Annotated in this window: 53 protein-coding genes and 2 pseudogenes (2 of these 55 only partly in view); 13 read left to right on the plus strand and 42 right to left on the minus strand. The window is 59.5% G+C overall.

The genetic code is table 11. The features are described 5' to 3' along the window. The 6 genes from IVB19_RS30680 to IVB19_RS30705 all read right to left on the minus strand — a co-directional run. A protein-coding gene (locus IVB19_RS30680; protein ID WP_247820525.1) for a branched-chain amino acid ABC transporter permease crosses the window boundary here: on the minus strand, window positions 1-585 show its 5' portion. Its footprint begins 375 nt before the window's first position; only the first 585 of its 960 coding nucleotides appear in the window; it begins with the start codon at window positions 583-585; its stop codon lies beyond the left edge, outside the window. Further along, complete coding sequence (locus IVB19_RS30685) at window positions 582-1,442, minus strand: branched-chain amino acid ABC transporter permease (RefSeq protein ID WP_247820526.1); 861 nt, start codon at window positions 1,440-1,442, stop codon at window positions 582-584. The genes IVB19_RS30680 and IVB19_RS30685 overlap by 4 nt, the downstream gene beginning before the upstream one ends. A gap of 75 nt (window positions 1,443-1,517) precedes the next feature. Further along, window positions 1,518-2,762, minus strand: coding sequence for an ABC transporter substrate-binding protein (locus IVB19_RS30690; protein WP_247820527.1), 1,245 nt, complete (start codon window positions 2,760-2,762; stop codon window positions 1,518-1,520). Window positions 2,763-2,813: 51 nt separating this feature from the next. Next, the gene (locus IVB19_RS30695; protein WP_247820528.1) at window positions 2,814-4,595 is read right to left on the minus strand and encodes a CocE/NonD family hydrolase; all 1,782 of its coding nucleotides are present in this window, start codon (window positions 4,593-4,595) and stop codon (window positions 2,814-2,816) included. 508 nt (window positions 4,596-5,103) lie between these two features. After that, on the minus strand, window positions 5,104-6,840 hold the full coding sequence (locus tag IVB19_RS30700) for a GMC family oxidoreductase (RefSeq protein WP_247820529.1): 1,737 nt from the start codon (window positions 6,838-6,840) through the stop codon (window positions 5,104-5,106). Window positions 6,841-6,852: 12 nt separating this feature from the next. Further along, window positions 6,853-7,722: an ABC transporter ATP-binding protein gene (locus tag IVB19_RS30705; RefSeq protein WP_247820530.1), complete on the minus strand. Its 870-nt coding sequence runs from the start codon at window positions 7,720-7,722 to the stop codon at window positions 6,853-6,855. Window positions 7,723-8,065: 343 nt separating this feature from the next. Here IVB19_RS30705 and IVB19_RS30710 point away from each other — a divergent pair, with 343 nt between their 5' ends. Next, window positions 8,066-8,983, plus strand: a complete 918-nt coding sequence (locus IVB19_RS30710; protein ID WP_247820531.1) for a LysR family transcriptional regulator — start codon at window positions 8,066-8,068, stop codon at window positions 8,981-8,983. A gap of 92 nt (window positions 8,984-9,075) precedes the next feature. Here the strand turns inward: IVB19_RS30710 and IVB19_RS30715 are convergent, their stop codons facing one another. The 7 genes from IVB19_RS30715 to IVB19_RS30745 form a co-directional block, all read right to left on the minus strand. After that, on the minus strand, window positions 9,076-9,873 hold the full coding sequence (locus IVB19_RS30715; protein WP_247820532.1) for an alpha/beta fold hydrolase: 798 nt from the start codon (window positions 9,871-9,873) through the stop codon (window positions 9,076-9,078). Window positions 9,874-9,903: 30 nt separating this feature from the next. After that, a complete protein-coding gene (locus IVB19_RS30720; RefSeq protein ID WP_247820533.1) occupies window positions 9,904-11,028 on the minus strand; it encodes an LLM class flavin-dependent oxidoreductase in 1,125 nt (374 codons plus the stop codon). A gap of 148 nt (window positions 11,029-11,176) precedes the next feature. Beyond that, on the minus strand, window positions 11,177-11,959 hold the full coding sequence (locus tag IVB19_RS30725; protein ID WP_247820534.1) for an ABC transporter permease: 783 nt from the start codon (window positions 11,957-11,959) through the stop codon (window positions 11,177-11,179). Next, window positions 11,956-12,717 (minus strand): ABC transporter permease, encoded by a 762-nt coding sequence (locus IVB19_RS30730; RefSeq protein WP_247820535.1) that lies wholly within the window; start codon window positions 12,715-12,717, stop codon window positions 11,956-11,958. The genes IVB19_RS30725 and IVB19_RS30730 overlap by 4 nt, the downstream gene beginning before the upstream one ends. Then, window positions 12,714-13,505 (minus strand): ABC transporter ATP-binding protein, encoded by a 792-nt coding sequence (locus IVB19_RS30735; RefSeq protein WP_524536711.1) that lies wholly within the window; start codon window positions 13,503-13,505, stop codon window positions 12,714-12,716. The genes IVB19_RS30730 and IVB19_RS30735 overlap by 4 nt, the downstream gene beginning before the upstream one ends. A gap of 35 nt (window positions 13,506-13,540) precedes the next feature. Further along, window positions 13,541-14,485, minus strand: a complete 945-nt coding sequence (locus tag IVB19_RS30740; RefSeq protein WP_247820537.1) for an ABC transporter substrate-binding protein — start codon at window positions 14,483-14,485, stop codon at window positions 13,541-13,543. A 379-nt stretch (window positions 14,486-14,864) separates the two neighbouring features. Next, window positions 14,865-15,401: a flavin reductase family protein gene (locus IVB19_RS30745; protein WP_247820538.1), complete on the minus strand. Its 537-nt coding sequence runs from the start codon at window positions 15,399-15,401 to the stop codon at window positions 14,865-14,867. Window positions 15,402-15,601: 200 nt separating this feature from the next. Between IVB19_RS30745 and IVB19_RS30750 the strand changes: the two genes are divergently transcribed. From IVB19_RS30750 to IVB19_RS30765, 4 genes are all read left to right on the plus strand, one after another. Further along, window positions 15,602-17,389 (plus strand): CocE/NonD family hydrolase, encoded by a 1,788-nt coding sequence (locus IVB19_RS30750; protein ID WP_247820539.1) that lies wholly within the window; start codon window positions 15,602-15,604, stop codon window positions 17,387-17,389. Between the two features lie 85 nt (window positions 17,390-17,474). After that, entirely contained in the window at window positions 17,475-18,389 is a 915-nt protein-coding gene (locus IVB19_RS30755; protein ID WP_247820540.1) for an NAD(P)-dependent oxidoreductase, read from the plus strand. A gap of 105 nt (window positions 18,390-18,494) precedes the next feature. After that, window positions 18,495-19,376 carry an NAD(P)-dependent oxidoreductase gene (locus IVB19_RS30760; RefSeq protein WP_247820541.1) on the plus strand — a complete coding sequence of 294 codons (882 nt, stop codon included), beginning with the start codon at window positions 18,495-18,497 and terminating at the stop codon, window positions 19,374-19,376. A 334-nt stretch (window positions 19,377-19,710) separates the two neighbouring features. Further along, a complete protein-coding gene (locus IVB19_RS30765) occupies window positions 19,711-20,784 on the plus strand; it encodes an amidohydrolase family protein (RefSeq protein WP_247820542.1) in 1,074 nt (357 codons plus the stop codon). A gap of 569 nt (window positions 20,785-21,353) precedes the next feature. Here IVB19_RS30765 and IVB19_RS30770 read toward each other — a convergent pair. Then, complete coding sequence (locus IVB19_RS30770) at window positions 21,354-21,794, minus strand: LysR substrate-binding domain-containing protein (RefSeq protein WP_247820543.1); 441 nt, start codon at window positions 21,792-21,794, stop codon at window positions 21,354-21,356. Between the two features lie 53 nt (window positions 21,795-21,847). Between IVB19_RS30770 and IVB19_RS30775 the strand changes: the two are divergent. Continuing rightward, a pseudogene (locus IVB19_RS30775) lies at window positions 21,848-22,255 on the plus strand (aldo/keto reductase); the annotation flags it as partial. Window positions 22,256-22,274: 19 nt separating this feature from the next. Here the strand turns inward: IVB19_RS30775 and IVB19_RS30780 are convergent. The 11 genes from IVB19_RS30780 to IVB19_RS30830 all read right to left on the minus strand — a co-directional run bounded on the left by IVB19_RS30780 (window position 22,275) and on the right by IVB19_RS30830 (window position 34,989). Then, window positions 22,275-23,237: an EamA family transporter gene (locus IVB19_RS30780; protein WP_256474620.1), complete on the minus strand. Its 963-nt coding sequence runs from the start codon at window positions 23,235-23,237 to the stop codon at window positions 22,275-22,277. A 50-nt stretch (window positions 23,238-23,287) separates the two neighbouring features. Next, window positions 23,288-24,136: an SDR family NAD(P)-dependent oxidoreductase gene (locus IVB19_RS30785; RefSeq protein ID WP_247820545.1), complete on the minus strand. Its 849-nt coding sequence runs from the start codon at window positions 24,134-24,136 to the stop codon at window positions 23,288-23,290. A gap of 19 nt (window positions 24,137-24,155) precedes the next feature. Continuing rightward, window positions 24,156-26,357 (minus strand): xanthine dehydrogenase family protein molybdopterin-binding subunit, encoded by a 2,202-nt coding sequence (locus tag IVB19_RS30790; protein WP_346283634.1) that lies wholly within the window; start codon window positions 26,355-26,357, stop codon window positions 24,156-24,158. Next, the gene (locus IVB19_RS30795; protein ID WP_247820546.1) at window positions 26,354-27,334 is read right to left on the minus strand and encodes an FAD binding domain-containing protein; all 981 of its coding nucleotides are present in this window, start codon (window positions 27,332-27,334) and stop codon (window positions 26,354-26,356) included. The genes IVB19_RS30790 and IVB19_RS30795 overlap by 4 nt, the downstream gene beginning before the upstream one ends. Then, window positions 27,334-27,942 carry a (2Fe-2S)-binding protein gene (locus IVB19_RS30800; protein ID WP_247820547.1) on the minus strand — a complete coding sequence of 203 codons (609 nt, stop codon included), beginning with the start codon at window positions 27,940-27,942 and terminating at the stop codon, window positions 27,334-27,336. Before IVB19_RS30800 ends, IVB19_RS30795 begins: the two co-directional genes overlap by 1 nt. Before the next feature lie 113 nt (window positions 27,943-28,055). After that, window positions 28,056-28,424, minus strand: coding sequence for a hypothetical protein (locus tag IVB19_RS30805; protein WP_247821730.1), 369 nt, complete (start codon window positions 28,422-28,424; stop codon window positions 28,056-28,058). Window positions 28,425-28,578: 154 nt separating this feature from the next. Continuing rightward, on the minus strand, window positions 28,579-29,535 hold the full coding sequence (locus IVB19_RS30810) for a cyclase family protein (RefSeq protein ID WP_247820548.1): 957 nt from the start codon (window positions 29,533-29,535) through the stop codon (window positions 28,579-28,581). 25 nt (window positions 29,536-29,560) lie between these two features. Continuing rightward, window positions 29,561-30,343, minus strand: a complete 783-nt coding sequence (locus IVB19_RS30815; protein WP_247820549.1) for an SDR family NAD(P)-dependent oxidoreductase — start codon at window positions 30,341-30,343, stop codon at window positions 29,561-29,563. Further along, window positions 30,340-31,761 (minus strand): MFS transporter, encoded by a 1,422-nt coding sequence (locus IVB19_RS30820; protein WP_247820550.1) that lies wholly within the window; start codon window positions 31,759-31,761, stop codon window positions 30,340-30,342. Before IVB19_RS30820 ends, IVB19_RS30815 begins: the two co-directional genes overlap by 4 nt. Window positions 31,762-31,859: 98 nt before the next feature. Beyond that, window positions 31,860-33,188, minus strand: coding sequence for a histidinol dehydrogenase (hisD, locus tag IVB19_RS30825; RefSeq protein ID WP_247820551.1), 1,329 nt, complete (start codon window positions 33,186-33,188; stop codon window positions 31,860-31,862). Window positions 33,189-33,210: 22 nt separating this feature from the next. After that, on the minus strand, window positions 33,211-34,989 hold the full coding sequence (locus IVB19_RS30830; protein ID WP_247820552.1) for a CocE/NonD family hydrolase: 1,779 nt from the start codon (window positions 34,987-34,989) through the stop codon (window positions 33,211-33,213). 176 nt (window positions 34,990-35,165) lie between these two features. Between IVB19_RS30830 and IVB19_RS30835 the strand changes: the two genes are divergently transcribed. Beyond that, a complete protein-coding gene (locus tag IVB19_RS30835) occupies window positions 35,166-35,981 on the plus strand; it encodes an FCD domain-containing protein (protein WP_247820553.1) in 816 nt (271 codons plus the stop codon). 244 nt (window positions 35,982-36,225) lie between these two features. On the opposite strand, the gene IVB19_RS30840 is transcribed toward IVB19_RS30835, so the two are convergent. From IVB19_RS30840 to IVB19_RS30850, 3 genes and pseudogenes are all read right to left on the minus strand, one after another. Beyond that, a complete protein-coding gene (locus IVB19_RS30840; RefSeq protein ID WP_247820554.1) occupies window positions 36,226-36,825 on the minus strand; it encodes a c-type cytochrome in 600 nt (199 codons plus the stop codon). A 155-nt stretch (window positions 36,826-36,980) separates the two neighbouring features. Further along, window positions 36,981-37,735, minus strand: a pseudogene (locus tag IVB19_RS30845) ((Fe-S)-binding protein); the annotation flags it as partial. Beyond that, window positions 37,728-38,261, minus strand: a complete 534-nt coding sequence (locus IVB19_RS30850) for a glycolate oxidase subunit GlcE family protein (RefSeq protein WP_247820555.1) — start codon at window positions 38,259-38,261, stop codon at window positions 37,728-37,730. The gene IVB19_RS30850 and the pseudogene IVB19_RS30845, both read right to left, overlap by 8 nt. Before the next feature lie 127 nt (window positions 38,262-38,388). Between IVB19_RS30850 and IVB19_RS30855 the strand changes: the two genes are divergently transcribed. Continuing rightward, the gene (locus tag IVB19_RS30855; protein WP_247820556.1) at window positions 38,389-38,649 is read left to right on the plus strand and encodes an integrase core domain-containing protein; all 261 of its coding nucleotides are present in this window, start codon (window positions 38,389-38,391) and stop codon (window positions 38,647-38,649) included. A 356-nt stretch (window positions 38,650-39,005) separates the two neighbouring features. Here the strand turns inward: IVB19_RS30855 and IVB19_RS30860 are convergent, their stop codons facing one another. The 6 genes from IVB19_RS30860 to IVB19_RS30885 form a co-directional block, all read right to left on the minus strand. Further along, window positions 39,006-40,406: an NAD(P)(+) transhydrogenase (Re/Si-specific) subunit beta gene (locus IVB19_RS30860; protein WP_247820557.1), complete on the minus strand. Its 1,401-nt coding sequence runs from the start codon at window positions 40,404-40,406 to the stop codon at window positions 39,006-39,008. Window positions 40,407-40,416: 10 nt separating this feature from the next. Continuing rightward, the gene (locus tag IVB19_RS30865) at window positions 40,417-40,734 is read right to left on the minus strand and encodes a proton-translocating transhydrogenase family protein (protein WP_247820558.1); all 318 of its coding nucleotides are present in this window, start codon (window positions 40,732-40,734) and stop codon (window positions 40,417-40,419) included. 11 nt (window positions 40,735-40,745) lie between these two features. Further along, entirely contained in the window at window positions 40,746-41,888 is a 1,143-nt protein-coding gene (locus IVB19_RS30870; RefSeq protein ID WP_247820559.1) for a Re/Si-specific NAD(P)(+) transhydrogenase subunit alpha, read from the minus strand. Window positions 41,889-41,994: 106 nt separating this feature from the next. Further along, window positions 41,995-42,762, minus strand: coding sequence for an SDR family NAD(P)-dependent oxidoreductase (locus tag IVB19_RS30875; RefSeq protein ID WP_247820560.1), 768 nt, complete (start codon window positions 42,760-42,762; stop codon window positions 41,995-41,997). Window positions 42,763-42,852: 90 nt separating this feature from the next. Further along, window positions 42,853-44,160, minus strand: coding sequence for a histidinol dehydrogenase (hisD, locus tag IVB19_RS30880; RefSeq protein WP_247820561.1), 1,308 nt, complete (start codon window positions 44,158-44,160; stop codon window positions 42,853-42,855). A 15-nt stretch (window positions 44,161-44,175) separates the two neighbouring features. Then, window positions 44,176-45,126 carry a cyclase family protein gene (locus tag IVB19_RS30885; protein WP_346283665.1) on the minus strand — a complete coding sequence of 317 codons (951 nt, stop codon included), beginning with the start codon at window positions 45,124-45,126 and terminating at the stop codon, window positions 44,176-44,178. A 210-nt stretch (window positions 45,127-45,336) separates the two neighbouring features. On the opposite strand from IVB19_RS30885, the gene IVB19_RS30890 reads away from it, so the two are divergent. From IVB19_RS30890 to IVB19_RS40290, 5 genes are all read left to right on the plus strand, one after another. After that, window positions 45,337-46,092 carry a TetR/AcrR family transcriptional regulator gene (locus tag IVB19_RS30890; protein WP_247820563.1) on the plus strand — a complete coding sequence of 252 codons (756 nt, stop codon included), beginning with the start codon at window positions 45,337-45,339 and terminating at the stop codon, window positions 46,090-46,092. A gap of 547 nt (window positions 46,093-46,639) precedes the next feature. Next, the gene (locus IVB19_RS30895; protein WP_247820564.1) at window positions 46,640-48,028 is read left to right on the plus strand and encodes an MFS transporter; all 1,389 of its coding nucleotides are present in this window, start codon (window positions 46,640-46,642) and stop codon (window positions 48,026-48,028) included. A gap of 17 nt (window positions 48,029-48,045) precedes the next feature. Continuing rightward, a complete protein-coding gene (locus IVB19_RS30900; protein ID WP_247820565.1) occupies window positions 48,046-49,257 on the plus strand; it encodes a tyrosine-type recombinase/integrase in 1,212 nt (403 codons plus the stop codon). 14 nt (window positions 49,258-49,271) lie between these two features. Beyond that, window positions 49,272-49,523, plus strand: coding sequence for a hypothetical protein (locus tag IVB19_RS30905; protein WP_247820566.1), 252 nt, complete (start codon window positions 49,272-49,274; stop codon window positions 49,521-49,523). A 5-nt stretch (window positions 49,524-49,528) separates the two neighbouring features. Further along, window positions 49,529-49,651 (plus strand): hypothetical protein, encoded by a 123-nt coding sequence (locus tag IVB19_RS40290; RefSeq protein ID WP_256474573.1) that lies wholly within the window; start codon window positions 49,529-49,531, stop codon window positions 49,649-49,651. A 789-nt stretch (window positions 49,652-50,440) separates the two neighbouring features. Here IVB19_RS40290 and IVB19_RS40805 read toward each other — a convergent pair. From IVB19_RS40805 to IVB19_RS30940, 8 genes are all read right to left on the minus strand, one after another. Next, the gene (locus IVB19_RS40805) at window positions 50,441-50,584 is read right to left on the minus strand and encodes a hypothetical protein (protein WP_524536773.1); all 144 of its coding nucleotides are present in this window, start codon (window positions 50,582-50,584) and stop codon (window positions 50,441-50,443) included. Window positions 50,585-50,646: 62 nt separating this feature from the next. After that, on the minus strand, window positions 50,647-50,952 hold the full coding sequence (locus IVB19_RS30910) for a hypothetical protein (protein ID WP_247820567.1): 306 nt from the start codon (window positions 50,950-50,952) through the stop codon (window positions 50,647-50,649). A 119-nt stretch (window positions 50,953-51,071) separates the two neighbouring features. Further along, on the minus strand, window positions 51,072-51,932 hold the full coding sequence (locus IVB19_RS30915) for a FadR/GntR family transcriptional regulator (RefSeq protein WP_247820568.1): 861 nt from the start codon (window positions 51,930-51,932) through the stop codon (window positions 51,072-51,074). A gap of 91 nt (window positions 51,933-52,023) precedes the next feature. Further along, window positions 52,024-54,354, minus strand: coding sequence for a xanthine dehydrogenase family protein molybdopterin-binding subunit (locus IVB19_RS30920; RefSeq protein WP_247820569.1), 2,331 nt, complete (start codon window positions 54,352-54,354; stop codon window positions 52,024-52,026). A 341-nt stretch (window positions 54,355-54,695) separates the two neighbouring features. Beyond that, entirely contained in the window at window positions 54,696-55,730 is a 1,035-nt protein-coding gene (locus tag IVB19_RS30925; protein WP_247820570.1) for an IS110 family RNA-guided transposase, read from the minus strand. Window positions 55,731-55,944: 214 nt separating this feature from the next. Then, entirely contained in the window at window positions 55,945-56,454 is a 510-nt protein-coding gene (locus IVB19_RS30930; protein ID WP_247820571.1) for a hypothetical protein, read from the minus strand. Window positions 56,455-56,619: 165 nt separating this feature from the next. Next, window positions 56,620-57,618, minus strand: coding sequence for an ABC transporter substrate-binding protein (locus IVB19_RS30935; RefSeq protein ID WP_247820572.1), 999 nt, complete (start codon window positions 57,616-57,618; stop codon window positions 56,620-56,622). A 48-nt stretch (window positions 57,619-57,666) separates the two neighbouring features. Continuing rightward, window positions 57,667-57,671 carry the 3' portion of an ABC transporter permease gene (locus IVB19_RS30940; protein ID WP_247820573.1) on the minus strand. It continues 835 nt past the right edge of the window, so only the last 5 of its 840 coding nucleotides appear in the window; its start codon lies off the right edge, out of view; the stop codon is at window positions 57,667-57,669.

Genomic DNA, 57,671 nt, shown 5'->3' on the forward strand with positions numbered 1-57,671 from the left:
CATCCTCATTCGCCGCGGCTGATCGCGGGACCCTCTGAGTACTGCTCCGAAGGGAGAGTTGGCCAGTCTCCACATTACGATCAACGCGACGATTAGGACAGCCAGGCAGAAATAATAGAAGGCTGAATTTCCGGCTATCGAATAGCCGAGGATCGACGGACGACTCGGAAGTTTCAGTCCGTTGTCCCCGTTTGTGATACTCACCCACCGATAGGCGATACCCCACACGATCTGCCCGAATGCGAGCGTGATCATCATGAAGCTCAGCCCGGAGACGCGGAGCGATAGCACTCCAAGAAAGCCCGCCATCGCGGTCCCGAGCACCAGAGCTCCAGCCGCAGCCGCAGCCGGATGCCAGCCAATGTTCGTCAACCAGACGCATGCGTAAGCGGACAGTCCCAGAAAAGCGGAGTGACCAAGCGAGATCATGCCGCCTAGCCCCACCAAGACATTTAGGCTTAACGCGAGGAGGGCAAAGATGATGATCTGGCTCGAGACGTTGATCGCGTAGTCTTCGCGAACGACTATCGGGAGCAGTATCGCCCCAATAGCGGCCAGCGTTGTTAGCAGTAACGACCTGTTCACGCGTGGGCTCCTCCTAAAAGTCCCTGGGGACGCACCACTAAGGCGAAGACCATTGGCAGAAACAGGATAACGTAGGCGAGGTCCGGGAACATCGCTGTTCCGAAAGTATAGACAAAACCCACTATGATGCTTCCGATGAGGGCTCCCGCCAATTGCCCGACCCCGCCGAGAACTACGACCACCAAGGCGAGCGGAAGCATGTCCAGATCAAGCCCCGGATAGGCGGACAAGATTGGCGCACCCACGACACCCCCCAGACCTGCACAGGCTGCCCCCAGCAGGAAAACGGCCGTGAACAGGTTTGAGATCCGGATGCCAACTCCTCGCGCCATCTCCATGTCGTCCACTCCCGCTCGAATCATCGCGCCAAGCCGCGTTCTCTCCAGCAGCAGATGCAGTAGAATTCCTACGAAGAGCGCGAACAGGAAGACGGCCAGGCGATATGAGGGAAATACTAACCCAGCAATTGAAATCGGCGCTCGGAGGAACGAGGGAGGTGGGATCGCGATCGGATCTCCACCCCAGACCACGAGACAGACATCTGCAATGATATAAGAGAACCCGAGCGTGACGAGCACTTGCCCTTTTTCGTTGCCTGCAAGTCCTCTCAGAACCAGCCGTTCGATCGTCGATCCCATCAAACCGACGCCAACCGCCGAAATCACGGCGGCCAGTATGAAGTTCACACCATGCAGAACCAGGGTAACTCCCAAATAGGAGCCAAGAAGAAACAACGCTCCGTGGGCGAGGTTCGGAATTCTCATGAGTCCGAAGATCAGTGAAAATCCCGCCGAAAGCAGGAAGAGAACGCCTCCCAACGCGAGGCTGTTGAGAGATTGGACGATCCAGAACTGCATCACTCGGACTCCGGCGTCATTCATCCCGTGCGAGTCCGCCCACGTGTGGCGGACCCGGATTCTGTGCGGAAAAGACTAGATGTTCGGAGAAGCCGGAAAGTCTCGCGAATACACCGGGTTCTTCAAGAACTCCGATTCCTTGTACGACCAGAACTGGCTTACATTCTCGTATGTTTCGACGACCGAGTTGACCAGCTTGCCCTTCACCCTGACTACGTTACGGATGTACACATTTCCGATTGCGTTGCCGAGATCGTCGAAAGTCAGCGGCCCTCGAATGGTATTCGCTACTGCGCTGGTACGCATCGTCTTCATCAGCCTGGCGCGGTCTTCGACTTCCCCATCGAGCTTGCGGACCGCATTGTCCAATGCCGCCGCCGCCAAATGCACCACGGCAGCGTAGTAGCCGGGCAGGAGGTCGTAATCCCTGCGGATATCGGCAACAAATCGCTTATTCTCCTCGTTCTCCAGCTCGGACGAATAGAAGCTACTCGTAATGGCGCCGACCGCCTCTTCCCCCATGTTGCGAAGGAAGGATTCGTCCACAGCGGTATAGCCGCCGAGAAACTTGAGACGCGCGTTCAGACCGTACTCCTGCGCCTGCCGAAGGAAGCGGAATCCATTCGGGCCAGCTAACGCCATGAACAGCGCATCAGCGTCGGGCTTGATGGAAGCGATATAAGTCGCGTAATCCGGAGATGCCGTCGGTACCCATTGCTTCTGGATGATCTTGCCGCCTAGTTCCTCGAACACACGGTGAAATCCACCGGTCTGTTCGTATCCGTAGGCGTTGTCTTCGCCAATCGTCGAGATACGTCGATGGCCCAAGCGTTTGAACGCGTAGTCAGCCAGCGGATGACTGCATTGAGCGCACGAACTGCCAGGCCGAAGCAGCCATGGGTTGGGATCTCGCTGGGTCAAGTCTTCCGAACCAGCGGAGCTAATCATGGGCACCCCCGCCTGCTTGATGTAGTCCGAGATGGCGAGCGCTTCGAAAGCGGAAATCGGCCCAATGATCGCGTGCACCTTACGGCTTTCCACGAGTTCCTGTGCTTTGGAGCGCGCAACCGCCGGGTTGTTCGTTGTATCGACCGCGAATAGTTCGACGGGACGATCGCCGATCTTGTTGCTTCGCTGCTTCAAAAACACCGAAAGTCCCTGTTCATAGTTGGCGCCGGCCGCTGCCATTTGCCCCGTTCTGATGGTCATGAATCCAAGCCTCAGGGTCGAGGCCTGAGCGCGCACATACGGAGCTGAAAGCGTCGGCACGGCCGCTCCGGCGGCCATCGACTTCAAAATTGAACGTCTGCTCATGAACATCTTGCGTCTCCTCTCTCTGGACTGTCTTTCCTCACCTTCGCCGGCCCTTGGTCAGGCTCTTTTGGGAATGACGGGAAGCAACAAATAATTCTCTGCACTCGGACCGAAATGCAGACTGGTCCGACCGCCAAACACCGACGCGGGCCTGTCACGCGGATCGTCGTGAACGAACGGACCGCAGCCGGTGAAATTGTTCTTCATGTTTGAAAGGCGCGCGACTGAGCCGCCGGGATGGACGTAATCCCTGCCTCTGACGGACAGGGCGATGCGCCACCCCTGCGGAACTACGATGCTGGTCGGCCAGATCTCCACGTCGAGACCATAGACGGTGCCTGGGACCAACTCCTGAACTTCGTCGTGCGTGTGATACGGCTGGTATGGAAGACTTCTCTCCGGATCAAGCTTTCGATGGGATGCGCGCAGCCACCCTTGAGCAACCGGCGTTCGAGGATCCAGTGCACCCGCGAAAGTCACTTCCCTGAAATCAGGGGCAAGCACACGAACGACCAAGAAGATATCCGCGTCCTTCGTCGACGAGGACACTTGAAGCCGGGCGGCGAGCGGCCCTGTTATCTCCATTTCTTCCAATAGCGGGGATGTGACAAAACTCAGGCCATCACCGAGCGCGTCAAATTCAATCGCCTTGGGCTCGTCGGCCGGCTTCAGCGACAGGGAATGGCTGCTGGGGTGAAGGTGAAATTTCGTCCATTGCGTGCTCGGCAATGGCCAATCACTCTCAAACCGGGTTTCAAACCTTTCGCCGGGATGTCTTACCTGCAGTTGAACCCGTGGTTGCTTGTCCCAGCCGTTTTGTTTGCCTTTGAGAAAATGGTCGTAAAAGCGACGTTGGAGATCCAGCCCGTAGTCCGCATAGAACAGAGTCCAATGCTCCAGACCGTGGACCTCCAGCCATTTCTCGTTCGAGGCCGCCCTCGTAAAGCCATCGAAATTGCCCCTGGGATGCAGCCCCTGACCGCCCCAGTTCGCGCAAGATAGGATAGGTACCTCAATCTTGGTCACGTCCGCGCTGCGCTCGCGGTGATACTCGTCATCTAGCGGATGATCGATGAGGTCTTGCGCCATGTTGACGCGAAGTGACCCCAGCTCTTCTTCCGTGAGTGTCTCCGGACCCGAAACCCAGTCTCCGTTGATCCTGCTCTTTCTTCCCCGCGTTCCCAGCCCGTGCTGGACCGTGCGCAACTGCATTTCGTACCAATTTTGCGCAAACGTGCAGTAGATGCCGCCGTGATAGATGTAGTCGCGATAATGGTCGGTCATCCCTTCCCAAGCGCAGATTGCAGCCAAGTATTTCGGCTTAAGCGCGGCCACCTGCCACTGATTGATGGCATAGTAGGAGATGCCGTTCAGTCCGACCTTGCCGTTTGACCAGATCTGCTGCCCCGCCCACTCGATGCATTCGGCGTAGTCCGCCGTTTCTTGCGCATTGCGCGGATCGAGAGGCCCAGGCGATCTCCCAGCCCCACGGCTGTCCACCCGCACGACGACGTAGTCGTGTGGAACCCACTTCTCGGGATCGACGACTTCCCAATTCTGGTAAAGTCCGCTGCTACCGATCATCACGTCGGGATGATTGGCTACCATCTTGCGCCACGCCGTCTCGTATCCATCTTCGAAATGCAGCCACTTGCCATACGCGCCGTAAGACAGCAGTACCGGATAGCGTCCAGCCGAGACGGGTCGATAGACGTCAGCCAAAAGAACGGTGCCGTCCCGCATAACGATCGGCACCTCCCAATCCACAATCATGCCGTGACGAGTCTCGCTCCGTACTGCGCCAGGCGTTGCGTTTGAGCAGTCGACGACTCGCGACATTGGGGCATTTCCTCTCCTGAATTGGCAGATACGCTCGCCAGCGTATTGCAGTTGTCGCTTGGTTATCACTTGATCACAAAAACGACAAGTCCGACTCCAGAACCGCTTTATTCGAGCCCCAACAGTCAACAGGATCGGCGTTATCTAGTCGGTATATTCTGATTACCGCGTTGGCGCCATTGCACTTTTCTGGCTTCGAGCATCCAGCAATTCGATCGTATGTGCTGCCATCCAATTCCACGCATGCCAAGAAGTCATCGACGAACTGACATCGGGTCATACGCGTTGAGATCCCCGATCGCCTTCGGCGCGACACGTTGGCAGCAAGCTTCACCGACCAGCGCGGCCGCCAGCCCATTCCGCAAGATCCCCGTGGAAGCGCGGCCTTCCCGGATGCCACGAGGTCATCAATGAACTGACATCGTGTTACTCATATTGACACCCAATCACCGGTTCTTCAGGAGCAGATCGTTGCATCGACATCGGGTCGCCGCGCGTGATGGCGGCCTTAGTCATGATGTCCCCGGGAGGTTGGTGCTGTTTCGGCTGCCGAAGCTGACGATGGTTCCGTAAGCGATGAAGATTCCCGGAAGGCGTTCAAGATGTGATCTGCACACTTCTCAGCGACCATCAGCGTCGGAAGATTGGTATTGGCGCGCGGTATTACTGGAATGATCGAGGCATCAACGACGTGCAATGCTTCGACGCCGATCACCTTGGACGACGAATCCACCACCGAACCGATTGCGCAAGTACCGATCGGGTGGAATTGCGGTGTCGCCGACGCGACGACGAGGTCTGCAAAGTCCTTCTCAATCGCTATCTCGGATAGAAGCCGGCCACGTCCAAGAAACAGCCTGAGCGCAAGCTCGCGGAACGGGTTCCAGCGTCCAAACGCGGCAATAATCCCGAGGCCCATCGCCTTCGCCGATAATCCTGGCCCGTTGAGCAACCGGATCGGAGGATTCGCCGGCACTACGAAAGGCAGGTCGATTGCCTCCTTGAGATCAGGATCGAGCAGAATACCGCGCGCAACTCCGGCAGCCTGGACCAGCCTCGATACATCGCGCGGATCGCTTAGCATCGCGAAATCCACGCGAGGCGGCCCAAATGGCGCCTCGGGATCCGGCTCCACCACGCCGCGTGAGAAAGGCGCGTTCAGGATGGCCGCAAGCATCGCAAGACGGTTTCCGGCCGCACCACCGGCGGTTCGCGACATGACGCCAAGAAACAGATCCGATGGCGGTGCCCCTGCCGCACGTGACGACAGCCTGATGCCGGTCATCGAATATCGCCGCAAGGCTGACGATTGCCGTGCACGAGGTTTAACGACAGCGCCGAGATGGGCAAAGATATGGTTCTGCAGATTCTGGCCGACGTGCGGATTATCGTGAACGACGGCCGAGCCCAGCGGCTGCAATTTGGCCGCAGGGCCAATGGCCGAGCGAAAGAGAAGCGCAGGAGTGTGCAAACTTCCGCAGGAGATGACCGTCAGCTTCGAGCGGATTAGTCGCGGAGCGCCGTTCGCTGCGGCAATTTCCACGCCAATCGCGCGCTTGCCTTCAAAAACAACCCGTAGCGCGCGAGTATCCGCCACAATTTCAAGGTTGTCGCGCTTTCGAACCTTATGCGAAAGATAGGCGGAAGCAGCCGAGACACGGGCACGCCCATCGGTTGAAAGCGGCACCGCGAAAATGCCGTCGCGGTCGTCGCCGTTGCCGTCCTCGAGATAGTTGAATCCACGGGCCTTGACTGCGCGCATGACCGCATGGTTGAGGCCCGGCCATTGTGTGATGGGCGTTCGCTGCAAAACCACCGGCCCTTCGCACCCATGCAGGTCGCCGCTGAAATCGGCGTCGCTCTCCACTCGTTTGAAATAGGGCAGGACATCCTTATAATCCCAGCCTTGTGCGCCGAAGCGGGCCCAAGAGTCGTAGTCTGCGCTCAGTCCTCGCAGCGACCACATGCCCATAACACTCGAACCACCGCCCATAACTCGCGCCTGGGTGTAATGGCTCCACGGCCGTCCCACAACCGAGCGCGCCTTCAGATCGGGCCAAAAATAAGCTGGATTGGCGTAGGCACGCGGAAACACGTCATCGATGTCTTTCGGCACCGCGCCCGGCACAATGTCGCGCCCGGCCTCGACTAGCATCACCCGCAGCATTGCATCGGCGCTGAGGCGATTTGCCAGGACGCAGCCGGCGGTGCCTCCGCCGACGATCAGAATATCGACGTCAGTCATTTGGGCAGACGGTCATGGCGCGACGCCGGAGACGCGGGCGTCGCCGACTTCACGGGCTAGGCCCGCGATCTGGCCTTTTAGGGTATGCCAAAGCTGTCCGTAAATCTGCAAAAACCGCGGGTCGTCTCGCAAGTTCATCATCTCTCGCGACTCCCCGAAAGGGATACGGATCTCTTCAACGACGTGCGATGGGGGCCGCGACAGGATCACTACTCTGTCGGAGAGACAGGTCGCTTCCGCAAGATCATGAGTCACCAGGATTGCCGTGATATTCAGCTTTCGCAGCAACATGTACAGATCGCTGTGAACGCCAATTCGGGTCGGCTCATCAAGCGCCGAGAAGGGCTCGTCCAGCAGCAGCAGATCCGGCGTCGGAGCGACCGCAGTTAAGATTGCGACGCGGCGCTTCATTCCACCTGACAATTGATAGGGGTAGTAGTCGGCAAATTTTGTCAGGCCGACCATTTCGAGCAGCTCGGCGACGTGACGGTCCTTGTCCGCGGCGCGACGGCGGGTGAAGCGATAATATAGCGCAACGTTATCCTTGACCTTCAGCCATGGCAGCAGCGTGTCTTCCTGGAACACCATGCTGCAGCCATGACGACTGCCCTGCCCGAAATTCCGTTCGACCGTTCCCGACGTTGGCTGCCTCAGTCCCGAGAAGAGCCGCAGAAGCGTCGACTTGCCACAACCGCTGGGACCAACGATCGATACGATTTCGCCGGGCCTCACCGCCAGGTCGAATCCGACCACGGTCGGCGCCATCGTTCCGTACGCGAATGACACGTCATTCGCCGAAACGACCATTTTCTCTGGGGTTGAATGCTCGACGGGCATGGGGACGCTAAGAGAACTGACCAACTTGGGCGAGAAAGTTGTCATTTGCGCTTCTCCCGAGATTATTTGTCGGACATTGGCGCCCGCCGATTTTGTCAGTGAACGCTACTTGCCTGAACCTGAAGCTCAAATAATTAGATCGACTGCCGTCAATTAGGTTTTGTGATGGAAGCAAATCGATTGCAAGGAATGGATGTCGCCGCCCATGGTCACGAATCTCATTTGGCTTCGGAATGAGCCCGACGTCGACCGTGAGCTCAAAAGCGGTGTCACGTACAAAAATCCAGGCGGCTCCGTTCGAAGGTCCATCACAGGCGGACAATCGGGCGCATCTACAGTATAGAACGTGATGTGATTCCATCGAACCAATCAAAAAGGGCGATGAGGGGTGAGCGACAATCTTCGCGATATGAAGCTTTTCGTAGCAGCTTATGAGGAACGCTCCTTCACAACCGCGGCGGAGCGTGAGCATGCTACTCAATCCGGCGTTTCGCAGCATATTCGAAAGCTGGAAGATTCGTTCAGGGTCAAGCTGTTCGTCCGTGACACGGGTGGCGTGGTTCCTACCCCGGCTGGCGACCAGTATTATCACCATTGCATTGAAGTATTGCGTGCCCACGCAACAGCTGAACGCGCCGTCCGCAGTTTTGGACATGGCATCGAAGGGGCAATCAACATCGGGCTAATGCCGACTATGACCCGTGGCGTACTAGCACCTACTCTAGCCCGCTTTATCAATGAACACCCGAACTGCGCGATAAGGGTCGTGGAGGGCTTTAGCGCCGCGCTTACACTCCAGGTTCAGAATTGCGTGCTCGATTTCGCGATTGTTCCCGCATTTCCCGGCGCTCTTGGACTTCGCAGCAGACTATTTATCCGGACACCGGAAGTACTCGTGTCGGCCAAGCACTCGGATCTCAAACATGGCCAGCCAATCGACCTGCGTGATATCAGCCCTATCAAACTCGTGCTGCCAAGCAAGGTCAATACGCGCAGAAACTTGATAGAAACCTATTTATCATCGAACAGTATTCAGATTGATAAGCTTCTTGAACTGGACGCCATGCTCGGATCGCTCGATTTCGTCGCTCGTACCGATTGGCATTGCATCCTTCCCGGAATCATGATGGCCGAAACCGGGAAACCGCGTTCGTTCACGGTGAACCCAATCGCCAACCCGCCGTTCGGGCTCGATTTGATCCTAATCGAGCCGTCACGACGCGTGCTATCCGCCCCAGCTACGGCGTTCCTGGAAATCCTGTCAGAGGAGGCGCACCAACTCAACCAACGCTGGCCTCGGGCGTGATCAAGAAAAATGCGGAAAAGCAGGCACAACACGATTGCAACCGACCGTTCGCTGCCTCAACGGCAATCAATAGACGCTGCGATTCGCGATCACTATCTATCCAGCCCAAGAAAGTCGTTGATGGCCTTGAAGAACCCCTCAGGGTTATCGACATTCGGTAGATGGGCGCTGCCAGCTACTTCCCTGTAGAGGGCCCCAGGAACACGCCGAGCCATGTCACGCATAACCGACGGTGGCGCTCCCAGATCATCGGATCCAACAACGAATAAGGTCCGGTGGACGATCCGATCAAGGCTGCCAAGGTAGGCAAGCCTTTTGAGCGCCTCAGCGCAACCGGCGTACCCCACGGTTGAGGTCTTCAAGATCATGGTGGCAATACGCGCCGCTTCGTCGGGATTTGCTTCTCGGAAGCGCTGGGAAAGCCATCTCTCCAGAGTTTCTGCCAGAATTGATTGCAGGCCGTGCGCCCGCACTTGCGCCACCCGTTCATCCCAGCTCTTGATAAAAGCTGAAGGCGCGTCCGCGCGGGCATCACAGCATACGAGAGCCGATACTCGCGTCGGATGCGTAAGCGCGAGCCCAAGTCCGGTCATCCCTCCCAGCGATAGCCCCATGAAGGCCGTCTTATCGATATCGAAGCCGTCAAGCAGGGCGATAACGTCGCCGACGAGGTCATCGAAACTGTAAGGCCCCTCAGGTGCGCTGCTATCGCCGTGCCCTCGTGTATCGTAACACAGCACACGGTATCGACGGAGAAGAGCCTTCATCTGGCTATCCCACATCGTGTAATCGGCCGCCAGGCTGTTTGAGAGCACCAGCCACGGCAGCCTTTCATCACCCTCAATGCGGATCGCTATACGCCGGCCGTCTGGCAATCTGAAGTAATTCAAGGAGCCTCCCACCCGTCGCCGATCTGGGTATTATCCAACGGCTGATTTAGTCCGACCGACACCGGTCGCGTCTCGCTCGGCTTGCACGATCTGCGGCTGCACTTTCTCGGCCAGCAAGACCATCGACTTGCGCGCTAGTTCGCGATCCAGCCAATCATGTCCGGCATACAGCATCGTGCCGAATGGCCCGACCGTCTCCCGGAATGCAAGCAGCTTGTCCGCAACCTCGTCTGGCGTACCGTAGATCACGAGAGCATCCATCATCATATCGATGTTGACCTCGTCATCCGACATATTGCGATCGGTCTTGAATAGTTCGAGGCGGCCTCCCTTACGCATCTTGCCGAGCATCTGCTCATAGTAGAAGCGATATGGACTGCGAGCGCTTGTCGCATATTCCTTCGCGGTCGCCCTGTCCTCAGCGACGAATACGCTCTTTGCCACACGCCAATGAGCGAAGTCAGCCGGCCGGCCTACTCGTTCGCAGCCTTCGACGTATTTCGGCCAATGACTTTTGACCCAAACGGGCATCAGGAAGTTCGCCGAAATGGGCTCCCATCCGCGAGCCGCCGCTTCGGTAATTCCTTTCGAGAACGGCGCGACAGCCGTCACTACAATCGGAGGATGAGGCCGCTGGAGCGGCTTGGGCAGAATGCCCTGTCCGATTTCCGTGAGGACGGTGCGGGCTGTCGTGATGTGCCAGTATTTGCCCTGGATGTCGTATGGCGGCTCCGACGACCAAATCCTCAGCACGTGGTTGATCGCCTCCAAAAACATTTCATTGCGGTTCGCGTCGAGATTGCCGAAGACTTCCGCATCGGAAATCAGGCCTCCGGGGCTGATGCCGAAAATGAACCGTCCATCGAGAAGGTGATCGAGCATTGCCACCTGTGCAGCGACAGCTGCCGGATGACTGTTGGGAAGATTGACAGTACCGGTTCCGAGCTTGATCCGCTTCGTTGCGTCGATCAGCGTCGCAATGAACAACGAACACGAGGTAATATTTTCAGCTTGGTCGGTGGCATGTTCGCCACAGAATCCTTCCGTGAAACCGAGTTCGTCCGCAAGTATGAAAGCCTCGCGATCCTCTTGAAGAGATCGCTTCCATTCCTTTTCTAGCGGGTGAACGGGCATCGTGAAAAAGCCCAACTGCATGGCAATTCTCCTGTGATAAGGTGAGCACTACCCGGACGAGGCAGATTGCAAAAATAATGATTTCTCACGCGTCATATCACCGCCGATAATGACGCTGGGCTACTGCGAAGAATTTGCGATCATGGAGACCGATCCCGGATGATAGGGTCTATCGTATGAGGTCGCCCCGTCGCCGGCGCCAGGCGAACATGTTCCCGTCAACCGCACTGAGGATGAATGCGCTGGCGTAGCCAATCAGACCGAGAAGCAGCACTCCGGCATAGAGGTCCGCCGAACGAAAGAAGCGCGCGGAAAGCAGTATCCAGTTTCCGAGCCCTTCGCGACCCGAAATCATCTCGCAGACGACGGAGAGGATTAGGGCGACCGTGAGGCTGAGGCGCATGCCGGACAGTATATCCGGCATGGCCGAGGGCAGCGCGATCTTGTAGATCGTCGCAAACTTGGACATGCGCAACGCACGTCCGACCTCATACAGCCTCGGATCAACGGCCGAAAAGCCGTGAACGGTCGCCAACAAAACCGGCCAAAGAGCGCCAAAGCCGACGACCGACAGTATCATGGCATCTGTCAAACCGAGCAAAGCAATCACGACCGGCACAATCGCCGACGCCGGCAGCGGGCGGAGAAACTCGAGGATCGGGGCCAGATATGATTTGAGGCGCGGCGAGATCCCGATCATGGCGCCAAGGAGGATACCGATAAGCGACGCAATGAACCAGCCCCACAACATTCGTTCGATCGTGGCCAGAACCTTGGGAGTAAGGTCGCCCGAACTCAAGCCGCGCGCGAGGGCCTGCCCGACACGATCCAAGCCGGGAAGAAAAACCGGCGAGATGAAATGCTGATCAGTGACCCACTGCCAGAGTAGACCTAGACACACGACGACAATGACACTGCCTGCCCGCCACAACCAAGCCCCGCAACTCTTCATCGCTCGGCCTCGATCACGGCCGCACGGCCCAACAGGTGGCGCTGGACAAGCGTCAGGCCGGCGCTAAGCATGAAGCCAACAATTCCGATCCAGACCAGATAGGCCAGCATGACCGCCGGACGTAACGATTGCTGGGCCACCATGATGGCATTGCCGAGGCCAAGAGGATTGGCAGCAATTTCCACGGTTACCGCGACGACAAGTGCGACGCCTGCCGCCAGCCGGATCGACACGACGATACGCGGGAGCACGGCGGGAATGACGATTTTCGTCACCTTCTGGATCAACGTCAGCCGCAGGACTCGCGATACTTCAATTAGACGCGGGTCAATCTCCGAAATGGCCGTACGGGTCAAGATGAGGATAGGCCATAGGCAGGCAAACGCCACAATGTACACTTCCATGCTGTAGCCGAAGCCAAACGCAATGATCGCGATTGGAATGAGTGCGATCGAAGGAATTGGACGAACGATCTCGATCGCCGGCGAAGTAACGCGATCGAGCGGGCGGACCAGTCCGAACACCAGCCCGAGCACCAATCCAAAACCTCCGCCAAGCCCAAGACCCGCGAACGTTGTCGTCAGCGTATCCAGCGTTGCGATCACGATCGTCCGGTCGGTGAACAGGTCACGAAATGCAGCGATGACCGCACTCGGTGGCGCTACGGCGTCGCTCCGCATGCCGGATAATTGCGCCGCGCCCTCAGCTGCTCCGAGCAGGACCGCAGGGACAAGCAATCCCCTGGCAAGGTTACTCATGCGCGCTCCGCACGCCGGATGAAATCAAACAATTCGCGCCGCAGCTGAAGGAAGGCGGGATTTTCCCGTGCCGTAAGCTGGTCTCGCGGCCGGGACAATGCCACCTCGCACGAAATGCCAATGCGGCCGGGGTTCGGCAAAAGTCCAATAACGCGATCACCAAGATAGATGGCTTCTTCCAGATCGTGCGTAACAAAGAAAACCGTTGCGCCGGTGCTGGCCACGATGCCAAGCAGTTCATCCTGGAGTGCCTGTCGGGTCATCGCGTCCAGCGCCCCGAACGGCTCATCCATCAGCAGGAGCTTCGGCTCTTGCGCAAGGCAGCGCGCGATCTGTAGCCGTTGCTGCATGCCGCCCGACATTTCTGACGGATAGGTATTCCCATGATTGCCCAAACCGACTTTCGCGAGCAAAACCGCGATGCGATTCGCGCGCTCGCTACGGGCAACATTCGCGGCTTCAAGCGCCAGTGAAATATTGCCTGACGCGGTACGCCAGGGCAAAAGCGCGCGACTATAATCTTGGAAGACGATCGCGATGTCGCGCTGGGGCGCGGTGAAGGGGCGCCCTGCGACAGAGATCGTACCTTTGGTGGGCGCCACCAAGCCTGCCATGATCCGCAGCGCGGAAGTCTTTCCGCAACCGGACGGACCGATCACACAAACGAATTCACCCTGCGCAATATCAAGGCTCAAATCTGAGATAATCGTGCGGGGACCATAGGCGAGCGTCACCCGATCGAACGAAACGAGGGATTCTCTCACACCCACCCGTGAGGCACCCGCCATATCGGACTGCGTGGCTAATGCAACGGACGTTACGCTCATTGCAGTACAATACCGGCACCGCTCGTTATGTTCTGCAGCCGCTTTTGCTGTTTCATAATATCCATCCACCAACCGAGTTGCTCAGTTGTTATTGCGGGATCGGACACCGAGAGCCTCACGCTCTTAAGAATATCCATCGACACCTTGGTAAACTCGGACATTGCCTGACGCGCGTTGTCCGGATCGCGATTGACGATTTCGGCCGCCTCGACAATCGACTTGCGGTATGCCGCGACCTCCTTGGGATTGGCGGCCGCCCATTGACGCGTCGCGCTATAGACAACAACGGTTTGTTTCTCGGGAAAATCAGACATGAAGTTCGCGACGACCGTCCCCGCCCCCTCGGGACCAGAGATGCGCGAAAGCGTCGGCTCCGAAGCAATCACTGCGTCAAGCGTACCCGTCTTAAGCAGATCATTCATCGTCGCGAAGGTCACCTCGACAAAAGAGACCTTACTCGGGTCGACGCCTTTCTGAATCAACCATTGGCGAAATAGAACATCAAGGAAGACACCAAGCCCAGGAGCTCCGACTTTCTTGCCAACAAAGTCACTCGCGACTTTGATCGGAAGTTCCCTCTTCGCGATCACACCGATGGTTCCAACCGTCTCCTTTGCGGTCGAGGACGCACCGGCTAACGCGACAAGATCCAGCCCTCCGTCATCGGCCTGTAACAGCATGGGCGGCGTAAGGCCGCCGATCTGAATAGAATTGGAAACCAGTGCAGCAGGTATGTTGGAGGCGAGGCCGATCAGCACCATCTCGGCGTCAAGACCGTTCTTCTTAAATATCCCCTCCTTGGCGGCGACGACCGCAGATGCGCAGTCCGTTGAGCCCGTGCAGCCAATCTTGATGCGCCCTTCCGCAGCCGCCGCCGCGCTCCACATACATATGACGCCAACAATTGCAGCTCTCAGCCACGAGCCCAAACAGCTTGTCATTCCCACCCTCCCCAACCGTTGTCCCTTTAAGAAACTTGAAAAAGGCTACAGTCAAAAGGACAGCGAGCAAAATTATGCTCCAAGATGATCTTCATTATTCCAGATAATGTCCAAGAACTGGCTCTGTTGCCAAACGGGACCAAGGCAGGTCCCTTAACGGGTGCCGCTCGACATCGCGGTCATAAACGTTGCGGCAGAGACTTGACCGCCCTCCAACAGCTCCCTGGCAAACCGATTACATATCGAAACGCCCTCTCGCAAGATAGCAATAACAACGACTAAAGCATGATCCGGAAAAGTGTGAAGCGGTTTTCCGAAAAGATCATGCTCAAACATCAACTAATTGCGCGATGACGATCCATCCCAATCTCATCGCGCTTTAGCCGCGCGCGTGAAGCGGCTCAGACAGCGGCAAATGGGTGCCGTATCCCCCTGCCACAAAAGTCAGTGGCTCGCCGTCACGATGATGCGCACGGACGACACGCCCGAGAAAGATAATATGGTCGCCGCCCTCGATCATCTTCTCGGTTCGGCACTCGAATATTGCCAGGCTTTCAGCGAAGAGCATCGGACAGCCGTCAACACCGCTGATGAAAGCCTGCTGCTCGAACTTGTCGAGGAACGGCGTAGAAAAATGGCGCGACATCTGTACCTGCGTTTTCGACAGGACGTTGACCGCAAAACAGTTTGCATTGATGAAGGCCTGAAGCGAGGGCGCTTGACGCCGCAGACTCCAAAGCACCAGCGGCGGGTCGAGCGAAACGGCCGAAAACGAATTCGCTGTGAGGCCCTCGAGCTTTCCGCCAGGTGCGCGAGTCGTGACGACCGTCACTCCGGTAGCGAACCGGCCAAGCGCGCTGCGGAAGTTGCGCACTTCGGCTTGAAAATCCGATGAGAGAAAGTCGAGTGTTTCCATGGAAAGCCCTTGTTACGAAAATCGAACTCTCTCCAGCTTGCAGCGCATCGACCTTCGATGACAATGATAAGAAGTTCTCTTTCCCATCAACTTGTCGAATGACCGTGACATAACGAAAAATGATCGCTTTTCGTTGATTTCATAATTTGCCGGGCGAAGTCCCCCTTCTATTTTGTTTGCAAATTTGGGGAGGATCTTAGATGTCCAACGTTCAAGCACGTGCTGACAGTGAGCCGGCGACAGAAGGCGAACATCGCATCGAGCTTCGCGACGGGATGCATATCGAGTGGAACGTCCCTATTACAATGGATGATGGTAACCTCCTGCGCGCAGACATCTTCCGGCCGGTCGGCGATGGCCCCTATCCGGCGCTCTTGACGTACGGCCCATATGCCAAGGGGCTGTCATTCCAAGACGGGTATCCGAGCGCTTGGGAGCGCATGGTCCGCGAGCATCCCGATGTCGCGGATGGCTCATCTAATCTCTATCAATCCTGGGAAGTCGCGGATCCAGAGAAATGGGTGCCGCATGGTTATGCCTGTATCCGCGTCGATTCGCGCGGCTGCGGCTGTTCCCCCGGCTTCATCGATCCGTTCAGTCCGCGTGAGCAGCGAGACTTCTACGAATGCATCGAATGGGCCGGTATGCAGAGCTGGTCAAACGGCAAGGTCGGCCTCAACGGCGTATCCTATTTCGGCTCGAACCAATGGCATGTCGCGCAGCACAGACCACCTCATCTCGCGGCGATGTGCATCTGGGAAGGCGCCAATGACGCGTACCGGGAGTTCAGCCACCACGGCGGCATTCTCTCGACCTTTTGGGCCAATTGGTACGACATGCAGGTCAAGACCGTTCAGTACGGCATCGGCGAGCGCGGCCGACGCAGTTCGGTCCACGGCGAACTCGTTTGCGGCCCCGAAATCCTGTCGGACGAGGAACTCGCGCGGAATCGGATCGATTTTGGCCGAGAGGTCAATGGTCGGTCGCTGAACGACTCATTTTACCATGACCGTACCGCCGATTGGAGCAAGATCGACGTTCCCTTCCTGTCTTCGGCAAACTGGGGCGGCCAAGGCCTCCACCCACGCGGAAACTTCGACGGCTTCGTCGAAGCACCTGCCAAGCAGAAATGGCTGGAGGTGCATGGTCTCGAGCACTGGACCCATTTCTATACCGATTACGGCCGCAAATTGCAGCTGCAGTTCTTCGACCACTTCCTCAAGGGAAAGGATAATGGCTGGGACAAGACGCCTGCTGTGATCCTGCAGGTGCGCAAAGCGGACGGCAGCTTCGTCGAGCGCCGCGAAGCCGAATGGCCGATCGCCCGGACGAAGTGGACGAAATTCTATCTCGACCTCGACCAGCTTGCGCTGGCCACCACGGCTCGGGCCGAAGCCAAGCCGGCCCAACGCTCCTTCCGGGCGATGGGAGACGGCCTGACCTTCCTCACCGAGCCGCTCCAACACGAAACCGAGCTCACGGGACCGATTGCAGCCAAGTTGTTCGTGTCGTCCTCGACGCGCGACGCCGACCTTTTTCTTGTCGTGCGCGTCTTCGCGCCGGACTTCAAGGAGATTGTCTATCAAGGCGCGATCGATCCACACACACCGGTCGCGCAAGGCTGGCTGCGCGCGTCGCATCGAAAGCAGGATGCGGCCCGCTCGAAGCCATACATGCCTTACCACACCCACGACGTGGTCCAGCCGCTCTCGGCGGGAGAGCAAGTAGAGTTGACCGTTGAGGTCTGGCCGACGTCGGTTGTCGTACCGGCCGGCTACCGCATAGCACTTTCGATAAGGGGCCGTGACTACGTCTATCCGGGCGGAGACGGCGGCAAACTGTCGAATTTCAAGAACGTCTTGACTGGCTGCGGTCCTTTCCTGCACGACGACCCGATCGACCGTCCGCCGGAAGTCTTCGACGGCACCACCACGCTACATGCATCCGTCGACAAACTGCCGCATCTTCTGTTGCCGATTGTCCCCTGAGCGGCGTCCGCCTCAATCCATACAGCTCGCCGAGCCAGGCCGCCGTCCGAGGCACGGCTGCGAGCACTGATACAGAAAGCAGCAGATGAACGACGACATCGCCAGATCACAAAAGTCGAGTGAAACAACTGCCGGAGCGGTCGGCATTATTGGCGTCGGCATCATGGGATTGGCCATGGCGCGCAATCTCCTCAAGGCTGGCATTGCCGTTCTTGGCTTCGATCCCTCGGAGACGCGCCGCGACGCTCTCACAGCCGCCGGCGGAAGCGCCGTCTCTTCCCTGAAAAACCTGATTGAGGGCAGCGAGATCGTCATCCTTAGCCTGCCGAGCGCCAATGCGCTTGCCGACACGGTGTTTGCCCTCGCGCAGATAGACATACGCGACCGAGTCCTGCTTGAGTGTTCGACGCTCTCGCTCGAAACCAAGCTCGCTGCGCATGCGGCGCTCGAAGGCCGCGGCCACATCTTTCTCGACTGCCCGATCAGTGGCACTGGCGCTCAGGCTGTATCCGCCGACCTGGTGATGCTGGCAAGCGGCGAGCGCTCCGGCTTCGATCGCTGTGCCCCGGTTTTCGCGGTTATCTCGAAGGAGCAGCACTTCTTGGGTGCGTTCGGCAACGGCACGAAAATGAAGCTGATCGCAAACCATCTCGTGACGATCCATAACGCATCGACTGCAGAGGCCATGGTTCTCGGACTGAAGGTCGGGCTCGAGCCGGCTGTTGTCTACAATGCGCTGCGCGAGAGCGCCGGTTCGTCCCGCATGTTTCAGGTGCGCGGGCCGCTCATGCGTGACAGTACGTTCGGCCAGGCGACCGTCACGGTAAAGACGCATGTGAAAGACCTTGGATTGATCTCGCAACTAGGTCTCGAGGCAGACTGTCCGTTGCCACTGTTTGCCGCTGCATCGCAATTCTACCTCGCAGCGCTCGCGCAGGGGCATGAATTGGAGGACACGGCATCGATCTACGAGGTGATGAAACGCGCGGCAGGGATATAGACCACCGGGCGCCTACCCATCACACCATTCCAAGCCAAACAACGGCGCAGGAAGTGCTATCGCCGCATTCGCATGTTCCGACGAGAATTAGGAAGTGAGCACCAGATGATCATTGGTATCGCCGGCCTGGGCCGGATGGGCAGCGCGATCGCCGCGCGACTGATCGAATGCGGCAACACGGTCGCGGTATGGAATCGCTCGCCAGGCAAAGCCGACGCTCTGGTCACAATGGGCGCCGGCGAGGCCAAGACTCCGGCCGACCTGACCGTCGGCGCCGAAGTCATCATAACCATGCTGACCGATCCTGCCGCGATCGACGCGGTGTATCGTGGAAAGGACGGCCTTCTCCGCGCTGACATCAGGGATAAGCTGTTCATCGACATGAGTACCGTGACCCCGTCGACGGAAGAACGGCTCGCCCGCGACGTTAGGGAACACGGGGCGGCCATCGTGGAATGCCCCGTCGGCGGAACGATCGCACCAGCCCGTTCCGGCCAGTTGCTGGGGTTTGCCGGCGGAACGAAGGTCGATATCGAGCGTGCAATGCCGCTTCTTGAACAACTTTGCCGACGAGTCGATCACGTAGGCGATATTGGAGCCGGATCAAGCACAAAACTCGCGATCAACCTGATGTTGCTGGTCTTCTATCAAACCTTTGGTGAAGCCTACTCAATGATTAAGCATCTTGGGCACTCGCCGTCGCAGATCGTCGAAATGCTTGCAGACACGCCCGGCGGCGCGAACGTCTTGCGCATCAGGGGGCATATCATCGCGGCTGCCCTGGGAGGCGATCTGTCGGAGCCTGCAGCCTTCGAACTCGCGACCGCGCGAAAGGACATCGCTCTCATGATGGAAGATGCCGAGAGCCGAGGCCACCGACCTCCGCTTACAGCTCGAGCACTCGAACTCTTCGACGAAGCTATCAGTAAGGGTTGGGGCACCCGCGACGTGGCTTCATTTGCAGCCTATTGGCAATCCACAATCTAACGGAGCCAACATCATCGTCGGTCCGTGCCAGCCCACTGTGCACTACCGTGACAGTAGTTCTCGCGAACATATGCAGGGAATCCAACTAGCCAGAATGCATGGCATCAGCCTTGCCCGAGCCGGCCTGCGCGAGCCCGTTCCAGCGCCAGCGAATGCTGAAATATCTTGGTCGGCCAAGGCAGTCGGCAGATCGAAGGGACATCGGCGCACGACCTCCGCAGGCAAAAATGAGGTCGCAACCAATTTGAACCAATACCAAATCCATATTTAAGATTGATTGAGAATTGGTTCGAAGAAGAAAACGATACCAACCGACGGTCTGGGGAGAGAAAGAATGACGACGAGACGCGCCTTTATCAAAAGCTTCACTGCCGGCCTCGGTGGTGTGGTTTTCACCGGATGCTGCCTGAAACATTCGCTCGCCTACGCCGCAAATGGTTCACCAAAGCGCCGCGAGATCATCATTGGTGGAAAGCGAGCCAAGGTCGTAGACATGCACGCACATTGCGCTTTCCCCGATACGGCGGCCATGATGGGCCAGCAGATGGAAGCGCCGACGCTTGAAATGGCTGACGATCGTATCCGTGCGATGGATGCTCAAGGCATCGACATGCAGGTTTTGAGCATTAATCCAACTTGGTACTCGTTGGACGGCGACACCGCCATAAAGGTTTGCGACCTACAGAACGAAAAACTCGCCGGTCTCTGTGCCGCCAAACCAGATCGGTTCATGGCCTTTGGATCCCTTGCCCTTCAAGTCCCTGAAATAGCCGTCGAGCAGCTCGAAACGGCCGTCAAGCACCATGGGCTCAAGGGCGCGGCCATTGGCGATAATGTCGCCGGCGTCGACTTTTCGGACCAGCGTTTCAACTCGGTCTGGGCCAAGGCCGAGGAACTTGGCGTTCCACTATTTATCCATCCTCAAGGCGCGCCTGAGCTATCGAAGCGCCTCCAGGGCAACGGCAATCTCCCAAACGTGATCGGCAATCCGCTCGGCACCACAATCGCGCTCTCGCATCTTATCTTCGAGGGCACCTTGGACCGCTTCCCCCGCTTGAAGATACTCGCGGCCCATGGTGGCGGCTACCTTCCATCCTATGCTGACCGCTCTGATCATGCCTGCCTGCAGTCACCGGCAAAATGCGCCGCCGGTCCGGTTCTCAAGAAAAGGCCGACGGAGTATCTCCGTCAGATCTATTTCGACTCGCTGATCTTCAGCTCTGAGGCTCTGCGCCATCTGGCGTTTCAAGTTGGTAAGTCGCAGATTGTCCTGGGCACCGACTATCCCTTCGGTTGGACATCGACCGCTGTGGAACACATCATGACCGCGGAAGGATTCAATAATGCCGACCGCCTGATGATGTTGGGTGGGACAGCGCAGCAACTACTTGGCCTCAAGGCTGCGTAGAAGAGGCGATGTCATGGTAACCCGGGCTTGGAGTTCCGGGTTGCCCGCCATCGGGCGCGGCGAGTGGCGATCCCGGCATGACCCGAACATGCGAGCTACGGTTTGGGAAACGTTTTCCTTATAACAATGGTCAATAGCTTACGCTCGGCGTGTTGCACATGTGTTGCATTGACCGGGCCATGGCGAGGCCTCGTCCGCTTCGACGGGTAGGCCGCGCGCAAAATTACCTCGATGAACGCCTGCGAAATTTGGTCGCGCACTCGCCAGCAGTGCATTCATTCGCGATCGCCCCGGATCCCCCGGTGGCTCGAACCCCTTTGCCTTGAAGTCCGGAGTCGCGGCAGCCGCCGCTAAGCTCTCAGGGGCCCGCAGGAGCGCTCGCCCTTTCAGCGCGGCCGTTTGGTTCGGGGAAGCGGGCCTTTCGTGTTGGTAGAGTTCTGCCGCTTGGAAGGGCCAGACGACACGGCTGGGGCTGCGATCTCCTGCACGAAATCGAGAAGAGCCGGGACCTTTACTGGCGGCAGATGCCGGGAGGGATGATAGGCATAGAGCGGATACCGTTCGTCGGATCATTGCGGCAAAATCTGCACAAGCTCTCCCTTCGCGAACACGGATTTCAGGCCGGGTGCCGGCATTTGAAACACGCCCTGTCCGGCAATGCACGCCGCAACCGCAGCCGAGGGATCGTCCATCATCAACCGGCCGGCGGCGTTGATCTCGATGACTTTGCCACCGCGATGAAATTCCCACGGGAAAGGACGGCCGGTCTGCGGATCGCGAAACAGCAATAGCGCATGGTGTACGAGATCGTGAGGCGTCCTCGGCTCGCCGTGCATCTCGAGATAGGCCGGCTCGGCGCAGGTTATGATGGAGGTCTCGAGCAGCTTCCGCGCAATCAGCGACGAGGTGTCCGGCGGCCCGAACCGAATGGCCACGTCGACCCCCGTCATCATCTCTTCCCGGTAGTTGCCGGTCATGAGGTCGACCGACAGCCGCGGATATCGCGCCATGAATTGCTGCAGGTTTGGTGCGAGCACCTTCCGCGCGAACCAGGGGTCGACGCATACTCCGCCGCGCCGTCGACGAGATCGGCGCGCCGATTGCCGTCCATCAAGTCGAGTACCATCCCTTTCTGTCGCAGGCGCCTATGCTGGCCTATCTGAGCAGCAAGCCGATTCCACTGACCGCCTACGCGCCGCTCGCGCAAGGCCGGGCGGCAAACGACGCCACGCTCGCTGCCATCGGCCGCAAATATGGCGCGACCGCGGCGCAGATAGCGATCGCCTGGCTGTTGGACCAACAGGGCGTCATCGCGATCCCCACGGCCGCCCGGCCGGAAAGCCAGAAACCCAATTTCGGCGCGCTCGACATTACCCTCGACGACGAAGATCGCGCCGCGATCGCAGCGCTGCCGAAGGACCAGCGCTTCATCCGGCCGCCATTCGCACCGGTGTGGGATGCCGTCGGGTGAGTCTTCCGAACCTCCACGCTCAGTTGCTCTGCGCGGAGACCGCGGTCTTGGCATGCAAGTTGGCCATAAGCAGGCCCGCGGCGAACGTCCCGAAAGCGATGAGTCCCCACTGAAGCATCGTCGGACTTTCGCGGCTCATCAACAATGTGATGAGCGCCGCCACCGCGGGCGTCACGGCGGGCATAAAGGACGCCGTCACAAGTCCGAGGATCCTGGCCGCATAGAGGAAGCCGATCCACGAAAACACGCCCGCGATGAAGCCTTGGCAGACTATTTGCCCCAGAAGGAGCGTCCAAGGGATGGCGCTCAAGCGGTTAAGGCCGCCGAAGAAGACGTAGTAGGGGCCGAAAGTCGCCAGCGAAGCGGAAGAGACGATCGTCATGGCCGTGATCGGATCGACGTGCCACCTGCACGAAAGGGCAGCGAAAGCCGCAGCCGCAAGTCCGCCCCCGGCGAACAGCACGATGCCTACGCTTACTTCGGGCGAACCGTCGACAAGAGACGTAAACGCCAGCACGGCGAGGCGCGCGGTCAAAGCCAGCATCGCTGCCGTCCGCAACCAGCCGAGTCTTTCGGAAAGCACGAGCCGGGCGAGCACGATACTGCAGACGGTCAGCGCGGCGACTTCGATAAGGATTCCGCTTGAGAAAGGCGCCGTCCGGCCGCCGCCGATGACGCAAATGCCGAGTAGGGGGCCGCCGACCAGTGCGAGGGTCATGGCGACGGTGGCTTTCGTCTTAGCGATACGCCCAGATCGCTTGGTCGCGTAATAGAGAACGAGAAGGATCGGAGCGGCGACGGCGTACCTGACGAACAGCAGGTCGAACGGCTCGAAGCCGACGGAGAAGCCATGATGGGCTGCCGCTAATCCGACGCCCCAACCAAGCGCCGCCAATACTCCATAGAGAAGCCCGAAGGGAACGGCAGCCCGGCGCTGCGGCTCGTGATAGCAACTGGCTAGAACGGAAGCTAACGATGGCATTCCGAACCGCCTAAGTTTGCTCGAGCTGTGCGCCGTAGCCGGCGCGCAGCTCACCAGGGCAGGATTTCGCCGTGGCGATTGGTAAAGCGAAGCCCCGGGACCCCTGCATTGCGCTCGACCATGTCGACCACCAGCGGGATGCTATCCGAGATAACGAGAGTTGCTTCATCGCCGCCCATGTCCGTCCGCACCCAACCGGGAGCGACCAGCAGAAGAGCGCGCGGATCGTCCGGACGCCGCGCGGAGAAGGCCTTCATTAGCATGTTTAACGCAGCTTTGCTGGAACTGTAGAGTTCCCAAAAGCCGACGGAGTTACCGATACTGCCAATCTCGGACGACATCGCCGCGATCACGCCGTTCTCGGGGACCAAGTTCTCCAAGGCTCCGATCACACGCATGGGGCTGAGCGCGTTGGTCAGCATCATATCGAGGAAATCCTGATCGTTGACGGCGATCGGCGTCAATTCGTTCGCTTTGCAGATGCCGGCATTGACAAATAGTGTGTCCAGCCTTCGGCCGGCGAGCCGCTCCTTCAGCGCCTGTATCGAGGCTAGTTCGACGATATCAACCGTCTCGATTTCGAGTGACGCGGGATAGAGCTGGTGCAACTCATCGAGTCCCAAGGATTTGCCCCGCGAAGTGGCGATGACGTGCCAGCCTCGGGCGCAGTATTCATCAGCCAAGGCTAAACCGAGGCCGCGCGAAGCACCAATGATAGCGACGGTTTTCTTGGCGGCCATTTTAGGTCTCCGGTTCGTTGTTACTCCTCCGGCTCCGACGCCCAAAAGAGCTGCGCCGACCACCGACAAGATCAGGAGTCGGGCAAACGGAAGCCCGATCGCCGTTGGGACGACAGCCGACGCCTCGATGGATGCGAGGCCGAAAGCAATCTTGCCCATCGAGCCAAGCTTCTTCTGTCTAGGCCGCCAGGATCTTCTCCGGTGTGATCGGAAGGTCGCGGATACGGAGGCCGATCGCGTCGTAAACGGCATTGCCGACCGCGGCTGCCACGCCCGTCGCACCGAGTTCACCGATGCCCTTGGCGCCGAGCGGACCCGAGTTGGCGTCGAATTCATCGACGAATCCCACATCGATTTCAGGCGGGATGTCGGCGTTAACCGGGAGTGGGACGCCCGCCAGATCCTTCGCGAGCCAGCGACCGAGTGTGGGCTCGAAGTGGCTCGCCTCCATGGCCGCCATGCCCCAGCCCCACACAATTCCGCCGATCATCTGGGAGCGCGCTGTCCTCGGGTTGATAATCCGTCCGGCGCTGTAGACGCCGGTTGCCCGGCGCAAGCGCAGCAGACCGAGTTCCTGATCGACGCCGACCTCGACGAAGATCGCGCCGAAGGTGCGCGCCGGAAACGCCGGCGAACCCATATCGACGGGTGCGCCGCCCGGAAGATCGAAAGCGCCTTCGGACGTGAGCTCCGATACGCCGGCCTCACCGAGCACTTCCCGAATGGTGCGGGCTTCGTTGCCACGCATGATCCGGGCATCCCGCATGGTGACGTCCTCGGCTGGCCAGCCTGCGAGTTTCGCGAGCTTGGCGCGTACCCGATAGGCAGCCTGCTGGACGGCAGCGCCCGTACTAATGGTGGTTCCTGAGCCGTACGTCGGACCCGAATAGGGTAGATCGGTGTCGCCTGCGACCGCCAATATCTGCTTGGGATCGAGCCCGAGGACCTCTGCAGCTACCTGCGGGAAGATGGTCGCAGGGCCAGTGCCGATGTCGCAGAAGCTCGACTCGATCCGCGCCGTGCCGTCCGCTTTCAGGCCAATGCGTGCGGTCGAATGGAAGCGCGCCTGACCTTGGCTGCAATCGGCCATGCCGCAGCCAATTCGCCAATGGCCGTCCCGGGTGCCACCCTTAACTCGCGTACGCCAGCCGAAGCGACGGGCCCCTTCTTCATACGCCTCCCGCAGCTTTTTGGATGACCACGGCTTGCCGCTTTCCGGATCGGTCTCGGCGTAATTGATAAGACGCAAGTCGAGTGGATCCATGTCCAGCGCGCGCGCCAGTTCGTCCATGGCGGAACCGAGCGCCCAGGAACCTGGACCGTCCCAAGGAGAGCGCATGAAAGTTGGCAAGGTAACGTTGCCGCGGCGGATGCGATGGCTGGTGGTGATGTTGTCGCAGGCATAGAAAGAACGTCCGGGAACTGCGCCGAACTCGACATAATCCTCCGTGACACCGGTGATGTTGGTGGTCGCGTGGCCGACGCCGAGCAGCTTGCCGTCGGCGCCGGCGCCCAAACGCACGTCATGCACCATCTGGGGCTGCGGCCCCACCATCCCATACATTTGCTGCCGCGTAAGCACGAGCTTCACCGGCCGACCGACGACCTTCGCGGCCATCGCCGCCAGGATTTCGTGCGGCCAGACAAAAGCTTTGGCGCCGAAGCCGCCACCGGTATGCGGAGAGACAACGCGGACCGATGTCGTCGGCAGACCAAATACGGCCGCCATGACATTCTGCACCGCCGGCAGATGCTGCACGGCGTCGTAAACAGTGAGATGATCCCCTTTCCAAGCTGCGATGATGGCGGAAGGCTCCATCGGGTTGGCGTGTCGGGAGGGCTGCGTGTATGCCGCGCCAGTCTTGACCGGAGCTGCAGCTATGGCTGCCGGCGCGTCACCCTTGTTGAAGTCGAGCGTATTCGACATCGAATAGCTGCCCTTCTTCGGGTCGGCCGACACGACGGCAGCCGTCTCGGGCACGATGAACGCGGCGCGCTCATAGCTGATCCTCACGATCGTGGCTGCCGCTTCCGCTGCTTCGAGGCTCTCGCCTACGACGATCGCAACCGGCTGCCCCTCATGGACGATATTGTCGCTCTGCATCGGAATGAAGCGGGTGGCGAGCGGCGGCACCGTGATCTTGTCGAGATCGGCGTGAATCCGCGGCATGTCGCTGGCGACCAGAACACGGGTGACACCGGGAATGGCAAGCGCCGCCCGTGTTTCGATCGCGCGGACGCGCCCGGCAGGAACAGCAGATGCCACCAAAACGGCATAGAGCTGTCCGACCTGATTCTGATCGCCGGCATAGCGCGCAGCGCCCGTCACCTTCACCAAGCCGTCGGCACGCGCGATCGGTTGTCCCAAATTGCCCATCATGCCCTCGCTGCGAGTTCGATCGTGCGCAGCGCGGCATTGCGCGCCAGCTTGATCTTGTAGGCGTTGGAGGAGAGCGGCCGCGCGTCGGCGAAGCCCGCGTCGACGGCCGCCTCAATTGCCGGCGATCCAAGTTTCTGACCGACGAGACGTCGCTCCGTCTCTGCGAGGCGCCACGGTCGCATGGCCACCGAGCCGAGCGCGATACGCGCCCGCCGGATCACGTCGCCTTCGAGATCGAGGGCGACGGCCGCCGAGACGGTGGCGTATTCGTAGCTTTCCCGTTCTCGTATCTTGAGATAGGCGGATTTCGGCGCCGGTCGACCGATTTCGATTCCGACGATCAGCTCGCCGTGGCGCAGGACGCTGTGCGCCGTCGGATCCTCACCCGGTAGCACATTGAATTTGCGAGCCGCGAGTCGCCGCCCGCCGTTCTTATCCTCCGTGATAAAGTCGGCGTCCAATACGGCAAGCGCGACTGGTGGATCGGCCGGGTGGACGGCAACGCAATCCTTGGTCCAGCCGAAAATCGCGTGTTTCTCGTTGAAGCCGTGCACCGCGGCGCAGCCCGAACCGGGAATGCGCTTGTTGCAGGGGGTTGGCTCGTCGGCGCGGAAGTAAGGACAGCGCACGCGCTGCAACGGATTGCCGCCGACAGTCGCCAGATTGCGGATCTGCGCCGAGGCGGATTTGAGGATCGCCTCCGAAAGAACCGGATAGGAAGCACGGATGAGCGGGTGCTGGGCCGCGTCGTTCAGCTTCGTCAACGCGCCGATGCGGACGCCGCCATTCGGCAAGGCTTCGACACCCTCCATGCCGGGAATGCGAGTGATGTCGAGGATCCGCGCCGGCTCGGCGATGCCGATCCGCGCCCAGTTGAGAAGCTCCGTTCCTCCGGCCAACACCATCGTGTCCGGCAGAGCCGCAAGCGCAATCGCGTCAGCGCGCGAGGTCGCCTGCGCATAGCTGAAATCGCGCATCACGCTTTCTCCTTGGCAGCGGCTTCCACAGCGGCCGCGATCTGAGGATAGGCGGAGCAACGACAGATGTTGCCGCTCATCCATTCGCGAATTTCCGCGTTCGAGCCGGTGTGGCCCTCGGCGATGCAGCCCACCGCCGACATGATCTGTCCGCAGGTACAGAACCCGCACTGGAAGGCGTCGTGATCGATGAAGGCCTGCTGGACCGGATGGAGGTGCGGTCCGTCCGCCAGTCCTTCGATCGTCGTGACCTTGCGCCCGTCCGTTGCCACGGCCAGCACGAGACAGGCGTTCACCCGCCGGCCCTCCAGCAGCACGGTGCAGGCGCCGCATTCACCGCGGTTGCAGCCCTTCTTGGTTCCGGTGAGTTGCAGCCGCTCCCGTAGCATGTCGAGCAGCGTGACACGAGGCTGCAACTCAAGCTGATGATCGATGCCGTTGATTTCGACATGCACCATGGCAAGTGCCTCGAAGTGCTTCGAGGTGGATTCGGCCGCGCCGGCCGTATCCGCAGGAACAATGGCCGCCCCGGCTGCAGCTATGGCGCTGCTCCGCATCAGATCGCGGCGCGAGATCGTTGTTTGGTGCTTAGACATCGTGCTTTCCATTCGGCAATCCCCGCTTTTGGGCGATCAATGCATTATCCACCTGATGAAGCGAAGTGCGTTTAAGTCACGGGATTGGTGACACCCACTCAATGTTGAAGAGAACCGGCAAGGTTCTATTGCGCCTTTTCATGTTCGGCGATGCCCACGGATTTATAGTCATACGTCGGATAGAATTCGGTGCGGTACGGCCCCCACGCGGTATCCTCGAGCACTCGGTTGACTTCGCGGATACGGTTCGCTGGAAATCGCAAGGTGACGATCTGGCCGACACCCATGACGACGTTCCAACTGACCACCTCGACGCCGGGCGGCGGGAATTGCTTGTAAAATCCCTGCCTCGCGAGCTGAGCGTTCAATTCAGAGAGCGGCCGTGATTGATCGTGTCGAAGGAAGACAGTCAAAAGAACCGCATTTTCCGACGTGGCCGTCGCACTGCCGGCCTGTGGCGCCGAAACGCCCTGAGCCCCGGCCGTGCGGATCATGCAGCCGGCGATGGCAGCAACAATCGCAATGCATGCCAATGTCCGTCTCATTCCTTTCTCCTTTCGAACCGACTAATTCAAGATTGAGACACCCGGCAATGGGCTGCGGAAACTTGCCTGAGCGGGCAGACTGCTTCGGGTCTATTTCAAGTCGTTACTTGATTGCCTGAGGATTGATCGGAGAACCGGCACCACCAGGGAGGTGAAGCGGGGGAGCCGTGAAGAAAAATTCATAGACGCGGTCGGCGGCACAGTCCTCGGCGAGTTCCTTCAGATAGAATATCTCGCCCATCGAGATGCCTATCGACGGGATCACCACCCAGTGCCAGGGCTGGTTCGCCTCGCTGGTCTCATTGGGTCTGACTTCGCAGCCCCAGGTATCGCTGCAGATCGCCGCAATGTCCTTGTTCTTCAGCCAGAAGCAGGTTTCGAAGGCAAAGCCGGGGGCTGGCCCCCCGGCATAACCCGTCCAGTCGCCCGCACTAAGGCACCGTTCCTGATGGCCTGTGCGTAGGATTACGAAATCGCCTTTGCGGATTTTGACACCCTGTGCCTCGGCGCAGCCGTCGAGATCGGCGCAAGTGACAGCATAGCCGTCGTCCAGCGAAGGCACGCCCTTGAAGCGCGCGACGTCGAGCAGTACGCCTCGTCCGACCATCTTGTCGCGAACATGCTCGATGCCGAGCTTCTTTGCGCCCTTCACATCGACGAGCCGCGCGTCGTACCCATTGTACATCTTATCGTCGAGGAAAACGTGGCAGAGCGCATCCCATTGGGTCGACGCCTGGCAGGGCATGTTGATCGCATCGTCGGCATAGCGGAGATATGGAAGGGGCTCGTCCTGAGTCCCCGCCGCAGCGTCGGTCCCAGTCGCCAGCATGGTGTGGATCGGATTCCACCGCCCGCCGAACAGGCCAGACTGAATCGGCTCCTTTAGCGATAACCCTAGAGAAAAGACCTTACCCTTGCGAACCAAGCCCGCCGCGCCGACGATGTCGGCCGAAGTGACGTTGTTCAGCGTGCCGATCTGATCCTCATCACCCCACCGGCCCCAATTGGAGATTTTTTTCGCTGCATCGTAGATGTCCTGGCGCGTAAGTCCGGTCTTCATGGCTTGGTCCTCTTAATGTGAGTGATCATTCGGCGGTCCAGCCGCCGTCGATCAGCATCGAACTTCCGGTCATGAGCGCCGAGGCATCGCTGGCGAGATAGACGATAGCGCCAGTGAGATCCTCGACCCGCCCGATGCGTCCGAGTTTGATTTTATCGAGGACCGACTGTCGGAAGGCAGCGTCGCGGAAGAAGGGCTCGGTCAACGGCGTCTCGATGTAGGTGGGGCACAGCGTGTTCACCCGGATCCCGTGCGGGGCGAGATCGATGGCCATCGCCTTCGTGAATCCCTCCATCGCCCATTTGCTGGCGCAATAGAGCGAGCGGCGTGGACTGCCGACGTGGCCCATCTGGGATGACATGTTGATGATCGATCCGCCGCGACCCGCGTTGATCAGACCGCGGGCGACGCTCTGTGCCACGAAATAAGTGGCGCGAACGTTGAGGGCCATCACCGTGTCGAAGTCCGAAATCGACACGTCGGTGACGAAATTGGGCCGATTGGCGCCCGCATTGTTGACGAGGATATCGACCGGCGGCCGTCCGGCGAGCACCTTGGCGACGGCGTCCAGATCGGTGACGTCCAGTGTCACCGCTTCTGCCGCACCGCCTGCCCCATGGATCGCCGCGGCCGCCGCCTCGATCTCGTCAGTGGTACGGGCGCACAACAGGACGTGCGCGCCGGCAGCCGCCAAGGCGGCCGCCGCGGCCAGGCCAATCCCCCGTCCCGCCCCCGTGACGAGCGCGCGTCGCCCGTCGAGTCGGAACGACGGCGGAGCCGGGAGCACCACGTGTGGAACGGCACTCACAGCGCTGCCGCCTTCGAACCGTAGAGGGGTGAATTCTGAGCAGCAGGCACGGCGGCGTCGTCATCAAGGGAGAGCGCTGCGTCTTTCGTTTCCGGCGCAAAGAAGAAGCAAACGCACAAGACCAGACCGCATCCGGCTAGAAGCAGGAATGCTGGCAGTACGGCTGCCTCCGTTGCTTTGGCGGAGACAAGATTGTTGGAACCGGCAATCAGCGCGAGGCACAGCGGGCCAAGAATTTTGCCGAGCCCGTTGGCCCCTTGCGCGAACCCCGAGCCGCGAGCCGCAAGCCGCGTCGGGAAGATCTCGGCCATGTATGGGCTGAGAGTGCAATAGCCCCCGTCGTAAAAGATGGCACCTGCCGCAAGAGTCAGGACGAAGACGGGGATGCCCAGCACGAAGGTGTCATGGAAGAGTGCCGCGCAGCCCAGAAAGACAGCGATGCCGAAGCCGAGAATTCGGCCGGACCACACTCGCCCGATCCTTGCCGGCAGATAGGAGAACATGGCGCGGCCCAGAAGGCCTGCGATCGATATCCACACGAAGTATTTCGCCGCGGCTGCGACGTCGATCTTGAGGAGCATGGAGGTGATGGTTGGTCCCCACAGATAGACCCCATAACCGGCCGTGCTCATCGTCAGCCAAATCAAGAAAGTGAACCAGAAGCGGCCCGGCCGCAGATAGAGCTCTCCCAGCGATGCGGAAGGCTGCCGGACAATGACGTCCGCGTCCGCGGGAACGTCCGACACGTTGCGGCCCGCCAGGGTGGCAATCGATCGACGCGCGGCATCCGACCGGCCTCGAGCGAGCAGCCACCGCGGTGACTCTGGCATCAACAATGCGAAGGGTACGCACAGGAGCAATGGCAAAAGACCGAACGCCGCCACCCCGCGCCAACCCAAAACATGCATCAAGCTGGCGCTGGTCAGCGCGGCGAGCAACGTGCCGACGGAAGGCAGCATGATCGGCCAGCCGAGCAGCTTCATGCGCATCGGCGTCGGCGTGATCTCGACGATCATAACAAGCTGAAGCGCACCGATACCGCCCAGTCCGGCACCCACCACCAAACGCAGCACCGAGAAGATCGGCCAGCTACCATCGGGCACGAACGCGAGCCCACCCGCGCCCAGCGCGCAAGTCATCGTCGCCGCGATCAATACCGGCTTGCGGCCGATCTTGTCGCCCAATGCCCCGAACAACAGCGCGCCAAAGATCGAACCCAGGCCGCCACTCAACAGCATGATCGAGGATTCAAGATAGGTCAGATGCCAGCCAGGGCCGAGTGAGGCGACAAGGAAGCCAACGATGTAGAAATCGAAAAAGTCGAGAGCCCAGCCTGCACACAACGTCCCGAAGCTCGCCCAATATCGCGAAGACGGTCCGACCTCGTCATAAAATTTCAACATCGTAGGGGCGTTCATTGTACAACTCCCTTCAGGGGCATCGCTGTATTCGAGCCGAGGAGCAACAACATTTTTTCTATTGACCGTCATGCGGAGCCTGCCGCTCCGCGTGCTTCCTATTCGGGGGCGGCCGATCGCGGTTCCGCCGCCTTGCCGTAGGGCACGTTCCGTCCGCCGTAACGGCGCACACGAATGTTCGCCTGCTCGCCGTGCCCGACAAATCCTTCGAGAGCGCACAGTCGGCTGCAATATTCGCCGATCATCGCGGAGGCAGCGTCAGTGGTGACCCGTTGGTACGTACAGGTCTTGAGAAATTTTCCGACCCAGAGCCCGCCGGTGTAGTTTGCGGCCTTCATGGTCGGCAGCGTATGATTGGTCCCGATCACCTTGTCGCCGAACGCGACGTTGGTACGCGGCCCGAGGAACAGCGCGCCGTAGTTGGTCATGTTGTCGAGGAAGTGGTTGGGATCTTTCGTCATGACCTGGACGTGCTCGGAGGCGATGTCGTCCGCGATCTTCACCATCTCATCGTAGCTCTCGGCGACAATGACTTCGCCGTAGTCTTCCCAGGACTTGCGGGCGATTTCGGCGGTCGGCAGGATCTGAAGAATCCGTTCGATCTCAGCCATCGTGTCGCGCGCGAGCGCTGCCGAATTCGTCAGCAAGATTGCCGGCGAGTTGGGGCCATGTTCTGCTTGGCCGACCAGATCCGTGGCGCAAATCTCGCCGTCCACGCTCTCGTCGGCAATCACCAGGGTTTCGGTCGGCCCGGCGAAGAGGTCGATGCCGACACGACCAAAAAGTTGGCGCTTGGCTTCCGCCACGAATGCGTTCCCCGGCCCGACCAGCATGTTCACCGACGCGATGGTCTCCGTGCCGATCGCCATCGCCCCGACGGCCTGGATGCCTCCCAGACAGTAGATCTCGTCAGCGCCAGCTAGATGTTGCGCGGCGACGATGGCCGGTGCCGGCTTGCCGTGAAATGGGGGCGCACACGTAATGACCCGGGCGACACCAGCGACCTTGGCTGTGAGGACCGACATGTGCGCCGAAGCGAGGAGCGGATACTTGCCTCCGGGGACGTAGCAGCCGACGGCATTCACCGGGATGTTCTTGTGACCCAGCACGACGCCGGGCAACGTCTCCACCTCCACGTCCTTCATGCTGTCGCGCTGGATCTGCGCGAAGTTGCGGACCTGCTCCTGCGCGAAGCGGATATCGTCGAGATCGCGCTGGGACATCTCGGAAAGGCAGTCGTTAATCTCTTTTTTGGTCAGGCGGTAGTCCTTGCGGTCCCATTTGTCGAACTTGATCGAGAGCTCGCGCACGGCCGCATCGCCTTTGGTCGCGATGTCCGACAGTATGCCTTCGACCGTTGCACGTACCTTCGCGTCGTCTTCCGCGCGCAAGACCGCGTCGCGTCCACGCTTCAAATGTTGAGCCATGATCCGTCTCCTGCTTCGGAAATCACTTGACCGGGATGATCGGCAAGAGGAGGTAGTTTTCGCGACCTCCGCCGATATGGATACGCGTCTCTCCGTTGAAGCGATCCATCGTGCGATCCCGCGGATCGTCGTGCAGGAAGGGTCCGCAGCCGGTGAACTCGTTCTTCATGTTGGAGAGCCGGCCGCCGCTGCCGCCGGAGTAGACGTAGTCGCGACCGCGCACGCTCAAACCGACGCGGTAGCCCTTCGGGACCACGATGCAGGTCGGCCAAAGCTCGATATCCAGTTCGTAAGTCTTGCCGGGTTCGAGGGGCTGCACTTCGTCATGAGGATGGTACGGCCGATAGTGCAAGCTCTTGGCCGGATCGAGCTTCCGGTGAGAGGCGCGAAGCCATCCCTGTGCGATCGGTGTATGCGGATCGAGCGCGCCCCGGAACGCGATTTCTTTCATGTCCGGCGCGAAGAGGCGCACGACCAGGAACAGGTCGGCATCCGTTGTGCTCGAAGACACCTGAAGCCGCGCTGTGATCGGCCCCGTGATCTCCGTCTCCGTTTCCATCGGATCGGTCAGGAACGTGACGCCGTCGCCTAGCGCTCGGAAAACGATGTCGGCTGAGCTGGCCGGCTCACCTTGCGCGAGGCCATAGGCTTCACTTTGCAGGTGGAATTTTGTCCACTGCGTGCGCGGGATCGGCCACGCCTCCTCGAAACGCTGGGCGAACTTCTCGCCGGGGCTGCGAATCTGCAGCTGTACCTTGGGCTGCTTATCCCAACCGTTATCTTCGCCCTTCAGAAAATAGTCGAAGAACCGTCGTTGCAATTCGACGCCATAGTCCGTGTAGAAGTGGGTCCAGTGCTCGATACCGTGCACCTCGAGCCACTTCTGTTCTGAAGCAGCGTTGACGAAACCCTCGAAGTTACCGCGCGGATGAAGACCCTGGCCTCCCCAGTTACCCGCGGAAAGCAACGGCACCTTGACCTTCGACAGGTCGGCCGACCGCTCGCGGTGATAGTCGTCGTCGAGCGGATGTTCGAACAGCTCGCGCCACATGTCGATGCGATTGGCGCCGAGCTCCTCGTCCGTCAGCGTGGGCGGGCCCGAGACCAGCTCGCCATTAAGACGGCTCTTGTGGCCGCGCGTGCCGAGCCCATGCTGCACGACCTTCAACTGCATGTCGTACCAGTTCTGGGCGAAGGTGCAGTAGATGCCGCCGTGATAGATGTAATCACGGTAGTGGTCGGTCATCCCCTCCCACAGGCAGATGGCCGCCAGATGCTTCGGCTGAAGCCCGGCGACTTGCCATTGATTGATGGCATAATACGAGATGCCGTTCAGTCCGACCTTGCCGTTCGACCACGGCTGCACGCCGCCCCACTCGATGCAGGCGGCGTGGTCCTTGGTCTCGCGAGAGTCGCGAGGATTCATCACGCCCGGTGAACGGCCCGCGCCGCGGCTGTCGACGCGCACGACGACATAACCGTGCGGCACCCATTTTTCGGGGTCGACGACCTCCCATGCCTGATAGCGGTTGCTGCTGTTGGCGAGCACATCGGGAAATTCGTCGACCATCTTTCGCCAGGCGGTGACGTAGCCGTCCTCGAAGTGGAGCAGCTTGGCGTAGGGGCCGTAGCTCATGATCACCGGATAGCGTCCCTCGGCAATCGGCCGGTACACGTCGGCACGAAGGATCAAGCCGTCATCCATCGGGAGCGGCACATCCCAGTCGATGCGCATGCCATCACGAGTTTCGCTGCGGATCGGGCCGGCGAGTTCGGGCGTGGCGATGATCTGCTGATTCATAGGACTTTCCTCCACTGCGACGCGGCCTGGCCGGGGCGAGATCGGCCTCTTACGGGCGATTTCCGCGCCATCATGAACCCAAAATTTCTGCTGTCAATCTTTATTTGGATAGAAATATATAATTTGGAAATTACTGTCTACTTTGGGAATCGAAGCCGATGGCGTAAGGGTGAGCGATGCGCAAGTTGTTGGACAACCAGAAAACTCAGGCCGAGACATTGGCGAACGCCATTCGTCAGGAAATCGTCAGAGGTGTGCTCAAACCCGGCGATCGTCTCGGCATGGTCGCGCTTCAGGAGCGGTACGAGACCGGGATCAGTCCTTTGCGCGAGGCACTCTCGCGGCTGACTACACTGGGATTGGTCACGGCCGAGGGACAGCGGGGATTCCGCGTCGCCCAGGTTTCCGCGGCCGACCTCATGGATCTGATGAAGACGATGGTCTGGGTGGAGACCACGGCGCTGCGCGCGGCGATCGCGCAGGGCGACCGCGACTGGGAAGCTGAGATCGTCGCATCCGCCCATCGGCTCGGGATCAATGATCGCGGCCAAAGTGATGCGCGCTTTTTCGATGAGAAGTGGGAGGAGAATCATCGGCTGTTCCACCGATCGCTTGTCGCGGCTTGCAGGGCCCCACGCTTGTTGGACTACCGAGCCCATCTCTATGAGAACGTCGATCGCTATCGCCGGCTATCGGCCTTCTATGAGCTTGGGGCGCGGGACGTTGACGGTGAACACAGAGCGATTGTCGACGCGGTCTTGCGTCGCAACGCCAGCGAAGCGGCAAATCTCGCAGAAGCACACCTTCTCGAAACGACCCGCAATCTTCTGAGCAACGATCCCGAAACGGCGGACAGTGTCGACGAACAGATGGACAAACTCACCGCAGAGATTGCCGCTGGCCAAGGCGCTCTTTTTCGACCACTCCCGACAGCCGCAAAAGCGCCAAGAGCGAAGCGCGACGCACTCGTTACTCCGGAGACAGACTCCTGAGTAGCTTCGCGAACCCGGGGTGCAAAGGTGCGCGCCGCGGCATAGAGCTTCGCGTATTCTCGCTCAGCTAGTTGGCCCATTCGGTTCGGCACGGGATTCCCTCGCGCGGTTTGGCCCTTTCTTGTCAACGAACGGTAAGTCATCCAGCGAGGCCGGCAATCTTGATTCGAACAATCAAGTTGCGCTCGATAAGTCTTAAGGGGGGTCGATGACCCTGCCTCGCTCGCCAAAGGCTGACTTGTCGTCACGATCCCGTTACGGGCATGACTTCCGATCGATTTTGCCCGAGCCAGTCTTCTTTCCGGTCGCCGCGTAACGCCTTGCAGAACGCAGTCTCGTTCTTTGCGTCGCCACAACGTTGTGACGCAAGCCTGTCCGCCGCCATGCTGGAGACGGATCCGGCAAAGGAGATGCCCCGAGATCGCGATCGCGGCGTAGAGAGAACTCTTTCAACATCAAGATCACTGTTGGTACGAGAAAGACTGGTCGCTATTGCGGAGCGGAGCGGGCGACGACCGAGCTCGATACGCGCGTCCGCACCGACTTGACGGCGTCCGCATCGACCGGCGAAGTCGCATTGCCCCCAACTGTTTCGGATGTAGGTGACGACGGCCGCGACCTGACTGTCGTCGAGACGAGCCGGCGAGGTCGGAAACGCATCGGTGCCGGCGCCCCTGACACCGGTCAGGATGATGCGGATCAGCGTGGTCGGATCGTCCTGCGTCAGGATGGAGTTCTCTTCGTAGAAAGGGCTTGCCAATCTGAGAGACGCGTTGGCGGTCCTGCCAAAGAGTTGACTCCAGTCTGCTGCGCTACCAGTGCAAATTCCGGCGACGTTATGCATCAGATCTTCCAAGATCGATGGTTTGTTCAGCGCTCGCGATCTTAACGGCTGCGGATTTCCGGCTTCGGCTTTACGTTCGTCACGGGAACTCCAAGGGTATTCAAATCAATTGACACGCCGTATGCTCCTTTGATGGCGACTGGCAGCAAGGTACTGATCAGTGTGCGTGCAAACGCTAGGCTCTGGCTGTGTCGGCCCATGTGGTGGACTAGCGCGCCGCAGCAGCCCTCCCGCGCCGGCAACACGACCTCGATGCCGTGGCGGTTGAGCAGCCGGATCGTCGCCTCGTTGATGGATGGCTTCAGCACCGGCTGGGCACAGCCTGTCAGCAACGCCACCCGGCCCTTGCGCTCGTCCTGCGCCGGAAAGACTTGGACCCGACCGGCGGGTGGCCACGCGGCCACGGCGACCGCCGCTAATCGCAGCATGGCGTTGAGACGCGGGCCGATCTTCGGCAGTTGTGCCAGCAGAGGTCGCAACGGCCGACCGAGCCGCGCCAAACCGAGCGCCACGCGGAACCGGCCCGGATAAGGTAGCACGGCGGCGAGTGCAGCGCGCAGCAGCCGTTCGTGCCACGAGCGTTGGTAAGTCCGCTCGATATGGCCGCGGGCGTGGTCGATTAGATGCATGTAATTCACGCCGGACGGGCACGTAGTCATGCATGAGAGACACGAGAGGCAACGGTCGACATGCTTGACCACCTCGCTAGTCGCTGCTTTGCCCTGCTCCAGCATCTCTTTGATCAGGTAGATGCGGCCGCGCGGGCTATCGAGTTCGTCGCCCAGCAGGACGTAGGTAGGGCAGTCGCGGTGCAGAAGCCGCAATGGACGCATTTTCGCACGATTTGCTCCGACCGAGCCACACGCGGATCCTTTAGTCGGTCTGGGCTGAAGTTCGTCTGCTCATATATCTTCCCGCAGGCGGCCGCGATTAAGGACGCTTGCGGGGTCGAAGTTATGTTTCACGCGAGCGGACAGCATAGCCAGTGCGGTTTGCTGAGGATGAAATACAGGGGTCCTTGAACGAATCTCGTCGGGAGCACGTACTAGTGTTGCATGGCCGCCGAATCCGTCGACGGTTGCGCGGATTGCTGAGACGCAGGCGGCGGACGTAGACTTGGTCGCAAGCCAGATGAGCGCCCCGGCCCAGTCATAATACCAGCCGGTAACTGGCGCTTCCGCTTTTCGGATCGTTTCGACCACGCGCGAGCCCTCGGTCGGCGAAGTTGAAATTCGCCAGATATGCGAGTCGAGCGCTGCAAGCGGCACAACGTCGCGGACGGACGCCCATAACTGCTTTGAGTCTCCTTCAGCAAGGCATTCGCAATGACGCCCTTTAAAATGAGCAATGAGATTTTTCTTGCGCTGGGCTATCGATATGGCGGGGCCTTCGAGGCGGAGAGCCGTGACGCTTTGATTTGACTGCAAACCGCCCACGGGCGGGGCTGACTTTGGCGGGAGCACCCTCAACATCACCTATGGGGTTCAGTTCGCCGAGATCCTGTCGGACAACGGGGCGGAGTTCGCCTCCCGCAATACTCCCGAAGAGCATCCATTCGAGGCTATGCTGCTCGAGCTGGGCATCAAGCATCGGTATACCAAGCCCTACCGGCCGCAGACCAATGGCAAGGTTGAACGCTTCTGGCGGACCCTCGATGACGACGTCATTGAAGGCGCGACCTTCGACAACCTCGATCACTTCGCCAACGAACTCTTCGAGTACATCGTCTACTACAACAACTTCAGGCCTCATCAGGCCCTCGGCGGCAAGTCTCCAAAGGATTTTGCCGCCGCCAAAACCGAAAACCTTCGATCAGCGAATTAAAGAACTTGCACAATTACGTCAGCTTAGGACGATTCAGCAAACATCGCTGCGGATCGGATCTCAATATACGCGGAAGCGGAAATGGTAATGGGGAAGAAGACGATCAGGCACAAGCCCATCAAGTCCAGCTGCACGACAGACGGCCACGCGCTTAGCGGCGACGCAGTTGCAAGGTCGGAATATGACGCAAATGAACCTCACATACCGCGCGCGGCAGTGCAACAGGCGTCGCTGCGGCCGTCGCTAACGCCGTTTATGCCGATCACTCCGCTTCAGTTACCAGCCTATGGTGCTGGTCAATTCATCTAAGCCCCAAGTTATCGGCCGAGCGGGTCGACAGTCGACCCGCCCTCCGCTTACATCGCCTTGACGATGTTCTCGGTCATCTTCTTGGCGTCGCCGAGCAGCATCATGGTGTTGTCGCGGTAGAACAGGGGATTGTCGATGCCGGCGTAGCCCGAGGCCAGCGAACGCTTGATGAACATCACGGTGCCGGCCTTCCAGACCTGCAGCACCGGCATGCCGTAGATCGGCGAGGTCTTGTCGTCCTCGGCGGCCGGATTGGTGACGTCATTGGCGCCGATCACGAAGGCGACGTCGGCCTGCGCGAATTCGGAGTTGATGTCCTCGAGTTCGAACACCTCGTCATAGGGCACGTTGGCTTCGGCCAGCAGCACGTTCATGTGGCCGGGCATGCGGCCCGCGACGGGGTGAATGGCGTACTTCACCTCGACGCCTTCCTTCTTCAGCGTGTCGGCCATCTCGCGCAGCGCATGCTGGGCCTGCGCCACCGCCATGCCGTAGCCAGGCACGATGATCACCTTCTGCGCGTTCTTCATGATGAAGGCCGCGTCGTCGGCGGAGCCGAGCTTCACGGGGCGCACTTCGCCGCCTGCACCGGGTCCGGCCACGGCGCTTTCGCCGCCAAAGCCGCCGAGGATGACCGAGATGAAGGAACGGTTCATCGCATGGCACATGATGTAGGACAGGATCGCGCCGGAGGAGCCGACCAGCGCGCCGGTGATGATCAGCGCGGAGTTGCCGAGGGTGAAGCCGATGCCGGCGGCGGCCCAGCCGGAATACGAGTTCAGCATCGAGATCACGACCGGCATGTCGGCGCCGCCGATCGGGATGATCATGAGCACGCCGAGCGCCAGCGCGAGAACGACGATCAGCCAGAAGTCGAGCGCGCTGCCGCTCAGCACGAGGCCGACGATGAACACCACCAGCGCAACGCCGAGCAGGATGTTGATCAGATGCCGTGCGGGCAGGATGATCGGCGCGCCGCTCATGCGGCTCGACAATTTCGCGAAGGCGATCACCGAACCGGTGAAGGTCAGCGCGCCGATCGCGACGCCGAGCGACATTTCGACCAGGCTCTGCGGATGGATGTTACCGGGCGTGCCGATGTCGAAGGCTTCGGGCGCATAGAACGCGCCGGCCGCGACCAGCACCGCGGCCATGCCGACCAGCGAGTGGAACGCCGCGACCAGTTCCGGCATCGAGGTCATCGGTACCCGGCGCGCGATCACCGCACCAATGCCGCCGCCAATGGTGATGCCGAGGATGATCAGCACCCAGGCGAGGCCATCCGTCGGCGGATGGGCGGCGAGCGTGGTAGCGACGGCGATGGCCATACCGGCCATGCCGAGGAAATTGCCCTGCCGGCTGGATGCCGGGCTGGACAGCCCGCGCAGCGACAGGATGAACAAGACGCCTGCAACGAGATACAGGACTGCAGCGAGATCGGCGTTCATCGGGCTGCCCTTACTTCTTTTTCTTCTGGTACATCGCCAGCATGCGCTGGGTGACAAGGAAGCCGCCGAGAATATTCACGGACGCAAAAATCAGCGCGATAAAGCCGAAGCCGCGCGCCCAGGCAGCGCCGCTGCCGACCATATTGACGCCGGCCGCAAGCAGCGCGCCGACCACGATCACTGAAGAGATTGCGTTGGTCACCGACATCAGCGGCGTATGCAGCGCAGGGGTCACCGACCACACCACGAAGTAGCCCACGAAAACCGCGAGCACAAAGATCGAGAACCGGAACACGAACGGATCGACGGCCTGTGCGATGTGACCCATGGCAGCGCTCCTTAAGCAGTCTCAGACGGATTTTTGGGCTGGAAATTCGGATGGATGACGAGGCCGTCCTTGGTCAAAGCGGTGGCCTTGACCAGTTCGTCGTCCCAGTTCACCGCGAGCGCCTTGGTCGAGTTGTCGATCAGCGTCTCGATGAAGGAGAACAGGTTGCGCGCGTACAGGCTCGATGCCGAAGCCGCGACACGGCCGGCGACATTGGTGTAGCCGACGATCTTGATGCCGCCCACGTCAGCGACTTCGCCAGGCTTGGCGCCTTCGACATTGCCGCCGCGCTCGACCGCGAGATCGATCACTACCGAGCCCGGCTTCATCGAAGCGACCATCTCGGCGGTGATCAGACGGGGCGCGGGCCGCCCCGGGATCAGCGCCGTGGTGATGATGATGTCCTGCTTCTTGATGTGCTCGGCCGTGAGCGCTACCTGCTTGGCCTGATACTCTTTCGACATTTCTTTGGCGTAGCCGCCGGCGGTCTGCGCGTTCTTGAATTCCTCGTCTTCCACGGCAAGGAATTTCGCACCGAGACTTTCCACCTGCTCCTTGGTGGCCGGGCGCACGTCGGTCGCGGTGACCACGGCGCCGAGACGGCGCGCGGTGGCGATCGCCTGCAAGCCGGCGACACCGACACCCATCACGAACACCTTGGCGGCGGGAATGGTGCCGGCCGCGGTCATCATCATCGGGAAAGCGCGGCCGAAGGCCTCGGCGGCCTCGATCACCGCGCGGTAGCCGGCAAGGTTGGCCTGCGAGGACAGCACGTCCATCACCTGCGCGCGGGTAATGCGTGGCATCAATTCCATTGCAAACGCCGACACGCCGGCGTCCGCGATCGTCTTCAGCGCGGCTTCATTGCCGTAAGGATCCATGATGGCGATCACCAGCGCGCCGCGCTTGTATTTCGAAAGCTCGGACGCCTCCGGCCGCTTCACCTTGATGATGATGTCGGCATCTTTCAGCGCATCGGCACTGACAGTGGCACCAACCGTGCTGAATTCGGAATCCAGCAGGCCGGACTTGATGCCGGCGCCCGGCTCGATCGCAATATCGATGCCCAGCGCCTTGAACTTCTTCACAGTGTCCGGGGAAGCAGCCACCCGCGGTTCAGACGGATCGATTTCCTTGGCAACGGCAATCTTCATGTCCCGATCTTCGCTCCGACCGTACAGGATCTACGACGCGCAAATCCGAATGAGAGATATGGCATGGTGCAGTCTCTTCTGAGGAACTTGCCTGGTCGGACGTGGATCAATCAGCCGTCCAGCCGCCATCGACGATCAAAGACGACCCCGTCATCAGGGACGATGCGTCGCTCGACAGGAAGACGATCGCCCCCATGAGGTCTTCTACCGTACCAAGGCGTCCAAGCTTAATCCTTGAAAGGACGTCGGCTTTGAATTCCTTGTTCTCGAAGAATGATTTCGTCATCGGTGTTTCTATGAAGGTCGGGCACAGGGTGTTGACTCGGACCCCGTTCGGCGCAAATTCGATGGCACACGCCCTTGAAAAGCCTTCCATCGCCCATTTGCTCGCACAGTAAAGCGACCTGCGCGCGCTCCCGACATGACCCATCTGGGAAGACATGTTGATTATGGATCCTGACCTTCCGACTTCAATCAGCTTTCTGGCGACCGCCTGCACCATAAAGAACGCGGAGCGGACGTTCAGGCCCATGACCGCTTCATAGTCGTCGAGGGTGACGTCGACCATCGGCTTTGGCCTGTTCGTCCCGGCGTTATTGATGAGAATGTCAAACGGCTCGGCGGCGTCTATAGCGGCAGATACCGCCCCGAGATCCGTTACGTCCAAACATAGCGCGTCGGCCCGATACCCTTTTGCCGAAAGCAGCTCGACCCCCTGGCCGATTTCTTTTTCGGTCCTCGCGCACAGCGTAACGCTCGCCCCGGCTGCAGCTAAGGCCGTCGCCGCCGCCAACCCGATGCCGCGACCAGCACCTGTCACAAGCGCACGCCTGCCTTCGACGCGAAAAGATGGTGTCATGGGAAGATCGTGCATGAGAGGCTCCGTAGACCGTCCAGTCTGGCTTATGCGCTTCCGACGGGGGGTGCGGCGCATGGCGCCGCGAGCCCCGTCGACTTCCGGACATTATTCCGCTGCAGTGCCGTAGGGGATATTGCGGCCCCCATACCGTCGCACGCGGACGTTCGCCTGTTCAGCGTGACCGACGAAGCCCTCCAACATGCACAGCCGGGAACAATACTCACCAATCATTGCCGATGCGGCATCTGTGGTTACGCGCTGGTATGTAACGGTCTTGAGGAACTTGCCTACCCACAAGCCGCCCGTGTACCGCGCTGCCTTCATCGTCGGTAGCGTGTGATTGGTTCCGATGACCTTGTCGCCGAAAGCCACATTAGTTCTGGGACCGAGGAACAGTGCGCCGTAGTTGCTCATGTTCTTGAGAAAATAATCCGGGTCGCGCGTCATGACCTGGACGTGCTCCGAGGCGATGCGGTCTGCTTCTTTGACCATTTCCTCTTCGCTATCGCAGACGATGACCTCGCCGTAGTCCTCCCAAGCCTTTGAAGCGACGGACGCGGTTGGCAGGATGCCGAGCAGCCGCTCGATTTCGGCCATCGTCTCATGAGCAAGCTTCCGCGAAGTCGTAAGTAGGATAGCGGGAGAGTTACCCCCGTGTTCGGCCTGACCTAAGAGGTCCGTGGCGCAAATTTCGCCATCGACCGTATCGTCCGCAATCACGAGGGTTTCCGTCGGTCCTGCGAAGAGGTCAATACCGACGCGGCCGAACAATTGGCGCTTCGCTTCAGCGACGAAGGCATTTCCCGGGCCGACCAGCATGTCTACGGCTGCAATTGACTGCGTTCCGATCGCCATTGCACCCACAGCCTGAATTCCGCCGAGACAATAGATCTCGTCGGCCCCCGCAAGATGCTGTGCCGCCACGATCGCCGGCGCGGGCTTCCCCTGGAACGGCGGAGCGCAAGTGACGATGCGGTCGACACCCGCAACCTCCGCAGTGATGACAGACATGTGAGCGGATGCGAGCAGCGGATACTTGCCACCTGGCACGTAACATCCGACCGAATTGACGGGAATGTTCTTGTGACCCAGGACCACGCCAGGCAGCGTCTCCACCTCGATGTCGTGCATCGATTCACGCTGATGCTGAGCAAAGTTTCTAACCCGCTCTTGCGCGAAACGGATGTCTTCGATGTCCCGCTTGGAGAGCTCTCCGAGACAGCTCTTGATCTCCGCGTCGGTCAGGCGATAGTCGGGCCTGTCCCACCCGTCGAACTTAGCCGACAGTTCTCGTACGGCGGCGTCGCCGCGATTCTCGATATCCGACAGGATATCCTCTACCGTCGCTCGGACCTTGGCATGATCTTCGGCGCGAAGTACTGCATCGCGGCCGCGTTTCAGGAATTCAGGCATGATGATTCTCCCGCTTTATTTAATCGCTTGGGGATTGATGGGGGATCCAGCGCCACCCGGAAGATGAAGCGGGGGTGCACTGAAGAAGAATTCGTACACGCGGTCTTCCGCGCAATCCGCCGCCAGCTCCTTCAAGTAGAAAATCTCACCCATTGAAATGCCGATTGCGGGAATTACCACCCAATGCCAAGGCTGATTGGCCTCGTTGGTCTCGTTCGGACGCACCTCACAGCCCCAAGTGTCGGAGCAGATGGCAGCGATGTCCTTCTCCCGAAGCCAATAGCAGGTCTCGAACGCGAATCCGGGTGCCGCACCGCCTGCATATCCGCTCCAATCGCCCTTCGAAAGGCAGCGTTCCTGGTGACCTGTACGCACGATCACGAAGTCGCCCTTGCGCACTTCCACGTTCTGCGCGGCTGCGCAGGCGTTCAGGTCGCCTATCGTTACGGCGTAACCGTCATCGAGCGAATCCACTCCTTTGAAGCGGGCGATGTCGAGAAGGACACCCCGTCCAACCATCTTGTCCCGGACGTGCTCGATGCCGTTCTTCTTGGCTCCGCGAACGTCGACCAACGATGCGTCGAAGCCATTGTACATCTTGTCGTCTATGAACACGTGGCACAGCGCGTCCCATTGCGTCGACGCCTGACAGGGCATGTTGATCGCGTCGTCCGCGTAGCGGAGATAGGGGAACGGCTCGTCCTGATTGCCCGCCGCGGCGTCCGTGCCCGTCGCCAGCATGGTGTGAATCGGATTCCATCGTCCGCCGAACAATCCCGACTGGATCGGCTCCTTCAAGGACAGGCCTAGCGCGAAGACCTTCCCTTTACGGATAAGCCGCCCGGCGTCGATGATGTCCTGCGGCGAAACGTTGTTGAGCGTGCCGATCTGATCGTCCGCACCCCACCTCTGCCAATTCGAAAGCTTCTTAGAGGCTTCGTCGATGGCGGCCCTATCAACCTTCATGCGCATTCCCCTCCGGGTGGTAATTGATCAAACGATAACTTATATCTGCTCCTTCCGGACATCAATATCTTGTTTTCGATTCGACCAAAAAAAGACGCCCTCGGCTTGGGAGCGAACCCGCAACGCATCTGTGCGTCCCGTCGGAATGCAACTTTGTCATTGAGAATCCGCATGTTAGAAACTCAACCGCTGTCGCGAGAAGGAGATAGAATGGACATGGGCCGCATGATTCCGAACAAGTCCAGGTTCGGCACGAGCAAGGGCGCTCGCTCGAAGAAAGCCCCTGCGCGGACACCCGCAACGCGCACCGACAGTCGAAAACGCCTGCCGTTCCCCGAACGGAAGGAGCTGATCGTGGAGAAGGCGGCAGAATTCTTCGCAGAGTTCGGCTTCAACGCGACGACACGCGAACTGGCGGACAGCCTTAAGATTACCCAACCGCTTCTGTACAAGTACTTCAAGACGAAGGAAGACCTCATCGAGCACGTCTATAAGCGCGTCTTCCTTGACGTCTGGGACGCCTATTGGGACGACCTGCTCGTCGATCGCACCAGGCCGATCCAAGACAGATTGGTCGATTTCTATATCCGTTACACCGACGTCATCATGAACCGCGCCTGGATGCGGATCTACCTGTTCGCCGGTTTGAAGGACGTCGGTATCACAAGTTCATACATCAAACTCGTGGAAGAGCGGATCATCCGCCGGATCGCAATTGAAGTCTGCTTGTCCAAAGACATCAGATTGACCGCGCGGAACGAGCATAGGTTCCTGGAGGTCGCGTGGAATCTCCAAGGCAGCATCTTCTATTACGGCGTCCGGAAATACGCCTACGGGCTTCAACCGCGCGTCGAGAAGATCACGTTGATCCGCGATGCGGTGAACATATACATCAAGGGCTGGCCTGAGGCGGCAGCGGCTGAGCCACGCGATACATCGCTTCCATCCAGCAGTGGCGGGATCTAAAGCTCGTGATGCGCGACTGGCAGCCAAGTCCCCTGGCCAGCGTGTTGCCGGAGCGGCTCCAGACCGCAGCCGTATCCACGGCCCCCGATCACCCTCAAGAGTAACGAGACGGGCAGTACCAAAGCCGCCACCAACACGTTTCCCTTCCTTCCGTCCAAGAACATCCAGCTCAATGCGTCCGTCGGCGCCGGCACGACCACGCCCGCAGACAGAACTGCTCTCTTGAAATTTAACTTGGCGTTCGACAGCGTCGTTCGCCAACCGGTTTGCGGGACCGTCCCGAACAACTTGCTGCATCCTTTCTTGCCGGGAAGCGTGCGCGGCACAATGATTTTCGCAATGGGACGAACAGGATGAACGTCGCTTGATAGCGCGCTCGGGCGCGCAACACTTTTCGTCTTGTCTATAAGTTATCATCTGATAAACTCGCTACAGGCGTCCGCACGCGATCGATTTTTTCTTCAACCGGTACCGCATCGACGCGCTCGAGCTTTTCAATTCGTCGGTCCACGAATGCGGTCGCACGAACGAGTAACAGGCGAACGAAATGTTGAATGAGTTGGATGCGCAAGGCAGCCTCACGTCTAACCAGAAGAAGCTGATTTTTGCAGGCACTCTCGGCCTAGTTCTTGAGTTCCTCGATTACTTCCTCATCGGTTTCGTGCTCACCTTCATCGCGAAGCCATGGCAACTCACGTTCGGTACGTCCTCGATAATCCTGCTCTCTTCGGGCATCGGTGCGATGATTGGCGCCACCTTCTTCGGATGGCTTGCGGATACGATCGGACGACGACGGGTCTTCCTTTTCACCATCGGGCTCTTCACCATAAGTACGGGCGCGTTGATCTTCACCCCCGAGAGCGTCGCATACGGTTGGATCTACCTTGCTGCGTTCCGGCTACTTATCGGCTTCGGTGCCGGGGGGCTCTACTGCGTAGATCTTCCGCTGATCCAGGAATTCGTTCCGACGTCAAAGCGAGGACGCATCAGTGGGCTAGTCACTTCGGCTGTACCGGTCGGCTTCCTGCTGGGATCCATCATGGTCGCGTTTCTAGCGCCCTCAATCGGCTGGCGCGGCCTCATGGCGGTTTGCGTCGGCATCAGCATCACCGCATTCTTCTTTCGGACATGGGTGCCGGAGTCGCCCCGCTGGTTGCTCCGAAACGGGCGACCGGAAGACGCGAGAAGGTCCATTGCCTGGGCACTCGAGGTCGACGAGAACATCCTGCCCCTCACCGCGGATGTGGACGCCGGCCCTCAGCCCAAGTTTCGCGATCTATTCAAATATCCCCGTAGCGTCGCTCTGTCTTGGATATCGAACATCGGAATGCAGACGGGGTATTATGGCCTTACCCTTTGGGCACCGACATTGCTCGTGCAGGTCCTTGAAGTACCGCCTGCAAATGCGGCCTTCTACATGATATTCGTAACCTGCGCAGCGCTCGCTGGCCGAATAGTATTCTCCATCCTTTCGGAAAAGATCGGCCGGCGCGTCGCCGGAATTGTTTGCGCCGGAGGTGCCGTCGCAATGCTGCTCGTAGCTGCCGCGGGCGGGAGCGCGCTTTCGGCCTCTTTCACCGGTTTTCTGGCTGTACTCATGGCGGCGTTTTTCTTTGGCGAAGGAGGCTTTGCGATCGTCGGTCCTTATTCCGCAGAAGTCTGGCCGATATCATTGCGAGCGACCGGGATGGGGGCCGCCTACGGATTCGGCGGCATCGGAAAGATCATAGGACCGATGGGACTGGCCTTCATTGTCGGCTCATCCGCGGCAGCCGCGCCCTCCAGTTCGGGGATCTCTTTCCAGAACGCGTTCCTATACTTCGCGGGATGGTACGCGTTGGCATGCGTCGCCTTCGCAGTGTTCGGCATCGAGACGAAGAATCGGTCCATCGAGGACATCCAGCTCGAGCTGGATGGCCAGGCCGCAAAGATTTGAGAGCATGCAACCACTCAATGTGCCGCCGAGAGTCTCTCGCGGCGTCGCCCTCCGGCATCGTTCCAGAGCTTCATCCGTTCGACGCTCGTTGGAAGACGGACGGAATTCAGCGGTCTCCGTCGCGGCAATGCGTCAACGACACGAACAAGTGGAAGCGGCGACACAAGCAGTTCGCCACGCGCAAGGAAGCCGACGCCTGGCTGGTCAAAGCCCGCTCGGAGGTCGCGGCCGGCACCCACGTCGCCGCTTCCGCTTCCAAGACGGTCGCGGAGGCGGCGGACGAGTGGTTGAAGGAATGCGAGCGCAACGGGCTAGAGCGGACCACGCTCGATGTCTACGAGCAGCGCGTCAAAGACTACATCGTCCCGTTCATCGGCCACCTCAAGCTGGCGGCCATGACGACTGTGGACGCGAAGAATTTCTACGAGAGCCTCCTGGACCAGTGCCGCTCGCGCGACATGGTTCGGCGCGTCCGCATCAACGCCGGAGCCATCTTCCGCTACGCTCAGAGCAAAGGCTGGGTCGTCACCAATCCGATCGCGCTGACCCCGTACAAGCATTCGAAGCGGGACTACAAGCGGCCGCCCATGCCGAGCATTGCGGAAATGAAGACCATGATCGCCAGGACGACGGCCGCCTGGGACGGCTTTCTCGCCATGGTCTACGTGTTGATCTTCGCAGGACTGCGAGCTTCCGAGCTTCGGGCGCTTACGTGGGACGACATCGATTTCAAGACGCACATTCTAACCGTCAGACAGCGTGCCGACAAATGGGGGCGGATCGCAAAGCCGAAGTCCGCGGCCGGCACACGCGACATCCGTTTCATTCCCAAGCTCGCGCTCGAGCTCAAAAAATGGAGACTGCAGTGCCCCCATAGCAACCTGAATTTGGTCTTCCCCTCTTCGACCGGGACCGTCCAGAACCTCGCAAACATCATGAATCGCTTCGTGCGCCCCATGCAGATCGAGGCAGGCATCGTCATCAGGACCGTTACGACGATCAAGGACGGCAAGAAGGTGACGAAAGTCCGCGCCAAATTCGGCATGCACGCGTTTCGTCACTTCTGTGCATCGCTCTGGATCGATGCAGACTTCTCACCGAAAAAAATCCAAACGATGATGGGGCATGCGTCGATCGAGCTCACGTTCGACACGTACGGATACTTGTTCGATGCCCGGGAAGACGACGACAAGGCGATGAAGAAGATCCAGGCCAAGGTCCTCGGTTAAACACAGGTGAAGATATGACCCGACTCACGAAAGCCGAAAAACTCCAGCGCGCCACGCGATTGCGCGACTGCGCCGTCGACCTCGTGGCTCATGGCGGGAAGCTCGTAGCCGCAAAAAAGCAGGACCAGACGATCGAGATCATGGCCTACGAGGGGGAGCGCATCGCCATCCTAACAACACGCCACGCGTCGATTTGCGCTTTCGCGGTGCTCCCGATCACGTCAATCCGCGCAAGCCGCCGGCAGGCGCCAAGAAGCAGCTTCTGACCTCGATGGACCCAGAGATCATCCGCCGGATCAAGTCGGCGGCCGCACTTATGGACACGACCGCGTCGCTGGTGATGGAGGAGGCCGCCGCAGAGTGGCTCGAGCGGCATCAGGACGGGAAGAAATGACGTCTAACCGGCGCTCTGTCATTCGGCTTGCAAAATTTGGACGCCGGTTGACACAACGGACTTCAGTTCCGACAGAATCAGGGGCGAATTTTTGGGCCTACAGCAACTAGGCATGCAGCGGAGTTCCTCAATCCGCTCGACACCCTAGCCCTGATTTCTGATGTCCATGACGCACCGCCCCCCAACGGTCCGTAACCCCTACAACATTCGACGGCGACCGGTAGTGTTCCGAATTGCCAATAGCCCGAGAATCAGCCTCTGGGCCTCAGGCGGCACATTCAGGAGACGGCAACTTCCTCGCCCGCTCGGACCTGCCATTTCCAGTTCAGGCCGAGAAGTCACTGACATGCACATGATGGGCCGACGCCACGTAGGAAGCCGCCACAAGACCGAAAAGCGCGCCCTCGGCAGCGCCCAGAATGCGCACGGCGCACCAACCGCCGCCGACGGCCACCAGCAGACGAGCCGTGCCGCCTCAGAAGCTCCAGATGGGGCGCCCGCCGGCGATCGCCGAAACCGTCAAAATGAACGAGATGCCCAACGCACCGTAGAATGGGCCGACAATTGCCAGATACTTGGCGGCGGCCGCTCGGACGGCCGGATCGGCGCTAAACCAGACTGCTCAAGGCACCGGGAAGCATTGCCGCAGCGAGGCCGATCTCTTCGGCGCCCAGCGTACCGACGAAGGTCCCGACGCAGGCGATGCGCCGGGCCGGTCGTACTGCCCGGCGCTGATGTTGGAACCGACCATCGACAGCACGCCCGTTCCGAGGCTTAAGAGCAGCGGGGTCAGCACATAGTCGAGCCCGGGACGCGATGCCGTACCCCGCGCGCGTCCTGGCTGTGCAGCCGTGATGTCAACCTGGAGCCCATGAGGATAATGACGCAGTGGTCCTCTCTGGACCGAACTCCACGTCCCATGCCCTGCTCGATGCGTTGGACCTGCCGAAGCAATTGTCGCCGGGTGCCGTCGAGCGCTTCCTGATCGATGCGCTCTAGCAGGCCGTAGACTTCCGGAGCTGGTCGATCACCAGGATCTCACACGCCTTGCCCGGAAGATCGACGCGGTCGTATTTCGCGACGAAGACGGTCAGACCGACGTGACCGGCTCGGAGAAGATCAGCGCCAGCCTCCATGTTCTCCGCCGTCAACGTCTGATTGGCCACATCGCTCCAGAACCCCGCTCGGTTCTTCGACGGCACGATCACGGCCAAGTTCAGGGTGCGCGCGGCATAGGCCATCAGCGCCTTGATTTCGTCAGCGGTGATTTTCGGGTTGATTTCTTGCGGGGCGAGGATCATTCGGTCGCCGATGTCGCCGCCGTTTGCTGCGAAAGTCGCTCGCCGACAAAGGGAAGTTCGCGTGCGATGTGTAGGGCGGCGAAGTCACAGCACGTACAGGTACCTTTAGCGTGGGTATTCTAGCTCCCTTTGCGTTTTTTCAAGACAATCTGGGAAGCTACTAAAAGGGCCAAAGGATCGGTTACCTTCAACGTTCGCAGTTCGCCATCATTTAGGAAATTATCACGATCAAAGTTAAGGTATTTAATCATTGCGTTTGAGGCGGCTTTTGCATTTCGCTTGACGATGGCGGTTACAACCGCAGTTCGGTACACTTTGAAGTTGAGGCTGCGCTTCTGCCAGTATTTAACGCCACGCTTTCCTATCGCCTCCGACTGAACCATGAGCAGCAAATTAATCAAAAACGACTCCAGTGAGTGCAGCAATGGATTATGTGCCGCAACAGAGATCGCCTCTTGAAACGTAATAATTCGAGATATTACATCTTCGAGTGAATCAGCCTTCGAAATCTCATCCAGCTCGTTGAGCGCGGCCTCAATATTACTCAAGTCAGCTGAAGTCGCGAGCTCCGCTGCACGGCTGGCTGACTCTCGACCTAGAATTGCGCGAACATCAAAAACCTGGATGATATGCAGCCGCTGCAGCTGAAGCAGATTCTGAAGCGCAATCGCTGCCCCGTAGCCCATGTCTCGACTGACATACGTACCACTGCCATGATGTACTTCAATCAGCCCCATAGAATCAAGAACGCGCATCACTTCACGAATTGTAGGTTGGCTGACCGAGAAACGCTTAGCGAGTTCCTTTTCCGTCGGAAGCTGCGCGCCGGAGGATAGCGTTCCTGACACGATTTCCTCGCGAACAGCCGCGACGATCTTGTCAGTAATTTTGGGTTTGTGCGCCAGATGTGTCGATGATCGTCCAGCAGGCGAGCGTCCGGGCGTTGTTTTGTTTGACGTGGGGCTGCTATTCGACCGCATTCTATGCTCACAGTTCTAAGCTCGGCTTCAATGTTGAGAACTAAGCTTTACAGTCCTATCCTAAACGCCGCGAAGACATATGCCTAGTATCTCAAGTAGAGCCCACGGGGTCCCGCCTGTGGATGGCACGCCAGACACGTTCCGATGTCGCCGGCATCTCGATGTGCCGGACGCCAAATACAAACAGCGCACTGACGAGTGAATTCGAGACCGCCGGCAAGGCGCCTACGCAGCCCGCCTCGCCCGCCCCTTTTACGCCAATCGGATTAGTCTTGGTCGGGACCGGGTAGCTACCCACTTCGATATTGCAGACGTCACTGGCTCTCGGCATCGCATAATCCATAAATGAGCCGGTCAGAGGCTGACCTGAATCATCGCGGCGGATATCCTCCATAAGGATTTGTCCGATGCCTTGCACGACGCCGCCATGGATCTGGCCATGAAGCAGCATCGGGTTAAGCACGGTGCCGACATCATCGACCACGGTGTAGCGCTCGATTGCGACTTCGCCGGTATCGCGATCGATTTCAACTTCGCAAACGTGACAGCCGTTCGGAAAATTCTCGACGTTCGCATTGTAAACAGCGGTCGCGACGAAGCCACCTTCCATGCCCGGCGGCAGCCCGTTTGAATTGGCCGCAGCGCGTGCAACCTCTTGGATCGTCACCGTACGGTTAGTTTTCGAGGTAGAAAAGATTCCCTCGCCAAAGTTGACCTCAGCGGCTTCGACGCCAAGCAGATGAGCTGCGAGCTGTTTACCCTTGTCCAGAATCTTCTCCATCGCTCCGTGAAACGCCGATCCAGCCAGCGCTGCCGAGCGCGATCCGCTCGTCCCTTGCCCGAAAAATACCTTATCAGTGTCGCCTTGCACATACGTGACTTGGTCGGGATGGATGCCGAGCCGATCGCAGACCAGCTGCTTGAAGACAGTCTCGTGGCCCTGGCCTTGCGAAAGGCTCCCAGAAAATAGCGTCAGCGCGCCAGACCGGTCAAATCGTATCTCCGCACCTTCAAAGCCGAGCGTACCTGCGCGCTCGATAGAATAAGAGATGCCAAGGCCGCGTAGCTTACCGCAACTTTCCGACTGGGTCCGTCGCTTAGAAAACCCCGCAACGTCCGCGCGGCGCAGCGCCTCCTCAAGAACCTTTTCGAACTCGCCGCAGTCGTAGGTAAATGTAAGCCCCGTTTTGAACGGCATAGCTTCGGGCGGAATAAGGTTTCGCCGCCGCAACTCGACGGGATCAATGCCCGTCTGCGCAGCGGCTATCTCGACCATCCGTTCAATGACATAAGCCGCCTCCGGGCGGCCGTTGCCGCGATACGGCCGCACAGGGTTGGTGTTCGTGTATACAGCTGTGACATCGGCGTGAATTGCAGGCGTTCGATAGACCCCGGCAAGTGAACCAAGATTATTCACGAAGTTAGGCGAGCCAGACTGCAGATGCGCGCCCATATTAGCGATAGTTTTCACTCGCATTCCGAGAAAGACGCCGTTCTTGTCGAGGGCAAGCTCGGCTTCCGTCACGTTGTCGCGTCCTTCCGCGTCGCTGAGAAACGCCTCCGAACGAGTGCTCGTCCACTTTACCGGACGGCTAAGAATCCTTGAAGCAAGCAGTACGAGAGCCACTTCGTTGAAGATCGGCGACTTCATACCGAAGCTTCCGCCAACGTCATGCGCAATGATGCGCACCTTGCTCTCCGGTACCTTCAATACCAGCGTCGCGAGATCGGAGCGGAATGTGTGCGCGGTTTGGGGTTGGGCATGCACGGTGTAGTGCTCTTCCGCTGCGTTATAATCGGCGATGCAACCTCGCGGCTCCATCGTCACAGCTGTGACGCGATTGATGGTCAGCTGATGGCGAACAACGTGGTCGGCACGCGCGAAAGCGGCATTCACCGCTGCCTTATCGCCTTCTTGGCAGACGAAACAGATATTGTCGGGGCACTCGTCCCAAACGCGCGGCGCGCCGGCTGCCGTCGCATGCGCCGTCGAGGTGACGGACGGCAGCACCTCGTAATCCACCTCGATCAACTCCGCAGCATCAACCGCCTGCGACCGGCTTTCCGCGGCCACAAAGGCGACGTAATCACCTACCCAGCGCACACGCTCCTGCACCAACGCCGGATAAGGAGATCGATACATGGCACTGCCGTCGCGCCGCTTCTGCCCCCCGGGCACCGGCAGATCGCCCCAACCAGAGCTTTTCCATTCTGCCCCTGTTAAAACGAGCAGGACGCCCGTCGCCCTGCGGGCCCGCGTGGCATCAATCGAGCGAATCTTCGCATGCGCATGAGGCGAACGCAGAACATAACCGTAAACCATACGCGGCAGCACGATGTCGTCGATATAGCATCCGGCGCCCCTGACCAATCTCGCGTCTTCAAACCGGCTCACGCGCTGACCGACAGCAAACTCTCTCACCCAAGTCCTCCTCAGCTACGTAGTCAAAGTGGAAGCGCTAACGTTCATGAGTAAATGGCTAGTCCTGCCTAGGGCGTGTACTCATCTGTGGACGCCCCACGAGATGCAAGCGATTTTTGAAGAAGATCGGCACATAGTCGAATGCTGCCATCTGTCCGGCCTCTGATGGTGCAGCGATGAAGCTGCGGGCCCGTATGGGAGTTCGCAGGCCGGAACCAAATCATAAAGGCGTGCTCTAGGCACGATGAGTACACCTGGTTCTTCCGACCTCGTCTCGCCGACTGTTGCGCCATACCCTCCTTCGACCGACTACATCTCTGACGACCTCAGGTCCGCCAGGATCACGCCTTGGCTAAGACCGGAGCCCTATAATTTTCACGCTTTACAAGCAACGCCCAGACGATCCGAGCCATCTTGTTCGCAAGCGCGACCGTTACCAACATGCGCGGTTTGCGAGTCAACATCCGTTCAAGCCAAGACCCCTTTGGCGCCCCGCGTTTGCTGGCCTGCTGCACGACAGCGCTGCTTCCGATGATGAGGAGACGCCTGAGCGTGCGCTCCCCCATCTTGGATGTCGCGCCAAGCTTCTGCTTTCCGCCCGTCGATTTTTGAAGGGGTGTGAGACCTAACCAAGCGGCAAAGTCGCGGCCTTTGGCGAAGGTCTCGATCGGCGGTGCCAGGGCGGCGATTGCGGTGGCAGAGATCGGGCCGATACCAGGGATGGTCATTAGTCTGCGCGATATCTCGTCCTCGCGAGCGCGTCGCGCGATCTCCTTGTCGAGATCGGTGACCTGGCCATTCAGCTCGGCGAGCAGGTCTAGCATCACCTGGAACATGGGACGCGCGGCTGCAGGAAGTGAGCTGGCTATTGTTTCTTCCTCGATTGAGTCGACAAGCTTCGTTACATGCGATGGCCCTTTGGGCGCTATCCAACCGTATTCCGTGAGGTGTCCTCGGATCGCGTTGATGAGCTGGGTCCGTTGTCGCACCAATAGGTCCCGGGTTCGGAACACCAGACCCGCAGCCTGTTGCCCTTCGCTCTTCACGGCCACAAACCGCATGCTCGGCCGCTGCGCAGCTTCGCAGATCGCCTCGGCATCAATCGCATCATTCTTCTGCCGCTTTACAAACGGCTTTACGTAAGCAGGCGGAATCAGCCGAACCTCATGGCCGAGCTGTGCGAGCTGCCTGGCCCAGTGATGGGCGCCGCCACATGCTTCTAAGGCTACCATGCACCTCGGCTGCGCAGCGAAGAAATCTAACAGCTTTGCTCGGCCAATCTTCTTGCTGAACACCGCTCGACCACGCTCATCTGCCCCGTGAACGTGAAAAACGTGCTTGGCGATATCCAGACCGACTGTGATAACATCTGACACGGACGCCTCCCTTAAGTGGTGTTCAACACCTCCACTTTGGCACATCGATGCCGTCGGCGGGGCGTCCACCCCATCATAAATCGGGACGGAGCGGATCAGAGTGCGTTTGATGTCTGCTTTGCCGTTACCAGTACCAGCAGCGCGAAGCGGACATCGCCGGAGGTCTGGGTCAGGCAACAGGCGACGCCGCTTCAGCCGCCTCGGTGGTTTCGGCTCAAGGATCAAGAGAGTCATCTCGCTGCGGGTCCTTCATCGGCGCTCGAAGTCGAACGACAATTTCGCCTGCTCGCTCGCCGTCCTTCGCGATGGTATTGAGAGTTCTCCGGACTTCTTCCAGATCTGGCGGTTGAGCGCTCAGCCAGCTTAACCCGGCCTCCGCATTGAGAATCGTCGCTGTGAGCGTGTCGACGACAGCACCGTAGGTGCGCACAAAATCCGCTGAGGTCTGCAAAGGCGCCTCTCCCTTCGCATCGCCTGGATTTCTCTTTGGTTCGCTGAAACAGGCGCGATGCGCTTTACGCCGCCTTAGACGCCGAACGGCGTTTGCAGCCTTGCGGATCACATCGAGTACGAAGTCGGGCTGGGCCAGCTTGGGGACGCAGCTACCGTCGGCTCCAAAGACAGTCGCGCCTATGCGTTTCGCGACAAAACGCTGAAGCTCCGGTTGTACTGTGCTGTCCTTGTCGGCTACGATGTACCAACTCGCCTTCGACTTCCAGGACATGGCGCGCTCCTCTGGTGGGTTATGAGAACGCTTCGGCGCTGTCGGCCGGAGGAGCCACTCGTCGATGCAACGAGCCAACTCCTCCCGACCAGTTCTTTGTGAGTATGTGCTCATATGCTCCGGCATCTGCGTCCTTATGAAGTACACGCCCTAGGTTAGAAACGCTCAACAAGGTGGCGGAGGAGCGTCGACCCGCTTGGGATCGATCTCCTTGAGACCGTCGACCCACGTCAACTTGTTGAAGTCGATTTTCTCGGTGTTGAGCTTTTCCCTCTGCGCCCAGCGGCTAATGCTGCAGAAGTCGTCGTAATAAATCTTGTCGATAACGAACACGCGATCGGCGATGTCGTAATCCGCGCGGGTCGCGCTCTCGCTGAGGTCGAATTTGGCCTTAGTATAAGCGGCTACTGCTGCAAAGTCCTTTTCGGCGACTTCCTTGCCCTTCAGCGTCGCGCGCAAGAAACGAATGGCGATTTCCTTACCTTGCGCCGTATCGAGCCAATCCCGGCGTGCCCCGACAATGGTATAACCCTGCATGTAACCTTGGGCGTCGCCGAGAATATGCACTTTATCGGGGCAAATCTCCATCGCGCGAGTGCCGGCCGGCTGCCAGATGAAAAACGCGGAAATATCGCCGCTGCACAAGGCCGCGGGCAGAATCTGTGTGTCCAGGTTCTTGATCGTGACTTTGGTCGGATCGACGTTGTTCTTGGTCAAATATTCGGACAAGAACCAGGAGCCATTTGAACCCACGCGCGTCGCCACCGTTTTTCCGATGAGATCCTGAGGCTTCGTAATGGTCTTCAGAGCGGCGACAACGTAACCCTTTGAATCACGCTCTAGTGCCACGATCGTGCTGTAATTGCCGTTGACACGGAAGTGATACTGCACACTCGGCAGATCGCCGGACAGCACGATGTCGCCCTGCCCGGTCTGAAAGGCTTGTAATCCAGTGGTGCCCGATGGGAATAGACGAAGCGTCAGGTCGAGACCCTCAGCTTTGTAGAAGCCCTTCTCCATCGCCATCCAGACAGAGTCGTTATTGACCGTCGGTATCCCGAAAACTGTCACCTTGTACTGCGGTTGCTGGGCTTTGCCGGGCCAGGTCATTGCGAGAAATGCGATCGCCGAAACTGCCGCTATCGCCGTCATCCGATAAGACATTTTGTTCCCCTTTAGTTTCACCCAACTGACGCACGTAAGATTCACGCCTCACA

The organism is Bradyrhizobium sp. 187, assembly GCF_023101005.1.
Classification (GTDB): domain Bacteria; phylum Pseudomonadota; class Alphaproteobacteria; order Rhizobiales; family Xanthobacteraceae; genus Bradyrhizobium; species Bradyrhizobium canariense_D.

Bases quoted from the DNA above. Each gene is read 5' to 3' on its own strand.
- IVB19_RS30685 (WP_247820526.1), bottom strand. From the start codon at position 1,442: ATGCAGTTCTGGATCGTCCAATCTCTCAACAGCCTCGCGTTGGGAGGC.
- IVB19_RS30690 (WP_247820527.1), bottom strand. From the start codon at position 2,762: ATGTTCATGAGCAGACGTTCAATTTTGAAGTCGATGGCCGCCGGAGCG.
- IVB19_RS30695 (WP_247820528.1), bottom strand. From the start codon at position 4,595: ATGTCGCGAGTCGTCGACTGCTCAAACGCAACGCCTGGCGCAGTACGG.
- IVB19_RS30700 (WP_247820529.1), bottom strand. From the start codon at position 6,840: ATGACTGACGTCGATATTCTGATCGTCGGCGGAGGCACCGCCGGCTGC.
- IVB19_RS30705 (WP_247820530.1), bottom strand. From the start codon at position 7,722: ATGACAACTTTCTCGCCCAAGTTGGTCAGTTCTCTTAGCGTCCCCATG.
- IVB19_RS30720 (WP_247820533.1), bottom strand. From the start codon at position 11,028: ATGCAGTTGGGCTTTTTCACGATGCCCGTTCACCCGCTAGAAAAGGAA.
- IVB19_RS30725 (WP_247820534.1), bottom strand. From the start codon at position 11,959: ATGAAGAGTTGCGGGGCTTGGTTGTGGCGGGCAGGCAGTGTCATTGTC.
- IVB19_RS30730 (WP_247820535.1), bottom strand. From the start codon at position 12,717: ATGAGTAACCTTGCCAGGGGATTGCTTGTCCCTGCGGTCCTGCTCGGA.
- IVB19_RS30735 (WP_524536711.1), bottom strand. From the start codon at position 13,505: ATGGCGGGTGCCTCACGGGTGGGTGTGAGAGAATCCCTCGTTTCGTTC.
- IVB19_RS30740 (WP_247820537.1), bottom strand. From the start codon at position 14,485: ATGACAAGCTGTTTGGGCTCGTGGCTGAGAGCTGCAATTGTTGGCGTC.
- IVB19_RS30745 (WP_247820538.1), bottom strand. From the start codon at position 15,401: ATGGAAACACTCGACTTTCTCTCATCGGATTTTCAAGCCGAAGTGCGC.
- IVB19_RS30750 (WP_247820539.1), top strand. From the start codon at position 15,602: ATGTCCAACGTTCAAGCACGTGCTGACAGTGAGCCGGCGACAGAAGGC.
- IVB19_RS30755 (WP_247820540.1), top strand. From the start codon at position 17,475: ATGAACGACGACATCGCCAGATCACAAAAGTCGAGTGAAACAACTGCC.
- IVB19_RS30760 (WP_247820541.1), top strand. From the start codon at position 18,495: ATGATCATTGGTATCGCCGGCCTGGGCCGGATGGGCAGCGCGATCGCC.
- IVB19_RS30765 (WP_247820542.1), top strand. From the start codon at position 19,711: ATGACGACGAGACGCGCCTTTATCAAAAGCTTCACTGCCGGCCTCGGT.
- IVB19_RS30770 (WP_247820543.1), bottom strand. From the start codon at position 21,794: ATGGCGCGATATCCGCGGCTGTCGGTCGACCTCATGACCGGCAACTAC.
- IVB19_RS30780 (WP_256474620.1), bottom strand. From the start codon at position 23,237: ATGCCATCGTTAGCTTCCGTTCTAGCCAGTTGCTATCACGAGCCGCAG.
- IVB19_RS30785 (WP_247820545.1), bottom strand. From the start codon at position 24,136: ATGGGCAAGATTGCTTTCGGCCTCGCATCCATCGAGGCGTCGGCTGTC.
- IVB19_RS30790 (WP_346283634.1), bottom strand. From the start codon at position 26,357: ATGATGGGCAATTTGGGACAACCGATCGCGCGTGCCGACGGCTTGGTG.
- IVB19_RS30795 (WP_247820546.1), bottom strand. From the start codon at position 27,334: ATGCGCGATTTCAGCTATGCGCAGGCGACCTCGCGCGCTGACGCGATT.
- IVB19_RS30800 (WP_247820547.1), bottom strand. From the start codon at position 27,942: ATGGAAAGCACGATGTCTAAGCACCAAACAACGATCTCGCGCCGCGAT.
- IVB19_RS30805 (WP_247821730.1), bottom strand. From the start codon at position 28,424: ATGATCCGCACGGCCGGGGCTCAGGGCGTTTCGGCGCCACAGGCCGGC.
- IVB19_RS30810 (WP_247820548.1), bottom strand. From the start codon at position 29,535: ATGAAGACCGGACTTACGCGCCAGGACATCTACGATGCAGCGAAAAAA.
- IVB19_RS30820 (WP_247820550.1), bottom strand. From the start codon at position 31,761: ATGAACGCCCCTACGATGTTGAAATTTTATGACGAGGTCGGACCGTCT.
- hisD (WP_247820551.1), bottom strand. From the start codon at position 33,188: ATGGCTCAACATTTGAAGCGTGGACGCGACGCGGTCTTGCGCGCGGAA.
- IVB19_RS30830 (WP_247820552.1), bottom strand. From the start codon at position 34,989: ATGAATCAGCAGATCATCGCCACGCCCGAACTCGCCGGCCCGATCCGC.
- IVB19_RS30835 (WP_247820553.1), top strand. From the start codon at position 35,166: ATGCGCAAGTTGTTGGACAACCAGAAAACTCAGGCCGAGACATTGGCG.
- IVB19_RS30840 (WP_247820554.1), bottom strand. From the start codon at position 36,825: ATGCATAACGTCGCCGGAATTTGCACTGGTAGCGCAGCAGACTGGAGT.
- IVB19_RS30855 (WP_247820556.1), top strand. From the start codon at position 38,389: ATGCTGCTCGAGCTGGGCATCAAGCATCGGTATACCAAGCCCTACCGG.
- IVB19_RS30860 (WP_247820557.1), bottom strand. From the start codon at position 40,406: ATGAACGCCGATCTCGCTGCAGTCCTGTATCTCGTTGCAGGCGTCTTG.
- IVB19_RS30865 (WP_247820558.1), bottom strand. From the start codon at position 40,734: ATGGGTCACATCGCACAGGCCGTCGATCCGTTCGTGTTCCGGTTCTCG.
- IVB19_RS30870 (WP_247820559.1), bottom strand. From the start codon at position 41,888: ATGAAGATTGCCGTTGCCAAGGAAATCGATCCGTCTGAACCGCGGGTG.
- IVB19_RS30875 (WP_247820560.1), bottom strand. From the start codon at position 42,762: ATGCACGATCTTCCCATGACACCATCTTTTCGCGTCGAAGGCAGGCGT.
- hisD (WP_247820561.1), bottom strand. From the start codon at position 44,160: ATGCCTGAATTCCTGAAACGCGGCCGCGATGCAGTACTTCGCGCCGAA.
- IVB19_RS30885 (WP_346283665.1), bottom strand. From the start codon at position 45,126: ATGAAGGTTGATAGGGCCGCCATCGACGAAGCCTCTAAGAAGCTTTCG.
- IVB19_RS30890 (WP_247820563.1), top strand. From the start codon at position 45,337: ATGGACATGGGCCGCATGATTCCGAACAAGTCCAGGTTCGGCACGAGC.
- IVB19_RS30895 (WP_247820564.1), top strand. From the start codon at position 46,640: ATGTTGAATGAGTTGGATGCGCAAGGCAGCCTCACGTCTAACCAGAAG.
- IVB19_RS30900 (WP_247820565.1), top strand. From the start codon at position 48,046: ATGTGCCGCCGAGAGTCTCTCGCGGCGTCGCCCTCCGGCATCGTTCCA.
- IVB19_RS30905 (WP_247820566.1), top strand. From the start codon at position 49,272: ATGACCCGACTCACGAAAGCCGAAAAACTCCAGCGCGCCACGCGATTG.
- IVB19_RS40290 (WP_256474573.1), top strand. From the start codon at position 49,529: ATGGACCCAGAGATCATCCGCCGGATCAAGTCGGCGGCCGCACTTATG.
- IVB19_RS30910 (WP_247820567.1), bottom strand. From the start codon at position 50,952: ATGATCCTCGCCCCGCAAGAAATCAACCCGAAAATCACCGCTGACGAA.
- IVB19_RS30915 (WP_247820568.1), bottom strand. From the start codon at position 51,932: ATGCGGTCGAATAGCAGCCCCACGTCAAACAAAACAACGCCCGGACGC.
- IVB19_RS30930 (WP_247820571.1), bottom strand. From the start codon at position 56,454: ATGTCCTGGAAGTCGAAGGCGAGTTGGTACATCGTAGCCGACAAGGAC.
- IVB19_RS30935 (WP_247820572.1), bottom strand. From the start codon at position 57,618: ATGTCTTATCGGATGACGGCGATAGCGGCAGTTTCGGCGATCGCATTT.